This is a genomic window from Pseudomonas sp. PIC25 (assembly GCF_002286785.1).
GTDB lineage: Bacteria > Pseudomonadota > Gammaproteobacteria > Pseudomonadales > Pseudomonadaceae > Pseudomonas_M.
The window spans coordinates 1-57207 of the sequence record NZ_MUJY01000041.1; the positions used below are offsets into that span (position 1 = coordinate 1).

Here is a 57207-nt window from a genome sequence, read left to right on the forward strand (position 1 = left end):
CCCGGTAAAGCCCGACATCGTGGTGATTCCCACGATCTTCGCCAGCAAGCTGGCTCCTACAGGCACGGTGCCAACCTGTAGGAGCGAGCTTGCTCGCGAATTGGTCAACGTAAATCCACCCCCACCACCACCGGGTCATGATCCGATGCCCGGTATGGCTCGGCGCTGTACAGCAGCGCCTGTTGCCGCGCGCTCTTGAACTCCAGGTTGTAGTCCAGCACCCGCGGTTCGTCGGCATTGATGTGCCACTCGACGGCACCGCGCACCTGACGTGCCAGGGAGGGGCTGGCGAGAGCGTGGTCGAGGTAGCCGGACTGGCCGGAGAACACGTAGGAATACCCCTTGCCCTTGGCGAAACGGGCGATCAGATCCGAGTAGCCGGCCGAGCGGATCAGGGTGATCGGGTCTTCCTGGGCGTAGGAATTGAGGTCGCCGACGATCAGCACGTCCGGGTCCTTCGAGCGGGTCGGGTCCCTGGCCAGCCAGTCCACCAGGGCCTGGGCGGCGCGGGCGCGGGTGAGGTTGCAGTTGCCCTGGCCGTCGCCGGTGTCCGGGTCGCCCACGTCGTCGCAACTGGAGCCCTTGGACTTGAGGTGATTGACCACCACCGTCAGCCGTTCGCCGCTGTGCCGCTCTCGGAAGGTCTGTGCCAGCGCCGGGCGGTTCTTGCCGTCGTCGAAGCGTGGGTCCACCGAGCTGTCCAGCACCGCCGCAGTTTTGTGCGGACGTACGCGGTCCTCGCGGTAGATCAGCCCCACGGCAATCTCGTCGCTACCCAGCCGCTCGTGGCCCGGCTCGATGAAGGCATAGCGCTGCCCGCGCGGCGAGGCGGCGTTGAGGCCGTTCACCAGGTCGGCGATGGCACTGCGTTCGCCGTAGCCGTCGTTCTCGATTTCCATCAGGCCGACGATATGGGCCTGCGCACCGAGGATGGCGGCAATGATCTTGTCGCGCTGGCGCTGGAACTCTTCCGCGCTGTTGGCGCCGCGCGAAGTCGGGAAGCCGCCGCCCTGGCCGTCGCCGTTGAAGTAGTTGAGCACGTTGAAGCTGGCGATCCGCAGCCGCCCGTCGAGACGCTCCGGCTGAGCCGAACGCGGGTTCGCCGCGATGAATTCCGGCTGGCGGACCGGTTGGATGCGGTAGCTGCCTGCCGTGTAGTCCAGCACGCCGTCCACGCCGCTCACCTCGTCGCCCACCCGCAGGCTGTCGTAGGCACTCAGCTCGGGCGACGGATAGCGGATCGGGTCGGGGTTCTGGGTACTGCGGCCATCGTCCAGCAGGATGCGGTTCAGGTCGTTCCGCGCTTGCAGCGCCTGCGCCGGCGCCCCCGGCAGGACCACGTTGGTCGGCGTCCACAGCCGGCCACCGGAGGACAGCAGCACCTCACCATAACGCCCGAGGTTGTAGACCTCGCTCACGGTCAGCCGCTGGTCGAGCCGTACCCGCATACCTTCGTAACGCTCCAGGGCATCGGCGGAGGCCAGTGGCAGATGGATCGTCGCCGCGTTCGGCGGCGGCACATCGCGCGCAACGATGCTCACCTGCAATGCCCCGGTCAGCTCGGTCAGGCCGTTGAATTCGCGGACCTGCCCGCGCACCCGCACGCGGTCGCCCATGCGCACGTCGACGCCCGTCCCGCCGTCATAGACGAACAGGCCCTCGGAGGTCAGCGGGTCGCCATCGGCATCGCTGTCCTCTTCCTGGATGAAGAAGCCCTTGAGTTCGTCGGCCCCCTGGAAGTCACCGACCACCAGTGCGTCCACGGTGACGATCTGGTTGACCAGCGGACTGGCGGTACCGCTGCCCTGGATTTCGTGAATCCGCTTGAAGCCGGCGTCGCCATTGCCCGGCGTCCCGCTACCGTAGCGGCCGAGCTGGCTGAAGGTGTCCTGCGGGTAGCCGTCCCACTCGGCGGCCGGGGCGAAGGCATCGGCGGGTTCGGGATCGCCCGCGTTCACCGAGGTCTTGCGCAGCAGGGTGCGGTCCTGGGTCTGGGTGTCGCCGCTGCCCCAGGCACTGCCGGGATCGACGCCGAGCTGGCCGAAGCTGTCCAGCACCTGGCCGACGGCGTCGCGCAGGACGATGGCGTCGTCGCCGTTGTACCAACTGCCGTCGCTGAGCTGGTCCGCCACGGCCAGCACCGCGGGGTCGGCCTGGCTGTGGGCGAGCACATGGATGTCGCCCGCCGCCAGGCTGCCGCTGAGCGGCAGGCTGCGTCCGACAGCGGTGGCGCCGTTGAAATAGAACTCGACGCGGTAGCCGCTGAGGTCCAGCGTGCTGTCGCCGCTGTTGTAGAACTCCAGAGCCTTGTTGTTTCCGCTGCCTTCGATGTACTCGGAAATCAGCAGAGCAGCCTGGGCGCCCGGCAGGGCCATGGCGCCGCCGAGGCCGGCCAGCACGGCGGAAAGACGCAAGGGAAAACGCATCGGGGACACTCCTGTCGCAAGGGCCGGCATCACGCCGGCTGCAATTCCTGGGTAAAGACCGGCTCGCCGTCGATGTCACGCAGGGTGACGGTCAGCAGGCCGCTCTGAGCTTCGATCTCCACTTCGCCGAAAAATTGGAAACCGGCCAGCGGTGAACTGTTGGCCACCGCCGGCGCCTTTTCGAACACCACCTGCGGGCCGAAGGTGGCATCCAGCGGATTGGGGCCGAAGCTGCCGGCGTTCAGCGGGCCGGCGACGAATTCCCAGAACGGCTCGAAGTCCTGGAACGCCGCCCGCTCGGGGCTGTAGTGGTGCGCCGCGCAATAATGCACGTCGGCGGTGAGCCAGACCGTGTTGCGCACCCCGCTACGGCGCATGAAGGCCAGCAGCTCGGCGATTTCCAGCTCGCGGCCGAGGGCCTTGCCGTCGTCGCCGTTGGCAATCGCTTCCCAGCGCGCCCGGCCCTGGGCGTCCTGGCCGTCCGGCACGTGCAGGCCGATGGGCATGTCCGCCGCGATCACCTTCCACAGCGCCCGCGAGGCACGCAGTTCGCGCTTGAGCCATTGCAGTTGGGCACGGCCGAGGAAGGCGGTCTCCGGGCCCTGGCGCGGTTGCAGGTTGTCGCTGTTGGCGGCGCGGTAGCTGCGCATGTCCAGCACGAAGATGTCCAGTTGCGGGCCGTAGCTGAGCTTGCGGTAGATCCGCCCCGATTCGTCGGCACGCTTGACGCGCATCGGCGCGTATTCGAGGTAGGCCTGGCGCGCACGGGCGGCGAGCAGGCCGATGTCCTTGACCTGGTAGCGGTCGTCCAGGACCTTGCCGGGCGACCAGTTGTTGGTCACTTCGTGATCGTCCCACTGCCAGATTTGCGGCACTTCGGCGTTGAAGCGACGCAGGTTGTCGTCCATCAGGTTGTAGCGGTAGTTGCCACGGAATTCATCGAGGGTCTCGGCCACCTTGCTCTTCGCCTCGGTGACCAGGTTGTTCCATAGCTCGCCGTCGGCGCTGCGAATCTGTGCCGGGATCGGACCGTCGGCGTAGATGCAGTCGCCGCTGTGGATGAAGAAGTCCGGCCGACGCAGGCGCATGGCTTCGTAGATGCGCATGCCGCCGATGTCCGGGTTGATACCGAAGCCCTGCCCGGCGGTGTCGCCGCCCCAGACGAAGCGGATGTCGCGCGGCCGCGCCGGGGCGCTGCGCAGGTGGCCGAACCAGGGCTCGCTGAGGCCGCCGTCGCGGGCGTCCTCGAAACGCACCCGGTAGAAGATCGACTGGTCGGCGGGCAGTCCGCGCAGGTCGATCCGGGCGGTGTAGTCGAGGCGGCCGTCGGTCACCGGCCCGACCACCCGGCGCGGGTGACGGAAGGCGCTGCGGGTATCCCACTCGACGATCATCCGCGCCGGCCGGTCGCAGCGGCTCCAGATCACCGCGCGGTCGCCCAGCAGGTCGCCGGCCTGTACCCCGTCGGTGAGCCTGGGCCGTGCGTTCGGCGCGGCAATCAGCGCCGGGGCGGCGCCCAGGCCCGGCAGCAGCAGGCCCGCGCCCATTCCTTGCAGCAGGCGACGGCGATTCTTGTCCGGATCGGTCATTTCGTGGTCCTCCGCAGGTTGACGAAAGACCGGTTTAAGCCAGGGAGTTGACAGAGGCATGACGGAGCGGCGGCTGTCACCGTCGATCCGCCAACTGGCTCACAGATGTGAGACACGCATTTACCCCTGTAGGAGCCAGCTCTGCTGGCGATCCCTGCGTTCGGCTATGCACCGATTCGCCAGCAGGGCTGACCCCTACAAGAGCGGGAGCACGTTCAGGCCGCCCCGGCCGCCACCGCCAACCCCTGCGTCTCGCCGCGCTTGATGAAGGCGTAGATCAATCCGGTGACCAGGCTGCCCGCGGCGATAGCCAGCAGGTAGAGCAATGCGTGATTGATGGCGTTGGGAATCAGCAGGACGAAGAGCCCACCATGCGGCGCCAGCAGCTTGCAGCCGAACAGCATGGACAGCGCGCCGGTCAGGGCACCGCCGGCGATGCTCGCCGGGATCACCCGCAGCGGGTCCTTGGCGGCGAAGGGAATCGCACCCTCGGAGATGAAGCACAGCCCCAGCACCAGCGCCGCCTTGCCGGCCTCGCGCTCGCTCTGGGCGAACTTGCGGCGGGCCAGGAAGCAGGCGATGCCCATGCCGATCGGCGGCACCATGCCGGCCGCCATCACCGCCGCCATGGGCGCGTAGCTCTGCGAGGCCAGCAAACCCACCGAGAAGGCATAGGCCGCCTTGTTGATCGGGCCGCCGAGGTCCACGCACATCATCCCGCCGAGCAGCACGCCGAGGAGAATGGCGTTGGTGGTGCCCATGCTATCGAGGAAACTGGTGAGTCCCGCGAGCATCCCGGCCACCGGGGTACCGACCACGTAGATCATCACCAGACCGGTGAACAGACTGGCCAGCAGCGGGATGATCAGGATCGGCTTGAGTGCCTCGACGCTGGCCGGCAGGCGCAGCCAGCGGTTCACCGCCCAGGCGCTGTAGCCGGCGAGGAAGCCGGCGACGATCCCGCCGATGAAGCCGGCGCCCAGGGTGCTGGCCAGCAGGCCGCCGATCATGCCCGGCGCCAGGCCGGGGCGGTCGGCGATGGAATAGGCGATGTATCCGGCGAGCACCGGCACCATCAGCTTGAAAGCCGCGTCGCCGCCGATCTGCATCAGCGCCGCCGCCAGGGTGCCCTGCTCCTTGAACGCCTCGATGCCGAAGACGAACGACAGGGCGATCAGCAGGCCGCCCGCCACCACCATCGGCAGCATGAAGGACACCCCGGTGAGCAGGTGCTTGTAGACCCCGGTCTTCTCCTGGCGCGCGGCGGCCGGCTCGACACCCTTGGCCGGCGTGCCACCTTCGACACGGCCCTCGGCCAGGGCGCGCTTGAGTGTGGCCTCGGCCTGCTTGAGCGCCACGCCGGTGCCGCAACGGAAGATGCGCTTGCCGGCGAAACGCTCGGTATTCACCTCGATGTCGGCGGCCAGCAGCACCACGTCGGCGGCGGCGATGTCCGCCTCGCTGAGTTTGTTGCGCGCCCCCACCGATCCCTGGGTTTCCACCTGCAGGTCATAGCCGAGTTTCTGCGCGGCCTGCTGCAGCGCCTCGGCGGCCATGAAGGTGTGCGCCACCCCGGTCGGGCAGGCGGTGATGGCCACCAGCTTGGGCGCGCCGGCCGCTGGTGTCGCGGGCGCGGGCTCGGCGACGTAGGGCTGGGCCTCGACGGAGCCGCGCTGGAGGAATCCCTCCGGCTCGCGCAGCGCATCGGCCGGAGCAGCTTGGATCAAGCGCTTGCCGGCGAAGCGGGAGATATCCACGGAACCGCTGCTGACCACCAGCACCCAGTCGGCGGCGGCGATGGTTTCGGCGGACAGGCGTGCCTCGGGATGCTGCGGGTCCTGCACTTCCACGTGGACGGTCCAGCCCAGGCGCTGGGCGGCGGCTTCCAGCAGGCGTGCGCTGATCACACTGGTGACCATGCCATTGGGGCAGGCGGTGACGATGGCGAGTTTCATGTCGAAGACCTCTTATTGTTCTGGGAGGGCGCTGACCTGCACGGCGGACTCCAGGCGAGCCAACTGTGCGGCATCGCCGATGCCGAATCCGATCTGGGTCACCGCCTGGGCGGCGATGGCAGTGGCGTGGCGCAGGGTGCGTTCGGCCGGCCAGCCGCTGAGCAGGCCGTGGAGCATGCCGGCGAGCAGCGAGTCGCCGGCGCCGACAGTGCTGGCCACCTTCACCTTGGGCGGCAGCGCCGCCAGTGCCTGGGCCGGACCGAACCAGTGCACCCCTTCGGCACCCTGGGAAATCACGATCTGCTCGATACCCTGGGCATGCAGCCGCTGCGCCACGTCCGCCTGGGCGGCCCGGGAAACCACCGGCGTGCCGCAGGCTTCGGCCAGCTCCTCGGTGTTCGGCTTGATCAACCAGGGCACCGCCGCCAGGCCGGCGTGCAGGGCCGCGCCGCTGGTGTCCAGGGCGACCCGCAATCCCAGCCGCTTCAGGTGAATCAGCAGCTCGGCGAACCACTCGGGGCTGACACCCCGCGGCAGGCTGCCGGCGACCACCGCCAGTTCGTGGCCGGGCGCAATCGCATCCAGGCGCGCCAGCAGCTCGGCCTGGGCCTCGACACTCACCTCCGGCCCCGGTCCGTTGAGGTCGGTGATCCGCCCGCCGGCTTCCGCCAGCTTGATGTTGCTGCGCGTCTCGCCCGGCACCCGGACGAACTCGTCGCGGAACCCGCGACGCAGGAACAGCGCTTCGAAGGCCTGGGGATTTTCGGCGCCGAGGAAGCCGGCGACGGTCAGTTCGTGGCCGAGGTCGGCCAGCACCTGGGCGACATTGAGCCCCTTGCCGGCCGCATGGCTGATCACCGCTTCGCAGCGATTGACCTGCCCCGGCTCCAGTAGCGGCAGGCGCACGGTAAGGTCCAGGGCCGGGTTCAGGGTCAGGCTGAGGACGCGCGCCATCACCGCACCTCCAACAGGGCACGGACTTCGGCCGCGCTGGGCAGCTCCAGCGCCCGTTGCGCCAGGGTCCGGGCCTCGGCCAGGGTCAGTTCGCGCACCCGGGCCTTGACCTCGGCGATGCTGCGCGCCGAGACGCTCAGCTCATCGACCCCGAGCCCCACCAGCAGCGGCACAGCATGGGGGTCGGCAGCCAGTTCGCCGCAGACGCCGACCCACTTGCCATGGGCATGGGCGGCGCGCACGGTCATGTCGATCAGTTGCAGCACGGCCGGATGCAGGCCGTCGGCCTGGGCGGAAAGAGTCGGATGGCCGCGGTCGATGGCCAGGGTGTACTGGGTCAGGTCGTTGGTGCCGACGCTGAAGAAATCCACTTCGCGCGCCAGCACCGGCGCCAGCAAGGCCGCCGAGGGGACTTCGACCATGATGCCGAGTTGCAGGTCGGCCACCGGAATTTCTTCGCGCAGGCGCAAGGCCATGTCACGGGCTTGGCGCCATTCGTCGACGCTGCCGACCATCGGGAACATGATCCGCAACGGACGCTCGCCAGCGGCGGATAGCAAAGCGCGCAACTGGGTCTCGAGGACCTGCGGACGTTGCAGGCACAGGCGGATGCCGCGCAGGCCGAGGTAGGGGTTGGCTTCTTCCGGGATCGGCCAGTACGGCAGCGGCTTATCGCCGCCCACGTCGAGGGTCCGCACCACCAGCGGCCGACCGGCGAGGACATCGAGCACGTGGCGATACTCGGCCTCCTGGGTGGTTTGGTCCGGCGCCTGGGCGTGAGCCATGAAGACGAACTCGCTGCGCAACAGGCCGACGCCGTCCGCCCCCTGCTCCACGGCCGCCGTGGCGCCCTTGGTATCGCCCAGGTTGGCGCAGACTTCCAGCTCGTGACCGTCGCGCGTGCGGGCCGGTTCCAGGCGCTGGGCCTGGGCAGCACGCAGGCGTTGCTCGCGCTCGCTGCGCGCCTGCTCGGCACGCCGCAGGGCATCGGCATCCGGCGCCACGTGCAACCGTCCGTGTTCGGCATCCAGCAACAGCAAGGTACGCGGCGCCAGGGCCAGCACCGCCGGCCCCGCCCCCACCAGCGCCGGGATGCCCAGGGTGCGGGCGACGATGGCGCTGTGTGCGGTGGCGCCGCCACGGGCGGTAAGGATGCCGGCAACCCGTGCGCGATCCAGACGCGCCACGTCGGAAGGGCCCACTTCATCCATCACCAGGATGTAGGGTTCGTCCGGCTCAACCGCCGCCTCCACACCGCAGAGCTGCGCCAGCACGCGGCGGCCAACGTCGCGCAGATCGGCGGCGCGCTCGGCCAGCAACGCATCGTGCAGGCCTTCCTGCTGGCTGGCCGCCGCCTCGATCACCGCCGCCCAGGCCGCCTCGGCGCTCTCGCCCTGTTGCAGGCGGGCCGCAACGTCCTCGCTCAGGGCCGGGTCGTCGAGCATTTCCAAGTGGGTGACGAAAATCTCGCGGATGGTCTTGGATTCGCTGCGCTGGATCAGCCCGGTGATCTCGTCGCGGACTTCCGTCAGCGCCATGCCCAGGCGATCGCGCTCGGCCGCCGGCGATTCGCCGCGCTGCGGATATTCGAAGCGCTGCGCCACCCGCACGTAGGCCGGACCGATGGCAATGCCCGGCGAGGCAGCGATGGCCGGCAGGATACTACCGGCAGCCGGCGCCGCCGGGGCTTCGACCGGCGCCTCAAATATCTCGCCCTCGCCAGCGGCCGGCAACGGCTCGATCTCTTCTCCCAAGCCCTCCTCGACCGCCGCCTGCAATGCCGGTAAGGCATCGGCAGCGATGGCCGGCTCGGCGAGGAATTCCAGCACCTGACCGCGCCGGGCCCCCAGGCTGAGCAGCTTGCTCAGACTCTTAGCGGACACCGCCGTGGCGCCGCTGTCGGCGATCCGCACGCGGATATCGCCGTCGAAGCGCTTCGCCAGGTGGGTCAGCACGTTAGCCGGACGGGCATGAAGGCCGTGGGGGTTGGCCAGCGGCACGCGCACGCTCGGCCAGTCCACCGGCAATTCGCCACCCAGGGCCTCCAGCACCGCGCGCTGGCTGGTGGCTTGGCTGAACACTTGCCCACGCCCTTCGATCAACAGCGCGCACAGGCGCTCCAGCAAGGCGCGATGGGCTTCGCCCAGACTGGCCAGGCAGAACAGGCCGGTGAGCGGCTGCCCCTGGTGAACGATGGTTTTTTCCGGGGTGACGAAGGCCAGGCCCGGACGCTTCACCGCCTGCTCGCTGTGCAGCCACCAGAGGCCATCGCCCAAGGGCAGCGGCTCGGTCTGCTGGAGCTTGGCGGCAAACCCGCTATCCGCGCAGTCCGCCCGCTTGAGCAGATGCGCGCCCTGCCAGAGCAGTTCGTCGAAGTCGTCCACCGCCAGACCGAGGCCGACCAGTTGGGCATCCAGTGCCAGTTCCTGGGGAGCCCCCTGGAGCAGTTGGATGATCCGTTCGGCGCTGTCCGCCTGGCGCAGGGCCTCGCCCAGGTCGGCTTCGCCCAGCGCGCGGGTCAGCAGTTGCAACAGATGCAGGTGCTCGTCGGAGCGGGCGGCGATACCAATGGCCAGGTAGACCTGGTGACCGTCGCCCCAATCCACGCCCTCGGGAAACTGCAACAGGCGGACGCCGGTGGCGAACACCTGATCGCGGGTTTCCGGCGTGCCGTGGGGGATGGCGATACCCTGGCCCAGGTAGGTCGAGCCCTGGGCTTCGCGGGCTTCGAGCCCGGCAAGGTAGCCGGGGGCGACCAGGCCGTCGGTTTCCAGGGTGGAGGCCATCAGGCGCAGGGCCTGGGATTTGTCGGCGGCCGACTGGCCCATCCGGATCTGCTCTGCGGTCAATTCGAGCATGCTCTTTCCTCCGCGGCGCCGTCGGCCGCTCATCCCGGCTGGCAGCCGGGTATTGTTATCGACGCGTTGTCGCTGGTGCGGGCGAGGCCCTGTTCAGCAAGTCGGGGGTGGTGAACCACCACCAGGCAGGGAGGTCAGACAAACAACTTGCTGAATCGTTTCACCAACAATGAGTGGCACGTTAACCCATAATGTCCGATCCTTGAAGTCCGACCGTCGCCCGACGGTCAGTCGAACCAGGAAAAACCCAGCTTGAAACTCAGCGATATCGCCCGTCTGGCCGGCGTTTCCGTCACCACGGCCAGCTACGTGATCAACGGCAAGGCCGCCCAGCGGCGTATCAGCCCGGCCACCGTGGAACGGGTGCGTGCCGTGGTCGAACAGCATGGCTACCAGCCGGACCCCCAGGCCGCCGGCCTGCGCAGCGGCCAGACCCGCAGCCTCGGCTTCATCCTTCCCGACCTGGAAAACCCCAGCTATGCACGGCTGGCCAAACTGCTCGAACAGGGCGCCCGCGCCCGTGGCTATCAACTGCTGATCGCCAGCTCCGACGACGAGCCGGACAGCGAACGGCAATTGTTGCAACTGTTCCGCATGCGCCGCTGCGACGCGCTGATCGTCGCCAGTTGCCTGCCGGAAGAGGACGACAGCTACGCCCGCCTGCTGGCTGACGGCCTGCCGGTGGTGGCGGTCGACCGGGTGCTCGACCCTGCGCGCTTCTGCTCGGTGATCAGCGACGACCGCCAGGCCAGCGCCCAGCTCACCGCCAGCCTGCTGGTACCGGAACCGCCACGGCACATCGCCCTGATCGGCGCCCGCCCGGACCTGATCATCAGTCAAGAGCGTGCCGCCGGCTTCCGCCAGGCGCTGGGCAACTTTTCCGGCGAGGTGTTGCTCGAACAAGGGGAAGCGTTCAGCCGGGCCTGCGGACGCCAATCGATGAACGTCCTGCTCGACCGCCTGGGCTTCCTGCCGGATGCGCTGATCACCACCGCCTACGTGCTGCTGGAAGGCGTCTTCGATGTGCTGCAGGCCCGTGGCGAATGGCCGGAACACCTGCGGCTGGGGACCTTCGGCGATACCCAGTTGCTCGACTTCGTGCCGCTGCGGGTCAACTCCATGTCGCAGCAGCACGAGCTGATCGCCGCCCAGGCCCTGGATCTGGCCCTGCGCGCCATCGAGAAAGACGACTACCGGGCCGGCGTGCAGGCGGTCAGCCGAACCTTCAAACAGCGTCGCCCCTGAGCATCGAGATGCGCTTGATCGACACCCATACCCATCTGGACTTTCCCGACTTCGACGACGATCGCGGCGAGGTACTGAGGCATTGCCAGGCGCTGGGTGTCGAACGGCAGGTGGTGCTGGGGGTGTACCGGGACAACTGGCAGCGCCTGTGGGACTTGACCCTGCAAGAGCCCGGCGTTTATGCCGCGTTCGGCCTGCACCCGGTCTATCTGGACCGGCATCGCCCCGAGGACCTGAACGCCCTGCGCGACTGGCTGGCCCGCTGTGCCGGGCATCCGAAGCTGTGTGCCGTGGGCGAGTTCGGCCTGGATTACTACCTGGAAGAGCTGGACCGCGAGCGCCAGCAGCCGCTGTTCGAGGCGCAACTGGCCTTGGCCGCCGACTTCGGACTGCCGGTACTCCTACACGTGCGCCGGGCCCATGCCCCGACCATCGCCGCACTGAAGCGCTTCAAGCTGGAGCGTGCCGGGATCGTCCACGCCTTCGCCGGCAGTGCGGAGGAGGCCAAGGAATATCTCAAGCTCGGCTTCAAGCTGGGCCTGGGCGGCGCGCCGACCTGGCCACAGGCCAAGCGCCTGCGCCGTACCATCGCCGATCTGCCGCTGGACGCCATCGTGCTGGAAACCGACTCGCCGGACATGGCGCCATCGATGCACCCGGAAGGACGCAACAGCCCGGAACACCTGCCGGACATCTGCGCCGTCCTGGCCGAACTCAAGGGCATCACCCCGGACGAACTGGCTGCTGCCAGCACCGCCAATGCGAAAGCCGTGTTCGGCTGGGGCTGAGCCCGCGCGATAGCCGTCCACTCGCCAGCACACTGGCTCCCGAGAAGAGCGAACGAATTCATTCGCGAAGGCGGTGGGGCGCATCGCGAATGAATTCACTCCTACAAGAACTTAAACGCGGAACGCGCCAATCAACTGCTTCAACTGCGCCACCAGCTCGCTCATCTGGCGGCTGGCTTGCTCGGTCTGGCTGGCGCCCTCGGCGGTGCGCTCGCCGGCACGGCTGATCTCGACGATGTTCTGGTCGATATCGTGGGCCACCGCCGTCTGCTGCTCGGCGGCAGCGGCGATCTGCTGGTTCTGGTCGACGATCATGCCCACCGCGCCGAGGATGTTCTCCAGCGCCTGCTGTACTTGGCTCGACTGGCTCACCGTGCCCTCGGCCATCTGGTGACTGGTGTTCATGGTTTTCACCGCCGCGCCGACGCCGCCTTGCAGTTTGGAAATCATCTGCTCGATTTCTTCGGTGGACTGCTGGGTTCGCTTGGCCAAGTTGCGCACCTCGTCGGCCACCACGGCGAAACCACGCCCTTGCTCGCCCGCTCGCGCCGCCTCGATGGCGGCGTTCAGCGCCAGCAGGTTGGTCTGCTCGGCGATGCCCTTGATTACGTCCAGCACCTGGCTGATGGCGCTGCTGTCGCTGGCCAGTTGGTTGATCACCAGCACCGACTGATCGATCTCGCCCGCCAGCCGCTGGATACTGCCGACCTGGGACTCGACCAGGGCGCGGCCGCTGACGGTCTCCTGATTGACACTCTGGGCACTGTTCACCGCCGCGGCGGCGCTACGCGCCACCTCTTGAGCAGTGGCGGACATCTGGTTCATCGCCGTGGCCACCTGCTCGATCTGACCGAGCTGGCCGGACACCGCCTGATTGCTTTCGCCGGACACCACTTCCACCCGGTCGGCCTGACGCTCCACTTCGGCCACGGTCTGGCCGACCCGCTCGATCAGATCGTGAATCTTTGCCACGGTCCCGTTGAACACCTGGCCCAGCTCGCCCAGCTCATCCCGGCTGCGGGCTTGGAAGCTGACCGTCATGTCGCCGGCGGCTACCTTGTCCAGCACTTGGCCGAGGTTCTTCAGGGTGCTCCGGGTCGATACGTAGAAGCCGCCGTAGAGGTAGCCAATCAACAGGAACACCAACACCAGCGCCGTCACCAGCAGGATCATCTGCACACGGTTCTGCGCCAGACGCTGTTCCAGCTCGTGGTCGAGGAACACCAGCGCGGCATCGTTGAGCTGGTAGGTCTTGTCGATCAAACCGGTGACCTGCTCGTAGAACTGCGGCCAGGGCATGTCCAGGGTATCGGCGACGATCACCTTGTCTTCGAAGAGCAGCCCACCTTCCTTCAGCGTTTCCCGGCTGGCGCTGGCCAGACCGTCGAGAGCCGTGCGCGCGGCGGGACTGTCGTCCAGCACGTCGGTCAGCTTCAGGCCGTACTCGGCGTGCAGTTTCTCCAGTTCCAGCAAGAGTTCGTCCAGCTTGGTGCTGGCGGCGGAATTGAGAAAGCCCTGGCCGAGGGAGTAGGCGCCGATAGCGCGTCCGGTAGCCAGCGCGGCAGTAACCTCGGGGGTGACAGTGGTCACCAGCTCCGCCAGTTGCCTCACATCACGCTGCGCATCCTGGCTAAGACCGGCCTGGCTGGCGATGAACTTGATGAACACCTGGGCATTGCCGAGCAGTTTCTCCATCAGCGCGGCCTTGCTCTGCAACGAGGTTTCCGCCTGGGCGCTCTTCAGCGCGGCCAGCAACTCGTCGCGCTTGGCGTTGAATTCCGCCACCTGCTCGGCATCGCTGACCACCGGGGAAAGATTCTGCAGCGCCACGGTCAGATCATTCTCCAGACGGGCTACGCGCGCCTCCACATCCGACGCCTGTCCCGACTGACCAATGACGGAATTGATCAGCGTCAGGTCGTTGAGGGTTTCCAGGTTGCGCCGAAGCTCAAGGCTGGCCCGGAGCAAATCGAGGCTTTCCAGCTCCGCGCGGGTGGCGACGAAATCGCAGTAGGAGTCGCGCACCAGGTAGAAATTGGTAATTAACATCGGCAGGAAGAACAATACGCTGATCAGGCTGAACTTCATGCCAAAGCTCAGTCGGTTCATCAGCGCGATGGCAGGATACAACGCGGTCTTCACAAAGACGTCTCCTGTTCCCGTTTTTATTATCCGAATAGGGGGCGATAAGGATTTCAGAAGGCAGTCCCCCGCGTCCCCGCCCATCCGATCTGTGGCATGTCGATCAGGCCTGTCGATACGGACGGATAAACGTGACGCAGGTCTCATGTGCTGGCCACGTGCCGCATATATAACCGATATCGACCCGCCCCTCTGTAACTTAAGGTTAAGCATGCGCGACACACTGCATCTGGGTATCGACCTGGGCGGCACCAAGATCGAACTCCTCGCCCTGCGCGGGGAACGGGAGCTGCTCCGGCAACGCCTACCCACCCCGCAAGGCGACTACGACGCAACCCTGGACACCGTGGCGCATCTGGTCGAGGCCGCCGAAGCACACCTCAGCGAACGCGGCAGCCTCGGCATCGGTATTCCCGGCACCCGTTCGCCCGACCACGGCCTGATCAAGAACGCCAACTCCACCTGCCTGATCGGCCGCGACCTGCAGAGCGATCTGGAGCAACGGCTGGATCGCCCCGTCCGCCTAGCCAACGACGCGGACTGCTTCGCCCTGTCGGAAGCCACCGATGGCGCGGGTGCAGGCGCCTCCAGCGTCTTCGGCGTAATTCTCGGGACGGGCGTAGGCGGCGGGATCGTGATTCATGGGCGGCTGCTGTCCGGTCCGAACGCCATCGCCGGCGAGTGGGGACACAATTCGATGCCCTGGCGCCAGGTGTCGGACGGTCCGGCACAGCACTGCTATTGCGGCAAAGAGGATTGCATCGAGACCTTTCTGTCCGGCCCCGGCTGGGCTACGCGCAGTGGTTTGGACATGACGGCCGATGCCATCGCCCAAGCAGCAGTTAACGGGGACAAGTCGGCCATCGCCGCGCTGGAACGCTACTGCGATCAACTGGCGCGAGGGCTGGCCTCGGTAATCAACCTGATCGACCCGGAGGTCATCGTGCTCGGCGGCGGTCTTTCCAACATCGCCGCGCTGTATCGACAGGTGCCCCTGCTGTTGCCGCGCTACGTGTTTTCCGATCGGGTCAACACACGCCTGGTGCCTGCCCGGCATGGCGATTCCAGCGGTGTGCGCGGCGCCGCCTGGCTATGGCGCTGAGTCTGCGATCGGTATCAGAGCAACAGCGTCCAGACCGCGAAGACCGCATACCAAAGCACCGCGGCACGCACCAGCAATTGCCAGAGCGCGTCCAGGCTGGCGACTCCCGCTTCGCCCAGTACCGGCTCGGAGCTTTCGCTCGCCGCCCTGCCGGCATCGATCACCAGGCGGGCAGCGGAAACGTCCCAGCTCAGCAGTTCGTGCAGCAACGCCCGGCTGACCGCGACGAAATTGCCCACCAGGGCGAAACTGGCGGCGAGCAGCCTCACCGGCATCCAATCGAAGCCGTGACGCAACTGCACCGCCCGCTCGCGTAGAGCGGGCTCCTGACTATGCTCGGCCGTCAGCGCCAACAAGCGGTAGGCCAGGGCCGCCATCGGACCGAGCAATGCATACCAGAAGATCACGGCAAAGAAACTCTGGTAGGCCTGCCACAGCAGATAGCCCTGCACCCGCAGCAGCAAGGCCCCACCCTCACTGGCATCCAGTGCCAGATCACGCTCGGCCACGTGGTACGCCGCCTGGCTGTCCCCACGCCGCCAAGCATCGCGGAAGGGCCCGAGCGCCGCCAGGACATCGCCACGCCCCAGGCTGTAGATCACCACCAGCAGATGAACCGGCAATACCAGCCAGCCATAGGCCACCGGTTCCAGCATCCATAGTACGAGCCCCAACGCCAGTACCGGCAGCAACACCAGCAACCCCAAGGCCAACCAGGGTGCCGCCTTCAGACGCGGGCTCGCCTCTACCTTCGCCAACTGGCGCAACCAGGGACCGTCCTGCTGGATACGCCAGCGCCAGGACGAAAACTTCTCGACCCACACCACCAGCAGCAGTACCAGAAAGCTCATTGTTTCTCTCCTTGTTCTTTCAGGGCCGTCCGCAGCCTCGCCCAATCGAAGGCAGGCCCCGGATCGGTCTTGCGGCCCGGAGCGATATCGCTGTGCCCGCAGATACGGGCCAACGTGATGGCCGGATAGCTTCTGAGCAACTCCCGGCTCAAGGCGATCAGCGCCTTGTATTGTTCGTCGGTAAAGGGCTCCAGATCCGTACCTTCCAACTCGATACCGATGGAAAAATCATTACAGTTCTCCCGCCCCTCGAACCGCGATACCCCGGCATGCCAGGCACGGTCCAGACAGGAGACAAACTGGGTGACACTGCCGTCACGCTCGATCAGAAAATGCGCGGAGACTTGCAGCGCTGCAATTTCGGTAAAGAAAGGATGCTCATCGACCGGCAGGCGGTTCTGAAAGAACTCGACCACCTTGCCGGTACCGAACTGGCCCGGCGGCAGGCTGATGTTATGGATGACCAGCAAGGAGATTTCCCCGGCCGGACGGGCGTTGAAATTGGGCGACGGGCAGTGGCGGATGCCTTGGCACCAGCCGCTGTCGGGATCCAGCTGCATAAGCACTCCTTGAGCTGCCTCCACTCTAGAGGGCTGTCATCCGATAGTCGACACCCTGGCTACTTCGAAAAGCGCAGCGACGCCGGGCAATCTCACACGCAAAAAATTTTCGTGTTTTTCCGGAACCGGTTCCAGCGAACACCCACTCATTTGAGGAAGGTGATCGACACCGAAGCCAATTTGCCCAAGTCGACGACAAAGAAGACACCACACAAACGACAACGCCCGGAAAACCGGGCGTTGTGTAGCAGCAGGATGGATCAGGCGCCTTTCAAGCGACGCAGATTGCCGATCACGGATTCCAGTGCGCGATCGAAAAGCAGTGCATCATCCAGCAACCGGATAGCACCGCGGCGGAACTCGACGGCCAGCCCCATGCGGGTCTTTTCCAACACCTTCATACCGGTGCGGTTGACGAAAATGTACTTGCCGGTCGGTTTGATGATTGCAGCCAGCTTGCAACGCAGCTTGTGGTCGTCATCCTCCTGGATCTCCACCCAACTGCCGACACGCAAGCTATCCACGTGCGCCAAGGCCTCATCATCGTCCGGTAGGTGAACCTCGGGCTCCTGCTCGCGGCTTTCGCCTGGAGCCAACAAGACGATTTCCTCGATGACCTCGACCATGCTCGGCTGTTCGGCAACAGGGACGACCGCAGCCGGCAGCGCCAAGGCAGCCTGATCGCCGCCATCGGCCAACGCCTGCGGATCGCCCTGTGCGCCGTCAGTCACAGGCACCTCGACCTCTGCCGCCTCCGGCACAGGCCGCTTGAAGCGCTGGAAGGCCTGGACATGCAGGGCTTCCAACTGGCTGAAGAATTCGCCGGTCGAGAACGGATCGAAGGCCGCACTGGTCAAGCCTTCGCGCAGGGATTTCAGCAAGCCCGGCACCAGTTCCAGCAGCCGCAAGCGCGCCTCGGCCTCTTCGTGCGGCTCCACGCTCCAGATCAGGTCGTCCATCGTGGCCAACGCGGCCTGCCACTCTTCCGACTCGGTGCCGTGCTTGAGGCAGGTCAGCAGCAGGACCTTGCTCCAGGCTTCCTGCAACAGGCGCACCACCACTTCCGGCAAGGTCTTGCCGAGCAGACGTTCGTTCAGAGCCTGCTCGACCTGCTGGCGGGCCAGCTCAGCCTTGGCCCTGCCCTCCTCCGCGTCACGGGTGCGCTGCTCGAGCAGCTCGCTGCGGCGACGCTCGTCACCGGTGAAGGCAAGGAAGTCCGCCAACAGATCGGTGAAGATAGCCGGATCGTCGACGAAATCGTTGAGCAAACGCTGGACCACCTGCTCGATACGCTGGTACAGGCTGTCGCGCTGCTCATCGTCCTGCTCGCTCCAGCCCATGGCTGCGGCGGCGATCTCGTTGAGCAGGCGGCGGGCCGGATGGCTGCCGCGGCTGAAGAAGGTCTTATCCAGCACCGCAACTTTCAGCATCGGAATCTGCAGCCGACCGATCAAGGCCTTCAGCGAGTCGGGCAGCGTGCGGTCATCCAGGATGAACTCGAACAGCATGGAAACGAGGTTGATCACATCCTCGTCCACCTCACCGACCACGCGGGTCTTGCCGCTCTTGGCGCTGGCGCGGGTGAGCAACGACTCGAGCTGGGTACGCAGGTCGAAATCGACGGCTGTCTGAATCGGCAAGTGCTGCTGCATATGGGACAGCAGGCGGGTCAGGTCGCGGGTAGTGATCGGCATCGCATCGGCGGGTACTTCACGACGCGGCAATGCAGTCCCACGGACTTCTGCCAGAAGCTCCTGCAGAACGCCGAATACCTCCTGCACACCCTCGTCGACATACCCCCCACTCAACACCGAAGCGCCCTCGTGTACATGGGAGCCGGAAGAGGAGGAAGTCGCAGAACGGGTCGGATTGCGGCGCACCGGAGCGGTCTTCAGCTCGGGCAAAACGCCAGCCGCCACCAGCATCTGGTTGGTTTCGGCATAAAGATGGTCGAGATCGCCAAGAACGTACTTCTCGAAAAGCTTGAGAATGATCAGCTTGACCTTGATCTCCACGCCGAGACTGCTGCACGCACTCAGGAAAGCCTCACAGAGCACACGCGGGCTCAGCGGGTTGGTCTTGTCCTCGATCTTCTTGCTGACCAGGGTATTCAGACGCGTCGTCAGGTGGCCCAGCGCCGTGGCGTCGCGGCTCATCACCTTGCCAACCATGGCATCGATGGCCACGGTCTCTTCCAACTCATCGTTCTGGACCAGCGACAGGCTGTCGAAAGACACCACCGCATCCAATTGCGGCGGCTTGCCGATTTCGTATTGAGTGAGCGTGCTGAAAGACTCGAAGATTTTCTGCAGGAAGCCGCGCTCGATGCTCTTGCGCTTCAGGCGCAAGTCGCGCATGGCCTCGAAGAAGGAATTCTGCTCGGCGTTGCTGGTGGCACGGTCGGCCATTTCGAACAAGGTGTCGTCGGCGTTATCGAACAACGCCTGCAACGCCTCCTTGAGCTGCTGAGCAGCCTTATCGCGCACCTGAATAAGCGCCACGGGCAGCCTTCCTACCGGCGAAGTTGGCGATTGCTCAGAGGTCACCTTGTTCAGGTGGACCACATTCGCATCGGTCTGCATTACGAGTCTCCCACAGACGGCTCATCACGAGGGGCCGATCTGCACAACGAACATGGGCGTCATCCGTAACGTCAAGCTTATGGCGTCAAATTAAGGATTGGTAGGAACAATATAGGAATGCCCCTACCTCTACCAAGCCGACTTTTGTCACAGACATGATCTCCATCACAGATGTAACGCACAACCTTACGAGCGGCTATAGCCAAGCGACCAACGAATCACGGCTTTTCGCCTCATCGACCGCGCAATTCGCTGCATACCGAGGACAGCTGTCTCTATAATCGCCCGATCCAGACAGTGGAGCCCAGCATGCCCAACCTGACCCTCGCCGATCTGACCGCCGAAATCGAAAGCAACGTCCGCCGTGCGCTGGCGGAAGATATCGGCAGCGGCGACATCACCGCCCAACTGATCCCCGCCGAACGACTGGCCCACGCCAGCGTGATCACCCGTGAAACGGCCGTCGTTTGCGGCACCGCCTGGGTCAACGCCGTGTTTCGCCAGCTCGATCCCCGCGTCGCCGTGCACTGGCAAGTCAACGACGGCGACCGTGTCGCTCCCAATCAGACACTGTTTCACCTGGAAGGTCCCGCTCGTGCCCTGCTCAGCGGCGAACGCAGCGCTCTTAACTTCCTCCAGACGCTCTCGGCGGTCGCCACCCGCTGCCGGCACTACGCCGACTTGGTGGAAGGCACCGGCGTCAAACTCCTCGACACACGAAAGACCCTCCCCGGCCTGCGTCTTGCCCAGAAATACGCCGTCACCTGCGGCGGCTGCCATAACCACCGCATCGGCCTTTACGACGCCTTCCTGATCAAGGAAAACCACATCGCCGCCTGCGGCGGCATTGCCCAAGCCATACGAACCGCCCACCACATCGCCCCGGGCAAGCCGGTGGAAGTCGAAGTGGAAAGCCTGGAAGAACTGAAAGAAGCCCTGGACGCCGGCGCCGACATCATCATGCTCGACGAACTCAGCCTCGCCGACATGCGCACCGCCGTCACCCTCACCGCCGACCGCGCCAAACTCGAAGCCTCCGGAGGCATCAACGAAACCACCCTGCGCGGCATCGCCGAGACGGGCGTCGACTACATCTCGCTGGGAACCTTGACCAAGGACGTCAAAGCGGTGGATCTTTCGATGCGGCTGAGCCTGTAAGAAAGAGCAAAGCCCCGCTCGGAGGCGGGGCTTAAAGATTGTGGTGCCGGCAATAGGAGTCGAACCTACGACCTTCGCATTACGAATGCGCTGCTCTACCAACTGAGCTATGCCGGCGGCAGGCGGAAACTAGCATTAAGGAATTAAAAATGCAATTCCACCAAAGCGCATTTTTATATGTCGAAGCGAAGCCCACCCTGCCTTAACACAGATGACCTGCTAGCCAATAATGCAAAACCTAATGCAAGAAACGCAGAAGGGCTCCCGTAGTAAAAAACCCCATCCACCATACTTAGCATGAGTAGTGAAACCACTATGCCCATGCCTAGTGCAAGCCCCTCCTTTTCCAACGATCCACTTCTCGCCCCAAAGTAGGTCCGTACCCCTTCAATAAATAACCACCCCAATGGAATTCCTATAATGAGTGTCCCCACAACTCCCCACTCGAGCAAAAACTGAACCAACCCATTGTGTGCTTGAGATATCTTTCCAAAATTCCAGACCAGCCTGAACCCGTCCCCTCCCCAGCCGAACAAAGGTCTTTGAAGTATATAATCAAGAAGATGAGTCCAGATCCACAGTCGACTACTACTGAGGCGATTGAGAGAGTCTGCCGACTCCGAGCGAACCAGAGCCGACAACCATCCCAATCCCGGATGTTCGACCGCAAACAGAGCAGAGAGCAAAAAGGCCAATAATATACCAATAAGAAGCCATACCCAGACCCTTCCCTCTCGCCATGGAGCACTCACACCCATCAAGGCAACGCCACCGCCTATGCTCGCCAGGAATGCTCCTCTACCACCACTCCAGAGCAGCATCGAGCCAGCCAACAAATACACAAGCCAAGATAAGATTCGATATCGCCCATCAGTCGATGAAATTACTGCCCAAGCACTTACTACGAGACCAACACAGAGAAAATAACCCAAATGACGAATATGCTGATAAAAAGGGGGGGATAAAAACCAGTCATAGCTCCATGGATCAGCCATCCCCATCCAAGCCTCAGACAAGACAAGTGCGTAAGAAAACACCCCAAACAGAACTGCCGCCGCACACCAACGGTGTCCTTCTTTATCCTCTCGCAACCACAAATAAAGCCCCCAGCCCAACCCCGCATGCGCGGCAATTTGCGCCATACGCCCCCAGCCTAATACACCATACCCATCTTTAAGGATAAGTATATTTGAAAGGCCTAATGAAATACCGCCCAGACAGAAAAACAGCAAAAGCAAGCCAGCCCTGACTTCAGGCTTAAAGATAGTCAAAGCCAAAATCAACAACAAAAACTCTAATAGAGCAATGTTTACCTGATCCTCAAAAAGAGCCTCAGAATTAGAAAAAACCAATAAAACAAAAAATAAGAACACAGCAGAACGAAACAACAAAAAAAGCGCCTCGATACGCCAATCAACCCGCCAGAACCACAACCATACCCCCCAGACCATATGAGAAAATAAAAAAATCAACCCCTGCCATACAAAAACAGGCTGCCCATCCAACCCAACCAAAAAACACCCAACAAAAAAAGAAAAGAAGACTCCACCAAAAGACAAACCAAATAAAAAACCGTCATTTAATCGCTGCACTCGCCCTAGAAAAAGGCCGAGCATAACGAGAGCGGCCTCAAGCACCCCGAATGGCCAGTAACTCACGAACTCAGCAGAAACCAAGTACAAGCAGACTGCCAGCAAAAAACACGAGACCGCTTGTCGCCCCGCAATACTACTCATTTCGTCCACGCAGCATCAAAACCCCTGACGATAAATATTAGAATATTTTTCTATTTCTTCAATGTCAGCAGACGGCGCTTCCACTTGTCTAACAGGAACTCCGCGATCATCGAGGAGAAAGGAATAATACTTTTGCCGAGCAAAAGAATGCCAAGTTATATGATTACGGCACCGGAGCCCTATGTCTTTTGCAACCAGAAGGCGTGGTATCTCCTCTTCACGCAAACTTAGGCGCCCCCCCTCAATTCTGTAAAGGCCAATTGCCTGTGAAAACACCTCCGACTCTTTCAGATTTCGATAATCTGACGCAGCTTCAATACGTAGCCCTGTCTCTACTATTAAGCATGAATTTTTGTCCGATACCTCTATAGAGCCGGCCCCGACGTAGCGCTCTATTACTTCGCGCAAATTCAACAAGGATACTTGGTCATGTCTCACGCCAGGAGAGCTAGCGGGATAACCGTCTTGGAATACTGCCATGCCAAGAGCGATACGATTCTGATGATCACTGAGTATATCCGCCCCATGCCCATAACTTCTGAGCTCTGTAGACTTCCCGTCAAGCATCACGGTAGCTTCAAGCTCCCCGACCCCCTCACCATGGTCGGATAGCAAAACGACAAGTGCATTATCCAATCGCCCTTGCTCGCGCAAGCCTTGGATTATCTCGCCAATTTGCTGATCCACCACCTGCAATGCTCTGAGGTGTTGTTCTAGAAAGCGGTTGTCCAAATCCAGACTCAAGCTTGAATGACGCGTCCGATAAGGAAAGTGGGCCGATTCCAGATGTACGGCCAGGAATATTGGCTTACTAGACTGTGCAGCCCGGAGCACGCCCTCAACGAAACCGGAGGAAGAATAGTTTGTATAAGACGCCACATTCAAATAGGAATAAGGCAACAAATACTCACTCAGCGCCGACTGCAGTAAAAAATTCGTCAGCGGCGTATCATTTACTCGCTGCAATAGGAAATCCAAAGCCCCGGCCCTGGGCCCCACCACACGATCGAACCCAAAGGACTCATCGATATTACAAAACCGGCGTTCATCTATTGCAAAGACAGTCTTATAACCTGACTCGCGCAAAACACTCGAAACCAAGCCTTGTCGCTGCACATGGCCCAAACTTCTAAGATTAAAAACAGCGCCATGGTCTGCTGGATACTTTCCACTCAGGATACTAACCCAAGCTGGAAAAGTTCGTCCTAGAGGAGTATAGGCTCTATCGAAGCGGAGACTTGCTTTCATTAACCCCCTCATGTTTGGCAGAAGATTTTCGTATCGAGAAAGGACATCTCCAGACAATGAGTCAACGCCAATTAGAATTACGTTCCTGCCTTCTGCCGGCACGCCCACCTCGCCGGAAACCTCCGCCCAACCAAAGCCCATACCAGCCAAAACTGTGAAAAATGCGAAAGAACGCCAAGTACCGCCCCAGGCTAGCGAAATAAAAACCCCCGCCCAAAGGGCTAGCAGGGCTTCGAAAGACCACACAGGAAGGAAGGACAGAACAGCCGAATAGCTAGAGGCAGGAAAATATCTAGAGTTAACAGCCATTAACGACAGCCACCCTAGGAGTAAAAGCAACATTTCCCCATAGTTGCCTTTCACCCCTAACGCCTTGGCAGCTCTACGCCCCAGCCAGCAGAAAGATAAGAAAAAGATAAGAAGCAGACCAAGGTGCACTAAAAAACAAACCGCAAGGCCGGCAGCAAGTGAAAAATCAAACGCTAGAAAAATCGCCCGCCAATTGAAACCGCCTTCTTCAGAGAGAGAGCCAAGATCTAAAAATAGAGGAAAATAATAGAAAAGGCCAAAGAGAAGGAAGAAGAGGAACCTGCACACATTCAAAAACCCCAACCACCACCAAAAAAGAAAAAGCCACGCTTACGCGTGGCTTTTTTCGATTAAGCGCCGCTGCGGCAGTTGCTCGGACGGTACTTTGTACTCACGGTACCGCCAGTGCAAGTCCAGGTGATGCCACCAGAAGTAACGTTGGGCTGCAGAATAATAGTTCTTCCGGCATCGACTTTGTTGTTATACGTGATAGTAATGGCACCGTTGGCGCCTACAGCAACCCCGGTAACTGCGTTGCCAGTAATACTGGTAGCCAGCCCAGCAGCAGTGTTAGTGGTCGGCATGGTGCCTTGCGAAGAATAGTACTCAGCCACAGCCGCCTTCGCCCCGGCAGCAAGCGTCAGACCTTCGGATACATGGGAACGCTTGGTGTAATCCTGATAAGCCGGCAGAGCAATAGCAGCCAGGATACCAATAATCGCAACAACGATCATCAGTTCGATCAGCGTAAAACCTTTTTGAGCTTTCATTTAAGACTTCTCCTAAGTTAATAGGCCAGGTGACCTGCCTGATACCCTGCATGTAGCATGCCAACTCCGGCATCCGCCATTCTTCGTCCCTTCCCACGCCAGATCTACGCACCACCCTAAATTTTTTCGCCATCTTGTGACGTTTTTTGGCACCTGATCTACGCACATTTGGCAGTGCTGGGCTACTGCGATATAAGGCAGCAGTGCTGAATGAGGTTTTTGCATGAACGACAGCGTGTCCCTTTCCGGCTTGGCGAAGCAATTGGTGCTGGCAGAACTGCTAGACGAGCGAAGCGCTCAGCAGGCGCAAGCCCAAGCCCATAGAAATAAATTGTCCCTAGTCACCTATCTGGTGCAAAACAAACTGGTAAAAGGTCGAGCCTTGGCTGAACTGGCCGCCGAGCAGTTTGGGGTGGCATTCCTTGACCTCAACGCTATAGATAAAGAAGGACAGCCTAAGGACCTCGTCAGCGAAAAGCTGATTCGACAGCACCGCGTCCTCCCTCTCTGGCGCAGAGGGAACAAGCTATTCGTTGCAGTTTCCGACCCAGCTAACCACCAGGCCGTCACAGATATTCAATTCAGCACCGGCCTTAATACGGAATCCATTCTGGTCGAAGATGACAAGCTAGGCGATGCGATCGAAAAGTTTTTCGAGAGCAGCGCCAGTGGCATGGAAGATCTGGGTGATGTCGATCTGGACGGCGTGGATATCGAGGCCGTAGACGAAGACAAGGCAGATGCTGGCGCGGGCGGTGACACCGATGACGCCCCTGTGGTTCGCTTTGTCAATAAAATGCTGCTTGATGCGATTAAAGGCGGCTCTTCGGACCTTCACTTCGAGCCTTACGAAAAAGCTTATCGCGTACGATTCCGTACTGACGGCATTCTGCACGAGGTTGCCAAGCCCCCCATTCAATTGGCCAGCCGGATTGCAGCACGCCTCAAGGTCATGGCTAGTCTGGACATTTCCGAACGACGCAAGCCTCAGGATGGCCGGATAAAGATGAAGATTTCCAAATCCAAGGCCATCGACTTTCGCGTCAATACGCTCCCTACTCTGTGGGGCGAAAAGATTGTGATGCGTATCCTTGATCCATCCAGCGCACAGATGGGTATTGATGCCCTAGGTTACGAGGAGGATCAGAAGGAACTCTATATGAATGCCCTGAAACAACCCCAGGGCATGATTCTGGTGACCGGCCCGACTGGTTCGGGGAAAACCGTATCCCTCTATACCGGCCTCAATATCCTTAATACCGTGGACATCAATATTTCAACGGCCGAGGACCCGGTGGAAATCAACCTGGAAGGCATCAACCAGGTCAACGTTAACCCACGCCAAGGCATGGATTTCGCCCAAGCGCTTCGTGCCTTCCTGCGCCAGGACCCGGACGTGATCATGGTGGGTGAGATCCGCGACCTGGAAACCGCCGAAATCGCCATCAAGGCCGCCCAGACCGGCCACATGGTGATGTCGACGCTCCATACCAACAGCGCGGCGGAAACGCTAACGCGCCTACGCAATATGGGCGTCCCGGCGTTCAATATCGCTACGTCGGTCAATCTGATCATCGCCCAGCGCCTGGCACGCAAGCTTTGCGGCAGCTGCAAGAAGGAAATCGACGTTCCTCGTGAAGCCCTGCTGAAGGAAGGGTTTCCCGAAGACAAGATCGGAACCTTCAAAATCTATGGCCCGGTCGGCTGTGAAAATTGCAAGGGCGGCTACAAGGGCCGTGTCGGTATTTATGAAGTGGTTAAAATTACGCCAGCGCTCCAACGGATTATCATGGAAGAAGGTAACTCCATCGATATCGCCGCCCAGGCGCGAAGAGATGGCTTCAATGACCTACGCACCTCGGGCCTGCTCAAGGCCATGCAGGGCGTCACCAGCCTCGAAGAAGTCAACCGCGTGACCAAGGAATAACTCCAATGGCGGAAAAAGCGTTGAAAACCAGTGTCTTCGCCTGGGAGGGCACAGACAAGAGAGGAACCAAGGTCAAAGGTGAACTGGCCGGGCAAAACCCTGCTTTGGTCAAGGCCCAACTACGTAAACAGGGCATCAACCCGATCAAGGTACGTAAGAAATCGGTATCACTTTTCAGTGCCGGCAAGAAGATCAAACCGCTGGATATCGCTTTGTTTACCCGCCAGATGGCGACCATGATGAAGGCAGGCGTTCCTCTGCTCCAGTCCTTCGACATCATTGGCGAAGGGTTTGAAAACCCCAATATGCGCAAATTGGTTGACGAAGTTAAGCAAGAAGTGGCTGCAGGCAATAGCTTTGCGGCATCGCTCCGTAAAAAGCCTCAATATTTTGATGACCTGTACTGCAATTTGGTGGACTCTGGCGAGCAATCAGGCGCCCTGGAGACCTTGCTAGATCGCGTGGCCACTTATAAAGAGAAAACCGAGGCTCTGAAAGCCAAGATCAAGAAAGCCATGACCTACCCTATTGCGGTCGTGGTTGTTGCGATCATCGTATCAGCCATCCTCCTCATAAAGGTTGTTCCACAATTTCAATCCGTGTTTGAAAATTTTGGAGCAGAGCTCCCAGCCTTTACCATGATGGTCATTAATCTTTCGGAACTTCTCCAAGAGTGGTGGTTTATAGTTCTGATTTGTTTCTTTGCAATTGGCTTCTCCTTTAAAGAGCTTCATAAACGCTCAGAAGGTTTCCGAAACTGGATTGACCGGGCAGTTTTGAAGCTGCCAATTGTGGGCGACATTTTATATAAATCGGCTGTTGCCCGTTACGCAAGGACATTATCGACTACTTTTGCCGCTGGCGTTCCACTCGTTGATGCTCTTGACTCTGTCTCTGGCGCTACCGGTAATGTGGTTTTCAAGAGCGCAGTCAACAAGATCAAACAAGATGTCTCCACCGGCATGCAGCTAAATTTTTCCATGCGCACGACAGCAGTATTCCCTGCCATGGCAGTGCAAATGACAGCCATTGGCGAAGAGTCGGGTGCTTTGGATGACATGTTGGACAAGGTGGCAAGCTTTTATGAAGAAGAAGTTGACAATATGGTTGATAGTCTTACCAGCCTTATGGAACCCATGATTATGGCCGTCCTCGGTGTGTTGGTCGGCGGTTTGATCATCGCCATGTACCTTCCGATCTTCCAGCTGGGCTCTGTGGTTTAAACATGCCTTTGATCGACTTTTTGGCCAGCCATGTGCTGGCCTTTGTTTTATGTGCGTTGGTGCTGGGGCTGTTGATTGGCAGCTTTCTCAATGTGGTGATTCATCGTTTGCCGAAGATGATGCACCGGGATTGGCAAAGTCAGGCCAGGGAGTTGCTGGGCCTGCCGGCTGAGGACAGCGGGCCTGTTTTCAATCTGGTACTGCCGCATTCGCGCTGCCCTCACTGCAATCACCAGATCAAAGCGTGGGAGAACATTCCCATCGTCAGTTATCTGGCGCTGCGCGGTAGATGTTCGGCCTGCAAGGCGCCTATCAGTGTGCGTTATCCGCTGGTTGAGCTGGCCTGCGGCTTGTTGTCGGCTTACGTGGCTTGGCATTTCGGTTTCGGCTGGGCGGCCGGGGTGGCTTTGGTGCTGACCTGGGGCTTGCTGGCGATGAGCATGATCGATGCCGATCACCAGTTGCTGCCTGACGCCTTGGTGCTGCCGTTGCTCTGGCTGGGCCTGATCGTCAACAGCTTCGGGCTTTTCGCCAGTCTGGAGGATGCGCTCTGGGGGGCGGTGGCCGGTTATCTGAGCCTGTGGTCGGTGTATTGGCTGTTCAAGCTGATCACCGGTAAGGAAGGCATGGGCTATGGCGACTTCAAGTTGCTGGCCATGCTCGGTGCCTGGGGTGGCTGGCAGATTCTTCCGTTGACCATCCTGCTGTCGTCTCTGGTCGGGGCCGTGCTGGGTGTGATCATGCTGCGCTTGCGCAACGCGGAGACCAGCACGCCGATTCCCTTCGGCCCTTATCTGGCCATCGCTGGCTGGATTGCTTTGCTCTGGGGTGATCAAATAACCGGTACCTATTTGCAGTTCGCCGGTTTCAAATGAGTAAACCTTGGATTCTGGGCCTGACGGGCGGTATCGGCAGTGGCAAGACCGCCGTCGCCCAGCATTTCATCGATCTTGGCGTCCATCTCGTGGATGCCGACCACGCTGCACGCTGGGTCGTCGAACCCGGGCGCCCTGCCCTGGATCGCATCGCCGAGCATTTCGGGGAAGAAGTTCTCCTGCCTGATGGACAACTGGATCGCGCCGCGCTGCGAGGACGGATTTTCCAGAATCCCGAGGAGCGGCGCTGGCTGGAAGGTCTCCTGCACCCCTTGATCGGCCAGGAAATTCTGGCCCATCTCGGTCGTGCCGAGTCCCCCTACGCGATTCTGGTGTCTCCGCTGCTGGTCGAGTCCGGACAGCATCGCCTGGCTCAGCGCGTCCTGGTGGTGGACGCCCCGGAGCATCTGCAACTCGCCCGGACCATCCAGCGCGATCAAGTGACCGAAGAGCAAGTACATGCCATCCTTCAAGTGCAGGCCAAGCGTGAGGAGCGCTTGCACCATGCGGACGACGTGATCGTCAACGACCGCGATTTGAGCTGGTTGAAGGCCGAAGTCGAGCGGCTGCATCACTTCTACCTGACCTTGCGCGGAGGCCAGCCATGAGCCAACCCATGACCGTTGAATGCCCAACCTGCGGCGCGCCCGTGGAGTGGGGCCCACAAAGCCTGAACCGGCCATTCTGCTCGGAGCGTTGCAAGCTGATCGACCTGGGTGCCTGGGCCGCGGAGGAACATGCGATACCCGGTGACCAACTGGAAGACGATCTGTTCTCCGGCGACCTTCCGCCTCGGGGACACTGACGAACCTCAGGGACGCATGAAAGCATAGTCCCTCTCGTCATCGAGATTGTCGGCCAGGAACTGAAGCTCTTGCGCCAGGTCATCGATGGACCGGACAGACTTGCTGCGCTCGACGATGGCACTCAGCAAGGCACGCAGTGCCATCGCTTCATCGAACCCGCTCCCCTCCGCCGCCGCCAGTTCGGTCGCCAGCACCTGACGCGCCCAATCGTGTACTCCCATGCCATGCTCCTGTTGTCGGTGTGTTGATCATCGTTGCCAGAAGACGACCGGCGACTTGATCCACATCAACCCAACCTAGCCGATCCGCTGGCTGAATTGCCTGCCATCAATGGGGCGGCTCGTCGCCTTTCCAGGGGGCTTGCAGATAACGGCTGCGGTTAAACGTCTCGAGCCAGTCTGGATAGAACACCACCAGGGCCGATATGGCGGTGCCGTTGATGAAAGCCTCGGGGAACATCACCAACCAGAGGTAGCCAGCGAATTCCTCGATCCAGGGCGGCATGGGAAAGCGTCCATCGATCCACAGCACACCCAGCCCGGCCAATACGCAGAACAGTGCAGACAGGGCGGCCGGAAAGAAACCTGAACAGAAGATATAGACGAACAGATTGCGTGGCTGTGCACGCTCGACCAAGGTCGCGCATACCTCCGTCACCAGTACCGGAATCAGCACCAACAGCACCCCGTTCATCCCCAGCGCGGCAACATCCTGGCGGCCGATAACGATCAGGCCAAGCTGTGCAGACAAGCCACTGAGTATCGCCAGCGGCCAGTCGAGCAACAGCGTCACCGCAGTCATGCCGATGAAATGAAGGGAAAGCCCGGAATCGAAATCGCGCCGCACCAGCCACAGGAAGAACAAGGCCAGTACCGTACCGAACAGCAAGTGTTGCCGACGCATGTCGCTGAACAGCTCCAGCCAGGGCGCTCGCCAAGCAGCCCAGAGCAGGATCGGTAGATAGAGCGCCCACCCTAGCCATTGGCTTTCGGGGGAGAGCAGTTCCGCGCCGATCATGAACGCACCCCATGCGTGGAAAACACCTGGATATCCTGCCTCTGATTCCAGCCCCCTTGGGCGGCCCAGAAGGCCAACGCCTCAGGCGCATCGCTCAACACGAAGACGTGGGACTTATGCACACCAAGCTCAGCGAGACGAGCCAGCACCTCCTTCAGGAGAGCCCTAGCGATACCACGGCGACGATATGCCGGATCGACAACCAGGTGCTGTAGATAACCCCTTCGACCATCGTGCCCCGCCATCACACACCCAATCAGTTGCCCTTCATGCTCCGCGATCAGGCTCAGCCCCGGATTTCGGGCCAGATAAGCACAAAAAGGCTCGAGAGCATCTTCGGGTCGTATACGAATACCGGGTGTGCACTCCCATAACGCCAGCAATGCGGAATGATCCTCAGGCAAGACCGAACGAATCTGCATGGAAGTCTTCCATCGAGAAGAAAGCACCAGTGTACCTCTCCCAAGCAGCAGCGACTGACGCCAGACGAAGGGGTACCTCTCCCCAGCCAAGCGGGCTAAGCTGCTTGCCATGGATGACTCAGACTATCTGCGCCTGCTCACCCATCAGGCCGAACAAGCCAACGCGTTTCTCTCCAACGCCCGCAAATGGGAACGCGAGCGCTGGGTTTGCCAGCGCCTGTTGCAAGCGCTGAATGTCTCACACCGCATCGAAGAATTCGGCAGTGCAGGCCAGGAGCCGCCGGATGTGCTGTTCCGTGACGCCAATTTCGAGGTGTTCTTCGTGCTGGATGAAGGACGTCGGCTGAATGAGGAATGGCGCGCCGAACTGGAGCGACGCCGCAGCGCGTTCTCCCTTAGCCAACTGGTGCGCCGCGAGAGTCGTCCACGGCGCATTCCCGCCACCGAACTCCAAGCCCGGCTGGCACCGACCCTGCGCAAGAAGGCGCATAACTATGTGGAGCGCGATCTGGATCTCGGCGATCTGGACCTGCTCGCCTTCGTCAATCTCAAACGCGCCGTGCCCGACTTCAACAGCCACTTTCCACCGCCGACCGAATACCTCCGCCAAGGCTGGCGATCGCTGTCCATGGTCGGCCCAACCTTCGCCCGCGTCCTGTTCGCCCATCCGGGCGCTCCGGATTTCCTGCGCAACAACCTCGGGCGCACCATCCTGTTCGACATCGGTATCGCGCTGTGATCCGTGTATTGCACGGCGGCATTATCGGACTGAATGACGACCTGAGCGTTGAGCGATAACGAAGGGCACGGATAGAATGACGTCACACTTCATCGAGGCCCTCCATGCCCAGCCGCCTGAGTCCTGACGACCAACAACGCGTCGACCAGTACCTGAGTGCTCCCCAGCATCAAGTCGAGCGTAAGCCATTCCGCCCCTGGCTGCTCCTGCTCCTTGTGCTTGCCGTCGTCATCGGCCTCGGCCTCCTTAGCCGCCTTCTGAGCCAACTGGTGCTATGAGCTGCTTCGCGCTCGCCCTATCGGCCGCCCCGGATTTTCCAAGCCTTGTGAGACTGTCCCATGTCCCATCGTATCGTGATCGTCGGCGGCGGCGCCGGCGGGCTGGAGCTCGCCACCCGTCTGGGTAGAAGCCTCGGCAAACGCGGCCAAGCCCACATCACCCTGGTCGACTGCAACCTGACCCATATCTGGAAGCCACTCCTGCATGAAGTAGCGGCTGGGTCGTTAAACTCGTCCTGGGACGAGCTGAACTATGTCGCCCAAGCCAAATGGAACCACTTCGAGTTCCAATTGGGCCGCATGTGCGGACTGGACCGCACCCGCAAATGCATCCAGTTGTCCGCCACCCGCGACGAGCACGGTTTCGAATTGGTTCCGGAACGCGAGATCAGCTATGACACGCTGGTCATCGCCGTGGGCAGTACCACCAATGACTTCGGCACGCCAGGTGCGGCCGAGCATTGCATCTTCCTCGATACCCGCGAGCAGGCCGAACGCTTCCACAGCCAGTTCCTCAGCCACTACCTGCGCGCCCACGCCCGCGAGGGCAACGATGCCACACAGATCGATATCGCCATTATCGGCGCCGGTGCCACTGGCGTGGAACTGGCGGCGGAACTGCACCACGCAGCCCATCAACTGGCCGCTTACGGCCTCGATGGCATCACTCCGGAGAACCTGCGGATCACCCTGATCGAGGCCGGCCCACGTGTGCTTCCGGCCCTGCCGGAACGCATCAGCAAGCCAGTGCATGAAACCCTGGAAAAACTTGGCGTTCGGGTAATCACCGGCGCGGCCGTCAGTGAAGTCACTCGCGATGGCCTGAAGACCAACCAGGGGCAGACGCTGGCCGCGAACTTGATGGTCTGGGCGGCCGGTATTCGCGCACCAGCCTTTCTTCGCGAGCTGGGTGGCCTGGAAAGCAACCGCATCAACCAATTGCTCGTCCGCCCGACACTGCAGACGACTCTCGATGACGACATTTTCGCCTTCGGTGATTGCGCTGCCTGCCCACAACCAGGCAGCGAGGGCCGCAACGTCCCTCCCCGGGCCCAGGCAGCCCACCAGCAAGCCTCTCTGTTGGCCAAGTCGATCAAGCTGCGGATCGCCGGCCAGCCTCTACCGGAATACCGCTATCGCGACTATGGCTCGCTGATTTCGCTATCGAGCTTCTCAGCAGTGGGTAATTTGATGGGCAATCTGATGGGTAGCGTGAAGCTGGAGGGATGGCTGGCCCGGATGTTCTACATTTCCCTTTACCGCCTGCACCAGATGGCGCTGTACGGCACTATGCGCACGCTGCTCCTGATGCTCAGCGACCGGATCGGCCGCAGCACGGAACCACGCTTGAAGCTGCACTGAAAAGGGCTATGTCGGCGATCCGTACTGCGGTTCGCCGACATCTTCAGCAGAGCATCATTTATTCACGTCCACGGCGATCAGATCGGGCTCGTTGCGCGTGATCTTCAAGGACGTTCCTTCGAGCGATTTGGCTATAGCCTCTCGAATGCTCAGGCTTCCTTTCACAGCGGGTACCTGCACGCTAGCCGTCTCGGAGAGGTCGGTCTCGATGAAGCAACCCGTCGCATGGGCCAAATCCTGGGCACGCTCATCGAAACGCTGCGAAGGCGCCTCGTAATCCCGCAAGGCATCACACTTGCCAGATACCACCGTCGTTTTGTCCGCCGCGCTGGAAACCGGAGTGGTAGAGGGAACGCTGTCGTTGCAGGCAGCAATGGTCAACAAGCTGAAAGCGATCGCTATCCAACGCATCATCATGACCTGGAGGTTCAACTGGGCGTGGCAGTCTAGCAACCCGATCCGCCGGACAGATGTGAGATAGCCCCAAATAAACGCGCCACACACGGTGGATGGAAACCGAAGTCGTGGCACCATTTCAGCGAATGCCAGAAATGAAAAAGCCCACCTGATGAAGTGGGCTTCTTTGAAATGGTGGGTCGTGTAGGATTCGAACCTACGACCAATTGGTTAAAAGCCAACTGCTCTACCGACTGAGCTAACGACCCTGAGATGGTCGGGGTAGAGAGATTCGAACTCCCGACATCCTGCTCCCAAAGCAGGCGCGCTACCGGACTGCGCTATACCCCGCTTGGAAGTTGGCTCCGCGACCTGGACTCGAACCAGGGACCCAGTGATTAACAGTCACTTGCTCTACCGACTGAGCTATCGCGGAACGACGAGCCTTCCAATCTCTTCACTGGCCCGGCGTTACCGGATTCCCGTATCAGAGGCGCGCCATTTTACGGTTCCGCGCGCGCCTGTCAACCCTGAATTTCTTCTTCATACAATGCTTTGCAGTTCTCAGCACGGCTGTTATATCTGTGCGAAGTTTGCGCTCAGCCAGGACATGCCGAGCGCGAGGCTCAGCCAGGACCATCCATGAGCTCCCAAGGCACCCCACCCGAAATCCCCAGAACCGTCAGTACCCTGGCCAACCGTGTCATCCAACCGCGTTTCAGCGAGCTGGTACAGGGTTGCCGCAAGCTGGCGATGAATCACCTGGCCGAGCACCTCGATCTGGTGTTCAGCCATGCCGAAGACACACTGTTCGATTGCGCCGAGAAAGCCGAAAACAACCAGGTCCAGACCCTGTTCTTCGACAGCATGCGCGACATTCGCCAGCAATGGCCGCATATCGAACGCCTCTACCACCAGAGCATTGCCCGGCGCTTCGATGAGTTCATCGAAGGCCGCACCGCCTCGGAAATACCGGTCGATCTGGACGCCGAGCAGCTTGCGCTGGTGCAGAACGACGAGTACGAAGAAAGCCTGCAGGTCAGCAACATGGTCAGCCGGGTCAAGGCGCGGTGCGCACAGTCGCTTTTCGCCCTCGACCAGCGCCTGGCGGTCCTGAACGAGGGACGCAAGCTCGGCGAAGACAGCAATCCCTTCGGCCCCCTGGCGATCGCATCGTCGCTGCGCGAAGCGATGGCTCCCTGCGCCATGCACGTGAAGATCAAGACCATCCTTTATGTGCTCTTCGATCGCCTGTTGATGCAGAACCTCGACGGGCTCTACGAAGCCCTGAACGTGCGGCTGATCGAGGCCGGCATACTGCCGAACCTGAAATACACTGCACAGCGCTCGCCCACTCCGCTGGATAAGCCGACGAAAAAACCGGACGCCCCCTCCCCTTCGGCGACAACCGGCGCAAGTGCGCCCCCTCAGGACTTGAGCGCCCCGCCCCCCAGCAATCCGGGGGCGCTGTTCGGTGGTCTCACCGCCCTGCTGGATGATTACAGGCTGCACAAGACCGAAGCGCCGCTTCTGGGTGGCACGCCGAGTATCGATAGCTTCGCACCGCCCTCGGCCAAGCGGACCTACAGCGCCAGCGAACTGTTGGATGCGTTGAATCGCTTGCAGGGTCAGTCCGCCGAGGAGCTTGCCCAACGACTGCGGGAACCACAGAAAGTCGATCGTTTGAAGGCGGAACTTCATCAGCAACTGGAAAGCCGGAGCGATACGATCGGCCAAGGGAAAATGGCCTCGGAACAGGCCGACGTCATCGATCTGGTGGGCATGCTGTTCGATTTCATCCTCGACGATGACGAATTGGGCGATAGCTACAAGATTGCTCTGTCGCACCTGCATACCCCCTACCTGAAACTGGCTCTTCAGGATCGGAGCCTGTTCACCGAACACAGCCACCCCGCGCGCCGCCTGCTTAACAGTCTGGCTCAGGCAGCGGTCATCTATGGTGGCGATGGCGAAGACGGCGAATTGCTGAGCAAGGTGCACTGGGTGGTGGAGCGTGTGATCCAGCACTTCGAGGGTGACCTCGGGATATTCGAAAGTCTGCTCGACGAGTTCACGCTGTTCGTTGCCACTCTCAGGCACAAGGTGGAGCTTCGCGAGCGGCGCGCCATCGAGGCGGCGAAAGGCCGGGATAAGCTGCTCGATGCTCGCCGACAGGCTACCGACGTCATCGCCCGCATCCTCGCCGATCAGATGCCGCCTGACGCGATCCGCAGTTTTCTCGAACAGAGCTGGACCGATGTACTGGTTTTCATCCAACTGCGCCATGGCGAACAGAGCAGCGAATGGCGACGCGCAAGCGAAGTGGCCGAACATCTGGCCCGAAACGGCAGCCCGACCGATCACGAAAGCCAGGAAACCGTGCAAGGAACGCGGGAAGAATTACGCAAAGGGTTACAGCTGCTTGGCCATCACGAAGACGACATCAGCCGCCTGCTCAAGGGCTTGAGCATCGACCAGCAGCCCAGGAAGAGTGAGCAGCATAACCCAGTCATTCCGCCCGCCCCCGTTCAGGCGTCGTCGAAAGTCGCATCGGGTGTGGACACAAGTGTCGCCGCTGCGGTCGATGCCGGGACCGAAGGGATCGCGTTGGCCGGGCGCAGCCGGCAGTTGGCCGACGAACTCCAGCGCGTCGAATTCGGCACCTGGTTCGAATTTGGCGGAGAGCAGAAACGCATCCTGAAGTTGTCGTGGTTCAGCTCGACCACACAAAACTACATGTTCGTCGATCACAGCGGCCAACGTGCCGCCGTGAAATCCCTCGCGCAACTGGCCGGCGACATGGAGTCGGGCCTAGTGCGCATCCTGCCGACCGAACCGCCCAAACCCCTGATGGACCGTGCCCTGAACGTCATTTACCGCCTGCTGCAGCGCCTGACTGGCCGCAGAAGTGATTCCCGCTAGGAGCCCGCCGCCAATGGAAAAAGAGCGTCGCCAGCAAGAGCGCCAAACGGCCGAACCGCCTCTGGATGCCTTCGAGTTACATTCCGGACGCAATCTGGGCCGCGTGGTCGATCTCTCCACCGAGGGTTTCATGCTGTTCAGCGAAGAACTCCTGAATGCCGACTCGCTCTGGGAATTCCGCCTGGTTCCAACCCAGACGATCGAAGGTATCGAAGAAATCCGCCTCGGTGCCGATTGCCTCTGGCAGCGCCCCGGCGCCGATGGCCAGCACTGCTGGGCCGGCTTCCACATCATCGATTTGGCCGAAGAGCAGGCCCAAGCGCTCAAACGCCTGCTGAAAGGCCGCGGTTAGCTATCCGTAAACAAAAAGGCGATGGTCTCCCCATCGCCTTCACATTTCGCCTAAAGCTGTCAGGCAAAGACGATCTCGTCGCCCTCCACCTTTGCAGCGATGCTCGCACCCGGCTCGAATTTGCCAGCCAGGATCAACTGCGCCAACGGGTTTTCGATCCAGCGCTGAATCGCACGCTTCAACGGCCGTGCCCCGTATACCGGGTCGTAACCGACGGCAATCAGCTTGTCCAGGGCCTCGCCGGACAGATTCAGGCTCAGCTCCCGCTCGGCCAGCCGCTTGCGCAGACGTTGCAGCTGGATACCCGCAATTCCGGCGATCTGCTCGCGCGCCAGCGGTTCGAACACCACCACCTCGTCGATACGGTTGACGAACTCCGGACGGAAGTGGCTGCTGACCGCATCCATGACCGCCGCCCGCTGCGCCTCAGGGTCGCCGACCAGTTCCTGGATCTGTGCCGAGCCGAGGTTGGAGGTCATCACCACCACGGTATTGCGGAAGTCCACCGTGCGACCATGGCTATCGGTCAGGCGGCCGTCCTCGAGCACCTGCAAGAGGATGTTGAACACGTCCGGGTGGGCCTTTTCCACCTCGTCCAGCAACACCACCGAATAGGGCTTGCGGCGCACCGCTTCGGTCAGATAACCGCCCTCTTCGTAGCCGACATACCCCGGAGGCGCACCGATCAACCGCGCCACGGAGTGCTTCTCCATGAACTCGGACATATCGATGCGCACCAGCGCCTCTTCCGTATCGAAGAGGAACTCGGCCAGCGCCTTGCACAATTCGGTCTTACCCACCCCGGTCGGACCGAGGAAGAGGAAGGACCCGCTCGGCCGGTTCGGGTCTGCCAGACCGGCACGGGAGCGCCGCACGGCGTTGGCCACGGCAACCACCGCTTCGTGCTGCCCGATCACGCGCTGGTGCAGCATGTCTTCCATTTTCAGCAGCTTTTCGCGCTCGCCTTCGAGCATCTTGGCAACCGGAATACCAGTCCACTTGGAAACCACCTCGGCGATTTCCTCGTCGGTCACCTTGTTGCGCAGCAACTGGTTCTCCGCCTTGCCGTGCTGGTCGACCATTTGCAGGCTGCGTTCCAGATCTGGAATCACGCCGTACTGCAGCTCCGCCATACGGTTCAGGTCGCCCTTGCGCCGCGCGGCCTCCAGTTCGGTCTTGGCCTGCTCGATCTTCTGCTGGATCTGTGCCGAGCCCTGTACCTCGGCCTTTTCCGACTTCCAGATTTCCTCGAGATCGGCGTATTCCTTCTCCAGCTTCGCGATGTCCTCTTCCAGCTTGGCCAGACGCTTGCGGGTCGCTTCGTCCTCCTCTTTTTTCAGCGCTTCGCGTTCGATCTTCAACTGGATCAACCGACGTTCCAGGCGATCGAGCTCTTCCGGCTTGGAGTCGATCTCCATGCGGATACGGCTGGCCGCCTCGTCGATCAGGTCAATAGCCTTGTCCGGCAACTGGCGGTCGGTGATGTAGCGATGGCTGAGCTTGGCGGCGGCGATGATCGCGCCGTCCGTGATGGTCACCCCGTGGTGCACCTCGTAGCGCTCCTTGAGGCCGCGCAGGATGGCAATGGTGTCCTCCTCGCTCGGTTCGTCCACCAGTACCTTCTGGAAGCGCCGCTCGAGCGCCGCGTCCTTCTCGATGTACTGGCGATACTCATCCAGGGTGGTGGCGCCTACGCAATGCAACTCGCCCCGCGCCAGCGCCGGCTTGAGCATGTTACCGGCATCCATGGCACCCTCGGCCTTGCCCGCGCCGACCATGGTATGCAGTTCGTCGATGAACAGGATGACGCGTCCTTCCTGCTTGGCCAGCTCATTGAGCACGGCTTTCAGACGCTCCTCGAATTCGCCGCGGAATTTGGCGCCGGCGATCAAGGCCCCCATGTCCAGGGACAGCAGGCGCTTGTCCTTCAGGCCATCCGGCACCTCGCCGTTGACGATGCGCTGGGCCAACCCTTCGACGATGGCCGTCTTGCCGACGCCGGGCTCGCCGATCAATACCGGATTGTTCTTGGTGCGGCGTTGCAGAACCTGGACGGTCCGGCGGATTTCGTCGTCGCGACCGATCACCGGGTCGAGCTTGCCCTCCTCGGCGCGCTTGGTCAGGTCGACGGTGTATTTATCCAGCGCCTGGCGGGACTCCTCGGCGTTGGGGTCGTTCACCGCCTGACCACCCCGCAGGTTGGCGATAGCGTTTTCCAGCGCCTTCTTCGATACCCCCTGCCCCAGCAACAGCTTGCCCAGACGGGTGTTCTCGTCCATCGCCGCAAGCAGCACCAGCTCACTGGAAATGAACTGATCGCCCTTCTGTTGGGCCAGCCGGTCGGCCTGGTTGAGCAGGCGTGCCAGATCCTGGGACAGGTTGATGTCGCCGGTGGGGTTCTGGATCTTCGGAAGCCGGTCGAGTTCCTGGGTCAGGGCCTGACGCAGGCCATTGATGTCGAAACCCACCTGCATCAGCAGAGGCTTGATCGAACCGCCCTGCTGATCAAGCAGCGCCTGCATGAGGTGCAACGGCTCGATCGCCGGATGGTCGAGACCGACGGCCAGGGACTGGGCGTCGGAGAGTGCAAGCTGCAGCTTGCTGGTCAATCGGTCGATTCGCATGAAGTCATCCTTCCGGTTGGGAGCAGGCCGGCGCGATGAGCACGCCTGGTGACGAAAAACCTGCCGAGATGAACGCTAGATAAGGACGATTCTGGTCGATTCAAGGCTCAGGTCTTTGACCCGGATCAGCCTTGGGTGTTGCAGGTAAGGAGGACAGGCCGGCCCGAAGGGCTATTCCAGCCAGATGAGAGAAGCAAACCGCCCGGTACGAGCGCTACGTCGATATGAAAAGAAACGCGGGTCGTTAAACGTGCACCAGCCACCACCGTATACGGCTGTCACCCCACGGTCAGCCAGACGAATCCGGGCGAGCTGGTAGATATCCGCCATGTAGCGGCCCTGATTGACGCTGGGACGAAACGCCGAGTCGGCTTGCGCATGGCTGTGGACGAACGCATCGCGGACTTCCGGCCCAACCTCGAACGCTGCGGGGCCAATGGCCGGACCGAGCCAGACCAATACCTCGTCGGCCGGTACGGCCAGCGCATCCAGCGTCGCTTCCAGTACGCCGCCAGCCAATCCGCGCCACCCGGCATGGGCAGCCGCCACACGATCGCCGGAGCGATGGCAGAACAGCGCCGGCAGGCAATCGGCGGTCAGGATCACGCAGGCAATGCCTGGCGTATCGGTCCAACTGGCATCGGCCTCGTCCACTCGATGGGGATCGGCCTTGGTGACTTGGATGCCATGCACCTGACGCAACCAGGCGGGCTGGCATTCCAGACTGCGTATCAGCCGGGCCCGGTTGTCGGCGACCGCCGCAGGCACGTCGTCCACGTGATCGCCAAGGTTGAAGGTGTCGAACGGCCGCTGGCTGACTCCACCTTCCCGCGTGGTGACGCAAGCCCTGACGCCAGCGGGGGCCGGCCAATCCGGGATCAACCAGTCTGCGCCCATCAGACGAAAGAGTCCTGATCCTGCCGCAGCAGCGTCAGCAGCCAGACGAAGTCATCCGGCAACGGCGACTCCCAACGCATGCGCTCGCCGGTCAGCGGATGGTCCAGCTCGAGAAAGCGTGCATGCAGGGCCTGACGGGGGAAATCCTTCAGCGCCTGGACCAGCGTCTGGCTGGCTGCCGGTGGGATGCGGAAACGGCCACCGTAAACGGGGTCGCCCACCAATGGGAAGCCGATGTGGCTCATGTGCACGCGGATCTGGTGAGTCCTGCCGGTTTCCAGCTTGATCCGGGTGTGAGTATGCGAGCGGAAGCGCTCCAACACACGGTAATGACTTACAGCCGGCTTGCCGCCTTCGACGACGGCCATGCGCTGGCGTTGTTGGCCATGCCGGCCAATAGGAGCATCGATCTTGCCGCCGGCCGTGATCACGCCGATAACGATGGCCTCATAGATCCGGCTGACGCTGCGCTTTTGTAGCTGTTCGACCAGGCGGGTCTGCGCCTGTAGTGTCTTGGCCACCACCATGAGGCCAGTGGTGTCCTTGTCGAGGCGATGGACGATGCCGGCACGCGGCACGTTGATCAGGTCCGGGACATGATGCAGCAAGGCATTGAGCAACGTGCCATCGGCATGGCCCGCCGCAGGGTGAACGACCAGCCCGGCGGGCTTGTCGAGCACCAGCAACTGGTCGTCCTCATAGACGATGTTCAGCTCGATGTCCTGCGCCACCCATTCGCCCTGGGCTTCCTGCTCGGCATTCAGTTCGAGCAGCGAGCCGCCATGGACGATATCGCGGGGACGCAGCACCTCGCCATCCACCGTCAGCCGGCCGTCCTTGATCCACGCAGCCAGCCGCGACCGGGAATGTTCGGAGAAAAGTTGAGCCGCGATCTGATCGAGACGTTGACCGCCCAGTTCGGACGGTACCTCGGCACGGAGTTGGATGGCCTGATCGGTATTTGAGGACATGCTCGGAAACGGCGGGGGAGCGGCCTTTGGTTCGGCTACTCGCTTGTGGTTAAATACGGCTTCTTTTGTCCCGGGAGTTCCGGGGCGCCCATCATAACAGGACGGCTCCGCGCACGACAGCCAGCCGTCACAGGGACGCAAGCCGCCATGCAAGTGAAACACCTGCTGCTGATCGCCATCCTCGCCCTTACCGCCGCCTGTTCATCCAACGAAGTGGTCGACGAGAACCTGAGCGAGACGGAGCTGTACCAGCAAGCGCAGGCCGACCTGGACAGCAAGAGCTACACCAGCGCGATCAGCAAGCTCAAGGCGCTCGAATCTCGCTATCCGTTCGGCCGTTATGCCGAGCAGGCCCAGCTCGAACTGATCTACGCCTATTACAAGAACGTCGAGCCGGAGGCCGCCAAGGCCGCGGCCGAGCGCTTCATCCGCCTGCACCCGCAGCATCCCAGCGTCGATTATGCCTACTACCTGAAAGGCCTCGCGTCTTTCGACCAGGACCGTGGCCTGCTGGCCCGCTTCCTTCCGCTGGACATGACCAAGCGCGACCCGGGTGCGGCCCGCGACTCGTTCAACGAATTCGCCCAACTCACCAGCCGTTATCCCAACAGCCGTTACGCCCCCGACGCGAAAGCGCGGATGATCTACCTGCGTAACCTGCTGGCGGCCTACGAAATTCACGTTGCCCACTATTACCTGAAGCGCCAGGCCTACGTGGCCGCTGCCAATCGTGGCCGTTATGTCGTGGAAAACTTCCAGGAGACCCCATCGGTCGGTGACGGCCTGGCGGTCATGGTGGAAGCCTATCAGCGCCTGGGCCTGAACGACCTGGCCGCGACCAGTCTGGAAACCCTGAAGCTGAACTACCCGGATCACCCCAACCTCGAGGACGGCCAGTTCGTTCCCCGCGAGGAAGAAGCCGACAATCGCTCCTGGCTGGCCAAGGCCACGCTGGGCCTGATCGAGAGCGACACCCCGCTGCCGCCCGGCCAGACACGCGCCAGCCAGGACGTCATCCGTCAGTACGAAGATGCCGAAGAACAGATTCCGGACGAACTGAAGCCGGAGAATCAGGACGAAGCGCGCGAGGATGCACGCGAAGCCGAAGGCAACGACGACGACCGCTCCTGGTGGAGCTACATGACCTTCGGCCTGTTCGATTAATCGGGCCAGATCGAAAAAGGGAGGCCTCGGCCTCCCTTTTTCATATCTGTCAGTCGCCCAACCGCCATCCCGACGTAATCGGATAGCGACGGTCGCGACCGAAGCCACGCTGGGTAATTCGTACCCCTACCGCTGCCTGACGCCGCTTGTATTCGTTCAAGTCCACCAGACGCAGCACCCGATTGACCGTATCGGCATCGAAGCCCTCGGCGATGATCGCGTTGGCGGACAGGTCGTACTCGATATACAGCTTGAGAATTTCATCCAGCACCGGGTACGGCGGAAGCGAATCCTCGTCCTTCTGATCCGGCGCCAGTTCGGCTGATGGCGGGCGATCGATAACCCGCTGCGGAATCACCTGTCCCAGTCCGTTGCGGTATTCGCAGAGGCGAAAGACCAGCGTCTTGGGCACATCCTTCAACACATCGAATCCGCCGGCCATGTCGCCATACAGCGTCGCATACCCCACCGCCATTTCGCTCTTGTTTCCGGTGGTCAGCACCAGATAGCCCTTCTTGTTGGAGATGGCCATCAACAAAGTGCCACGGCAGCGCGCCTGGAGATTTTCTTCCGTGGTGTCCCGTCCCAGGCCTTCGAATACTGGCGCCAGGGTGCCCATGAACGCCTCGACCATCGGGGCGATCGGCAGCACACGGTAGGTCACGCCCAGCGCCTTGGCCTCGGCCTCGGCATCCTCCAGGCTCATCTGAGCGGTATATCGGTAAGGCATCATCACCGCTTCGACGTGTTCCGCTCCCAGCGCATCCACCGCAACCGCCAGGGTCAACGCCGAATCGATACCACCGGAAAGGCCCAGCACCACGCCCTTGAAACCATTCTTCCGAACGTAGTCCCGCACCCCCATGACCAAGGCGCCATAGACACTGGCCTCCAACTCAGGCAGCGGTGAACAGCTGGCTTGGCGCGGGAGCAACCGATCGCCGTCGCACCGGAAATCGACTGGATACAGCTCCTCGGCAAAAGCAGGCGCGCGCTGGCAGACCGCTCCGTCGGCATCGACGACACAACTGCCTCCGTCGAACACCAACTCATCCTGACCGCCGACCTGATTGACGTACAGGATCGGCATTCCACCTTCTTTCGCCCGCTCGGCCAGCATCTCCTCTCGCTCGCGCTGCTTGTCCAGGTGGAACGGCGATGCGTTCAGACTCAGCATCAGCTTGGCACCGGCCTGCCTGGCTTGCGCCATCGGCTCCGGAAACCAGATGTCCTCGCAGATAGACAACGCCACCGGCACGCCTTTGATGTCCAGCACGCACGGTTGATCGCCAGCGACGAAATAACGCTTCTCGTCGAACACACGGTAATTGGGCAAGTGCTGTTTGTAATAGGTGGCCAGCAATTCGCCGTCGGCGATCACTCCGCAGGCGTTGTAACGCTGCTCCCCGTCCAGCCAAGGGTAACCGACCACAAGATAAATGCCGCTCACCGCCGTCTTGAGCCGCTGCAACCCTTGCTCGATACGCAACTGCATGCTCGAGCGCAGCAGCAGATCCTCCGGCGGGTACCCACACAGCGCCAGCTCGGGGAAGACAATGACGTCAGCCTCCCGCTGATCGCGCGCGATACAGGCGGCCTCGATGATGCGCTCGACATTGCCATGCACATCACCCACGCGCAGATTCAGTTGGGCCATGACGACCCGCAGGGTTTGGCTCATGCTCGCCTCCAGAAATCCGGGTAACGCCAGAATTCGGCAGTCACCATGAAAAAACCCATTCTCCCGCATCGGCCTCTGCGGAAACAACGCACAGCCGTTACGTTGCCGGCTGTGCTGGCGCGGCGAGCTTGGCTAAACTGCGAGGCTTTGGACAAGAAGAGACTCCCATGGGCCTGTTTCGCCTTCTGTTCTGGATTGCCGTCATCGCTGCAGCCATCTGGCTCTGGCGGCGCATCAACCGCCCCCGCCCGGCTCACCGGGACAGCTCTGCCACCGACAAACCCATGGTCCGCTGCGCCCAGTGCGGCATACACCTGCCTCGCGAGCATGCCCTGAACCAGGGCGAACGCTGGTATTGCAGCCAAGCCCACCTGGAACAAGGCTCTACCGACGGTGAGCGCTGATACTCTGGCGCTGAGTGGCCAACAGGGCCGCCGAATGTTGCGCCTCTATCACCTCTACCGGCTCTGCATCGGCCTCGCGCTGGTGCTGTTGATCTCCAGCGAACTGGACGATCAACTGCTCAACCTGTTTCACGAAAAGCTGTTCCGGTACGGCAGCTGGTTCTACCTCGGCATCAATGCGCTTTTTGCGGTGCTGGTCCAGCGCCCGAAGCATGTCGCGCAGATATTCAGCCTGGCACTGGTGGACGTGATCCTGCTGGCCGCGCTCTTCTATGCCGCTGGCGGGACGTCCAGCGGTATCGGCAACCTGCTCATCGTCGCAGTGGCTATCGCCAACATCCTGCTCCGCGGGCGTGTCGGCCTGTTGATCGCCGCCGTGGCCAGCATTGCGATGGTCTACCTGGTGTTCTACCTGAGCATCAGCCGTCCGGCGATCGCCAGCCAGTATCTGCAAGCCGGCGCACTTGGCGCGCTCTGCTTTGCCGCCGCGCTGTTCGTGCAAAGCATCACGCGCCGCCTCCAGGTCACTGAGACGCTCGCCGAACAGCGCGCCACGGATGTCGCCAATCTGGAAGCGCTCAACTCGCTGATTCTCCAGCGCATGCGAACTGGCATTCTGGTACTCGACAACCAACACCGCGTGATCCTGGCCAACCAGGGCGCCCTCAACCTGCTCGGCCACGAGAAACTGACCGGACGGATTCTCGATCCCTACTGCCCCGACCTGATTCAAAGCCTGAAACAGTGGTTGAGCAATCCGACACTGCGCCCCTCGAACTTCAAGGCGCCCAAAAGCGGGCCGATGCTGCAACCCAGCTTCGTTGCCCTTCAGCGCGGTGCCGAGCAGCACACGCTGGTATTCCTCGAAGACATTTCCCAGATCGCCCAACAGGCACAGCAACTGAAACTGGCCTCTCTCGGCCGCCTGACCGCCGGCATTGCCCACGAGATCCGTAATCCGCTCGGTGCCATCAGTCACGCCGCCCAATTACTACAGGAGTCCGACTCGCTGGACGAAGCGGATCGACGGCTCGCTCAGATCATTCAGGATCATTCGCGGCGAATGAACCTGGTCATCGAGAACGTGCTGCAACTGTCCCGCCGCCGTCAGTCGGAACCGCAGTTGCTCGACCTGAAATACTGGCTCCATCGCTTCGCCAGCGAATTCCGCACCTCTGCCCGCCCCGACCAGACGCTGCATATACTGACCGAAGGCAGCACCATCCAGACACGCATGGACCCGCATCAACTGACCCAGGTTCTGACCAATCTGGTGCAGAATGGCCTGCGCTACAGCGCTCAACTTCATTCCCAAGGGCAAGTCTGGCTGAGGCTGTTCCGCGATACGGACAGCGACCTTCCCGTCCTGGAGATATCGGACGATGGGACCGGTGTGCCCGAGGAGCAACTGCAGCACCTGTTCGAACCCTTCTACACCACTGAAAGCAAAGGCACCGGTCTTGGGCTCTACATCTCCCGGGAACTCTGCGAGAGCAACCAAGCCCGTCTCGACTATAAACCGCGTGAGGGTGGCGGCAGCTGCTTCCGCATCACCTTCGCCCATCCGCGCAAGCTGAGTTGAACATGAGCATCCGGCAAAGAGCCCTGATCGTCGACGACGAACCCGATATCCGCGAACTCCTGGAAATCACTCTGGGACGCATGAAGCTGGACACCCGCAGCGCACGCAACGTCAAGGAAGCCCGTGAGTGGCTGGCGCGCGAGCCTTTCGACCTGTGCCTCACCGACATGCGGCTGCCTGACGGGAGCGGGATGGACCTCGTCCAATACATCCAACAGCGCCACCCGCAGGTCCCGGTCGCCATGATCACCGCCTACGGCAGCCTGGATACCGCCGTCAATGCCTTGAAGGCCGGCGCCTTCGACTTCCTCACCAAGCCGGTGGATCTGAACCGATTGCGCGAGCTGGTCGCCACCGCTCTCCGCCTGCGCTCACCCAGCAGTGAAGAGGCTCCCGTCGACAATCGACTCCTGGGCGAATCCCCGCCCATGCGGACGCTGCGCAAGCAGGTCGCCAAGCTCGCCCGCAGCCAAGCCCCGGTGTATATCAGCGGTGAATCGGGCAGCGGCAAGGAACTGGTTGCCCGGCTCATTCACGAACAAGGCCCGCGCACGGAACAACCCTTCGTGCCGGTGAACTGCGGCGCCATTCCCTCTGAACTGATGGAAAGCGAATTCTTCGGCCACAAGAAAGGCAGCTTCACCGGGGCCATCGAAGACAAACAAGGCCTGTTCCAGGCCGCCAACGGCGGAACCCTGTTCCTCGACGAAGTCGCCGACCTGCCTTTGCCCATGCAGGTCAAGCTACTGCGCGCCATCCAGGAGAAAGCTGTTCGCGCTGTGGGGGGGCAGCAGGAAGTCATGGTCGACGTGCGCATCCTCAGCGCCACGCACAAGGATCTGGCAGCGGAAGTCGCCGCCGGACGCTTCCGCCAGGACCTGTATTACCGCCTGAACGTCATCGAGCTGCGCGTACCGCCCCTGCGGGAGCGTCGCGAAGACATTCCCCTCCTGGCCGATGTCATGCTCAAACGCCTCGCCGAAGGCACCGGCCAACCTCCGGCAAAACTTACCGCCGAAGCCCTGGAGAAGCTGAAGAACTACCGTTTCCCCGGCAACGTGCGCGAACTGGAAAACATGCTGGAACGCGCCTACACCCTCTGCGAGGACGACCTGATCCAGGCGCCGGATCTGCGTCTGGCCGACGCATCCGGTGCTGCGGAAAGCGGCGAGGCCAGTTTGGCCCAGATCGACAATCTGGAAGACTACCTGGAAGAGATCGAGCGCAAGCTGATCATGCAAGCGCTGGAAGAAACCCGCTGGAACCGCACCGCAGCAGCCCAACGCCTGGGGCTCACCTTCCGTTCGATGCGCTATCGCTTGAAGAAACTGGGGATCGATTGATCCCCTTCGCTAAGCGTTAACCAAGCCTTCCGGCTGGTGCATATGGCGCCGGATCGACAATTGGCGGACGCCCCAGCATCAGGTCTGCCAACAGCCGGCAGGAAGCAGGTGCCAGCACCAGCCCATTCCGGTAGTGCCCGCAATTCAACCAAAGTCCTTCGAAACCGGGCACCGGGCCAATGAACGGAATCCCCTCCGGCGAGCCCGGGCGCAACCCCGCCCAATGCCCGGCCACCTCGGCCTCCGCCAGAGCCGGCAGCAACTCGGCGGCCGAAGCTTTCAAGCTCTCCAGCGCCTCCTTCGTCGGCGTCTTGTCGAACCCCGCATGCTCGAGCGTGCTGCCCACAAGGATATGGCCGTCACGCCGGGGAATGGCATAGCGCCCCTTGGCCAGCACCATGCTAGGCAGAAAATCCTCCGCACACTTGTACAGAATCATCTGCCCCTTGACCGGCTCGACCGGTAACACAACGCCAAGCTTGCCCAGCAATTCGCCACTCCAGGCGCCGGCGGCGACGAGAACGCGATCTGCGGGGATATTTCCATGAGACGTCGTGACAGAATTCATTTTGTCACTTTTAAGGACGAATCCAGTTACCTCGCAATCTTCCAGCAAAACAACATTTTGCATTTTGCCAAGCGAGTCGCGTAGCGCTTTGGCCATGCGGGGATTTCTGATATTCGCGACGCCAATCATATGGATAGCATGAGTGAAGCCCCCACCTAACTCGGGCACTGCCGCTCGGACAGATTCGATATCTACTGGCGATAGTGGACGCCCATTTTTTCTAGCCCACGCAAGCGCCTCTGCTTCGTCATCCAAGTCCAGCCAATACAAACCCGTGGCATAAACCTCGGGATCAATTCCTGTCTGCTTGTACAACCAGTCACCAAAATCAGGATAGAAATCTTGAGACCAATGTGCCAAGGCAGTAACAGCGGGGCTATAACGCCAGGGATATAGCGGCGAAACTATCCCTCCTCCCGCCCAAGTGGATTCTTTACCGCTCGCCCCTCGCTCCAACACAGTGACATCTAGCCCTTCTTCGGCCAGAAAATGCGCAGAGAGCAAACCAATAACACCTGAACCGACGATCACAACCTTCACGAAATCCCCCAAAGAAAACAGGCCGCATCAAGCGGCCCGTTATACAACAGAGGGCGTGCCTTACCAACAATCGGTCACCGATTTGGTGTTCGTACCTGTAGCCAACCCACGCACCCCAGACTGGGTCAGAGTGAAATCACCACAGGCATCCGAACCCATCGGGGTTTGACGAGTGGCCTTGAGCGTGAACGTTGTCGCGGTCGGATTGCCAGTTACAGCAATCACATAGTTAGTGGTCCCACTTGCAGGTACGTTCGCCGTAAATACCGCAGCAAGACTTCCGTTAGCCCCCAGATATGTATTGTTAACGGAATAATACCTTTCCAGTGCTTGAGCAGCTTCTAATAGAGCAGCGGTGGCTTCTGCTCGCTTGGCCCGATTCACATACTCGGTATAACTCGGATAGGCGATCGCAGCCAGGATACCGATGATCACCACAGTGATCATCAGTTCGATCAGAGTAAAGCCCATACTATTCCGTTTCATTGAATTTGCCGCCATGACATTCTTCCAGGTTTACCGCCACTACCAGCAGCAGTGTTTTGCTCAATTCCGCCATCACCAAGGCCGGAACTGTAGAGCGAATCGAACCCATCACCAAAGATAGCCCCCGGCGAGTCCAAGGTACCATCCCCCAGCTTGAAGCCACTGGCATCACACGAATTACCACCGCCACATCCAAGCATGTCGGATGTATTGAAGTATCCATCACCATTGACATCGAAAACTGTGGTATCGAGCCTTCCACCTGTTAAAACATTAAGTCCCAAAATCCAGCTTTCACCACCGGAAAGGCACGGATCGGGAAGAGGCGTGAAAGTGGAAACAAGCATGCGGTCCTTGTTCACCAGCGGCATACTGATCACTCTTTCACCTGCATTCGTGGTACCGACTCGCAAATCTAGGTACCAACCGAACTTGGTAGTCCAGTCCACACTATTCTGCGATACGATTCGGAATTCTCGACCATTACTAGTGGTTTCGGAAGAAATCGTTTGCTGAACTAACGTACTCACCAACACAGTTCCGTCATTATTTCGCCCTCGGTCCCAGATTCCATAGAGAGACTGAAGAGCAGTATTGGTTTTGTCGCCGGTTTCCAGATACTTACCTGTACCGAAAACAACCAGTCGTCCCTGAGCAGGGTGGCTGATAACACGCACCTTACCGGTGATCGGCTGCCGAACCGTGCCTTTCTTGGCCTGAAAAAGCAGTGAACCTTCCCAGTTGTTGGCATTGCTTGCTGTCAAGTCGAATTTCCAAAGATTACCCTGAATATCACCGCCATAAATGTATGTGATACGCCTGTTGGCATCCAAAAAAGCCGTAACGGCTGATAATCCATTGTTCAATGTCTCATCGGAGTCACTGACTACGATCTTCTTGATCAAGGCGCCAGTCGTAGCATTAACAATATACAAAGCAGCCTTGCCTCTATTACTGGCATATCCGTTACCGAAAATCGCCACCCAAGTATCATTTTGAGTCCGGGCGATTGTGGGTTCGCCAAACACATAACCTAGGTCATTCCAATCCGCTTCCGAGCCACTTGTGGTATTGCTATCCGGTGCCGTGTGCTCCCAGAGTACATCTTCCGCTCCGAAACTGGCACGATCCGTCACATCGAGAGCAAACACCCCCCGACCACCAGAGCCCAACCCGCCTGCAAGGTAAGTTTTCCATGCAGAACCGTTATAAACATCGCCTAAGCCAAAAGAGCCATCTGCATAAAACTGATGATCGTAATCAGACTCCATCAACGCGATTAGGCCTGGCGTTGCCCCAGGGCTGATTGTGCGCTTCTTGAACAAAGTAGAGGGCACATAGGCAAAGGCCTCTTCGCCTGTACTGCCATTAAAGGCATGCACCATACCATCGTTAGCCCCTACGATGACCAACGGCGTTCTATTAGCTTTGGCCGTGAGGTACTCGAAATAGCTATCCGCCGGCTCACCCGTAGCGTCAGTATTAGGGACGTTATATCCATTGTTTTGCGCACCAACAAACTTCGGATCCGAGTTGATGATGTCGCCCAATGGCAGATTTCTCGAGCGGAGCCTAATACTTTCATAAGGCGTTCCAAGAGCTACCCCATCATTCTCACCTCTTAGCCACCCCAGTCGAAGACGAGCATTTTCCTCCGTATCGGTAACAGCACTAGTGGTCTTAAATAGGCTTTCACGCTGATCTGTGGTTAGGTTATCCCAAACCAATGAGCGACCAGACGTTCCGTTGTATGTAAATATATTTCGAGAAGAGGCGTTTGGAATCTTACCTTGAGTAGAAGTCGTCCATGCCAAGCTACCAACATCACCGTTTTCTTCTACGTTGAAGGCCCTGACCTCGCCCGTCCAATCCGCGCTATTAAAGCGGGCCTGATAAATCAGGGTATCTTCCTGAATGCGGGTAGAGTTCGCAGTGATCGCTGATGCAGAGCTGGTTTGCTCTCGAATAGATTGCAAAGCTGAGTTCATAGCTGCAGCCAAGCTATCAGCATCATTGGCAGTATAATATGAACCATGCCCATACTCGGCTGCATCACTCAGCATCTGATTGGACTCAGCAAAACCAACTGTAAAGGTCTGTAGATTTTGCTTAACGAAGCCGAGGGAATTATAGCTTTTACCCGCCAAATCGTTTCCACTTTTCATCATGTCGATGTCATAAGAAAACTTAGCAATATCATCTAGATATAGAGTATACCCTTCATCCTCTTCCGTAACTCCTTGCGGCTGATAACCATCCGAATATTTTGGCGAGGGTGTAAGGCTCGCTGTCGCAGGTGCGAGGCCATCCCAGTTAGGCAGGGATGCAGACGTATCCGCCACATCGTCCGGGTCGTTAGAAGGGAATGTAGTGTCATAAGTGGGCAAGCCATCCGTTATCACAATTCCAAAATTCTTCTGACAACGATACTGAATTGGGCTGGTGTAAGTACCAGTTTGCCCACTGCCTTTGGACAGGCCTCTAAAATAGCGACTAACCTCATAATAGGCCTCAGCCAATGGAGTGGAAGTATTGGGGGTTAATGCATCGATTTTTGTATTCAGCGTACTTTGAGTAGAACCAACAGCGGCCTCCAACTCACCACCAGTTTTCCCAATAAAACTAAAAAGCCCGAAACGCATAGAAGAATTATTAGCGATTACGTTTTTAGCAACGGACTTAGCCACACTCATGCGAAAATCTTTTGGAAACCCTTCAAGAGCTGTGAAATCAGTTCCCGTTTCGTATTTTCCTACTAGATACGCTATGTAGTTTTGAACAAACCAAGTATTCCCTCCACCAACAGGATCAGGAAACCTCAAGCATTTTGTAGAAACACCATTCAAGCGAAAACTAGAGAAGTCAGTAGCGCACCCACCTTGCTTCATGTCACTCTTCGTAATATAAGTACCACTTTCTGACGCCAAGTCCTGCCACCGACTACCATTCCAAAAATCTACAGAACCACCCTGAAAATAATTAACATCATTATCATAGCCCTGTTCCCAGATGATATGCCGCATACTTCCCGAATCATCCATCAACAGCATGACATTTGGAGAAACAGCTGAAGACAGGTACAAGGGCTGGTTCGGGAAAGGTCCAATAGCATAGGCAGGGGATGCCACGTAAAGGGCAAATGCTGCCCCTATGAGGACACTCTTGATATTACGCATATTTTCATTCCTCAACGGCTGTAGGTTGCTTGTAGCAAAACCACAGCATCGGTCGAACCACCCACGGCCCGAGCCGTAATGCGGTATGAATTGACGACAGAAACTTCGATTTGATCGGATGGGCCAGTGGCTTGCGTCGTAAGCCACTCAATGACATAGCGTGGAACCGAATTCACCCCTGCCAGACTGGCGCCTGCACGCGAGCGACTTGCCCAAGGATAGTTTGCCGCGGTAGGTTTCGCACCGGTGTAATCCGGACTGAGCAGCCCTCCGGTTCCACTGGCGGTAAAAGTTGGGCTCTGCTCTCGCAGAAAAGCCTCACCTTCACGCAAAGCAGCCTCCGCCGCTTGGAAAGCCAAATTACGATCTCGCTCGTTACCTGCCATTCGCTCTTGTAACGTCGAGTCTTGAATGGAGGAAACACCAATCATGGTTAGCAACAGTAAAAAGACCAAACTGATAATCAGTGCAGAACCACGCTGACGCATGAAATCGACTTTTTCATGATTCTTCTTCATCGCACACGATTCCTAATCGCTACAGCCGATCCGAAAACCTGGCGAAGTCTCCCATCAGCAGGAACGGCAGCACCGTTGAAAGTTAACTGCTGTGCGGCAGCACCGCTGCCTACTACATTTCCTTCAGTGCTTTGCATCAGCAGACTAAACCGAACGCTTACAACTTTCGACCAATCAGTGACGTTATTTGCTGTCTGATAACTATTGGCAATCATACTGGCTCCCGTCGCAACGCCATATTCGATCTGCATATCTTGCACACCCTCAACCAACTCCACCGGATTGGCACTAGCATCGCTCCGATTAGCAAATTTTTTCGTCACCCACAAAGCCCGGATAGGATCACCGGATGCAGTAGCACGCCCGGTATCACGAATAAAATAGTCAATACTTTCAAACGCAAACAACTCGGCATCATCTCCATAGGCTTTACTCAGCCTATTGCTTGTATTGTAGTTATTTGCGTGAGCTATCGTCTCATGAGAACTCCCACTCGACACGTTGGTTGCCCTGAAGATATCCGCCGAGAGACAATCTGATATGAACAGCGCATCCCCTGCGACCAACTCCAAGGTATTGGTTTCGATCTGAATATTGGCATTGTCGGTCGACATATTCCCGACCAACCCAACCCCGGCATTGGATGCCTTGCGTATCGAAAGAACATCAGTACCCGCCACTGCATTCCAAGAGTTGGTGGCGGCGATGTTATTCACCCCCCCAATAATTTGCCCTAGAGGATTAGCCACATCGATTGGCGCCGGATTTGCGATCACATTAATAGCGATTTCATCGATATTGCCACATCCCATAAAACCAGCCATACGAATGTCCTTGGCAAGGAAACCTACCGCGAACCGGCCATTTTCCTGAACTCGTGCCATGGAATCTTGCAATCGATGACTGGATTTGCTGGCCAGAAACATTTGAATGACCGCGGCCCCAATAATCAGGCTCAACGCCATAGCCACCAGTAACTCAACCAGACTCAAGCCTTTACTGCGATAAAAAGAAAATGACCGACTCATAAGCAATTCTTCTCGCACAGTCGGGTTTCAAAGGTGAATTGCTGCGCACCTTGCCCCCCTACCTTTGATTCGTCCCATTGCACGATCACTCGTAGTGTCTGTCCACTTCGAGAGATTGCCCCAGTCCCTGCCGGCAATTGGCTGCTTAATGCAGCTTTCCACGTCCGAAGATCCTGATCGGCAATGGAAGTGCCGGTTGATGCCGCTGCGGTCAAAGATATGTCATAAGACCCTGCTAAGGCTGCGGGAGTATTAGCACGCATTCGATCAACGATGTCATAGGCAAGGAACGTTGCCTGCGATCTCACCGAAGCCGTTTGATTGACTCTCATCGCATTCAGTTGAAGCCCGACCATCCCCAAGATGCCTATACCCAGCACCAACATGGAAATTAGTATTTCAATAAGACTGAAGCCTTTCATGGTATTGCGACTCGGCATCACTGGCACTCCTTGCGCTTGACGGTGGCGCGCCCCACCGCATTTATGGTGATGATCCGTTCATAGCGGCAGTAGCTAGTTCCTACGTTGAGACTGAAATTGGTATCCGTTCCTGCGGTGACACCGCTCAAACGACCATCAGAAGAGAAAATCACTTGGGAAGTCTGTGATGTAAGAGTATTGGAAGCAGTCCAGGCAGGGAAAAGGCGCAGCAACTCGCTATCGTCGAAAGTATTATTACCGTTCGAATCCACCCAGACTCGCCATCCCTGATGCCAGTTTCCGTTATTCAGTGCCGATACGCGAACTGCCGCACCCCGCTTGATTGCTTCACTTCGCGCCAAATTAAAAGCATTGGTGAGAAGATTCGTCTGTGTCTGGGTGCGGTTGGATCGGATCAGATCCTGAAAGCTTGGCACTGCGAACGAGAGGATGACCGCCAATACGGCAATGGTCACCATCATCTCAATGAGCGTAAAACCTCGTGAGGATTGCATGGAAAAACTCTCTGTTTCAGTGCGGTCAACCATAGGGGGCTCAATCACCGCTGTCATGAGGAAGCGGATGACCGCTCAAGGAATGGCGACAACCGGACACCCCTCAGTAAACCGAACGGATACAAAAGGTAGGATACCCATGAAAAACGTGAATGGATTCACGCTACTGGAAGCTATTACCTCGACTATGGTGCTGATTATCCTGGCATCGCTCGCAATTCCCTACTTCGGAAATCTGCTACGAATTCAGCAGCTCGAGAGCAGCACTCAAGCCATGCAGACGAGCCTATCGCTCGCACGACAGGAAGCAATTAAGCAAGGGAAGAGTTTTACGTTGGCCCCAACAGGAATGACATGGGCCGATGGATGGACGCTATTTCAAGATGCCAATAGAAACGGGGCACCCGACTCTGGAGAGCTCGTCTTCAGAAGTTTTCCTCCATTACCAAATGGAGTGATTCTCGTGGGAAATGAAAACGTGAGCGAATACATCCAATATACACCTGATGGGCGAACCACTCTATTGAATGGCGGATTTCAGGCGGGAACATTAACTCTGTGTCGGCAGGGAACTACGATTAGTTACGAGCTCATCCTAAGCAAGAGCGGAAGAGTCCGTCGGAATAAACAGCAACACACCTGCCCATAGAAGCAGCCGGTTGATGCTACCCCAAAACCCGCACCCTCAACTCCTTCGGCATGGAGAACGTAATATTCTCCTCACGCCCGCTCAATTCCGAAACTTCTCGGGCGCCCCATCCGCGCAGGCGTTCGATGACGCCTCGTACCAGTCTTTCCGGGGCAGAGGCGCCAGCGGTGATGCCGATGTTGCGGACGCCGTCGAACCAACCTCGCTGCAGGTCTTCGGCACCATCGATGAGGTAGGCTGGCGTTCCCATGCGTTCGGCCAGTTCGCGCAGGCGGTTGGAGTTGGAGCTGTTGGGGCTGCCGACCACCAGTACCACATCGCACTCGTCAGCAAGCTGTTTGACGGCATCCTGGCGGTTTTGCGTGGCGTAGCAGATGTCGTCCTTGCGCGGTCCGCCGATGTTGGGGAAACGCTTGCGTAGCGCGTCGATGACGCGGCTGGTGTCGTCCATCGACAGGGTCGTCTGGGTGACGAACGCCAGCGAGTCTGGGTCCCGTACCTGAAGACGCTCGACATCCTCTTCGTCTTCGACCAGATAGATGGCGCCACCATTGCGCTCATCATACTGACCCATGGTGCCCTCCACTTCGGGGTGGCCGGCGTGACCGATCAGGATGCATTCGCGACCGTCGCGGCTGTAACGCGCCACTTCCATATGGACCTTGGTTACCAGTGGACAGGTGGCATCGAAGACTTTCAGGCCGCGTCGATCGGCCTCCTGACGCACAGCCTGAGAAACTCCGTGCGCACTGAAGATAACGATGACGTTGTCCGGTACCTGGTCCAATTCCTCTACGAAGATGGCACCGCGGGAACGCAGGTCTTCGACGACGAATTTGTTATGCACCACCTCATGCCGCACATAGATGGGCGGCCCGAAGACTTCCAGGGCGCGGTTGACGATTTCGATGGCGCGGTCGACGCCAGCGCAGAAGCCGCGGGGGTTGGCAAGTTTGATGAGCATGGCGTTGTCTCGGCGCGCAGAGGCAGGTTTTGCGGAGTTTAACGCGTTTCCTCTTCCAGCATGGGGAGAGGAAACATGGCGTCAGAGCGGACGTACTTCGAGAATATCCACTTCGAAGTTCAAGGCCTTTCCGGCCAGGGGATGGTTGAAGTCGATGGTGACCTGCGTTTCGTCGAAGGCTTTGACGATGCCGGGAAGCTCGGTGTTTGCCGCATCGTTGAAGATCACCAGCAGCCCTTGCGACAAGTCCATGCCTTCGAACTGGCTTCGCGGCATGATCTGTACATTCTGCGGATTGGGCTGGCCAAAACCCTGCTCCGGTTCGATCGGCAGCACACGCTTGTCGCCAGCCTTCAGGCCGTAGAGCGCTTGCTCGAATCCGGGCAGCAGGTTGCCATCGCCCACCTTGAACGTTGCTGGCTTCTTATCGAAGGTACTGTCCACCACCTCACCGTTTTCCAGCTTGAGGGCGAAATGCAGGGTGACTTCCTTATCCGGGCCTATACGCTGTTCAGTCATGGGCGGGTTCTCCGGATTTCTTACTCTTTAACATATCCAGCGCCAGCATGACGGCGCCAACGGTGATGGCGCTGTCGGCCAGGTTGAACGCAGGGAAATACCAGCGGCTCTGCCAGTGCACCAGAATGAAGTCGACCACATGGCCATAGGCGATGCGGTCATAGAGGTTTCCCAAGGCACCTCCCAGGACCAGTGCCAATGCGATTGCCAGCCAAGTCTCGTCCGTCTTGAGACGTTTGAGCCAGACCAGCAGCACGGCACTGACGACAACGGCGATCAAGGCGAACAGCCAGCGCTGCCAGCCAGACTCTCCGGCGAGGAAGCTGAAGGCCGCGCCGGTGTTGTAGGCCAGGGTCCAGCTGAAATAGTCAGGGATCACCACGATCTGCTGGTACAGGCGCAGCGTATCCTCGAAATAGAACTTGCTGGCCTGGTCAAGCACGACGACCAGCACGGTGAGCCAGAGCCAGGAAAGCTTGCCGAAGCGAGACGTCATACCGTCACCTCGACAGCCATAAAGCAACGTGCCTCAGGCATAGTGCCGGACCTCACCCTGCCCTTCGA

50 protein-coding genes and 4 tRNA genes (1 of these 54 only partly in view) are annotated in these 57207 nt (G+C 60.0%); 19 read left to right on the forward strand and 35 right to left on the reverse strand.

Translation table 11 applies throughout. The features are described from left to right. Positions 1-104: 104 nt before the first annotated feature. The 5 genes from BZL41_RS03355 to ptsP all read right to left on the reverse strand — a co-directional run bounded on the left by BZL41_RS03355 (position 105) and on the right by ptsP (position 9782). Entirely contained in the window at positions 105-2426 is a 2322-nt protein-coding gene (locus BZL41_RS03355) for an ExeM/NucH family extracellular endonuclease (protein WP_095597989.1), read from the reverse strand. 29 nt (positions 2427-2455) lie between these two features. Beyond that, positions 2456-4015 (reverse strand): alkaline phosphatase, encoded by a 1560-nt coding sequence (locus BZL41_RS03360; RefSeq protein WP_095597990.1) that lies wholly within the window; start codon positions 4013-4015, stop codon positions 2456-2458. Between the two features lie 215 nt (positions 4016-4230). Next, entirely contained in the window at positions 4231-5970 is a 1740-nt protein-coding gene (locus tag BZL41_RS03365; RefSeq protein ID WP_095597991.1) for a PTS fructose-like transporter subunit IIB, read from the reverse strand. 12 nt (positions 5971-5982) lie between these two features. Beyond that, positions 5983-6924: a 1-phosphofructokinase gene (gene pfkB, locus BZL41_RS03370; protein ID WP_095597992.1), complete on the reverse strand. Its 942-nt coding sequence runs from the start codon at positions 6922-6924 to the stop codon at positions 5983-5985. After that, on the reverse strand, positions 6924-9782 hold the full coding sequence (gene ptsP / locus BZL41_RS03375) for a phosphoenolpyruvate--protein phosphotransferase (RefSeq protein WP_095597993.1): 2859 nt from the start codon (positions 9780-9782) through the stop codon (positions 6924-6926). The genes pfkB and ptsP overlap by 1 nt, the downstream gene beginning before the upstream one ends. Before the next feature lie 252 nt (positions 9783-10034). Between ptsP and cra the strand changes: the two genes are divergently transcribed. Together cra and BZL41_RS03385 are read left to right on the forward strand one after the other, a co-directional pair. Next, positions 10035-11027 (forward strand): catabolite repressor/activator, encoded by a 993-nt coding sequence (cra, locus tag BZL41_RS03380; RefSeq protein WP_095597994.1) that lies wholly within the window; start codon positions 10035-10037, stop codon positions 11025-11027. An 8-nt stretch (positions 11028-11035) separates the two neighbouring features. Then, positions 11036-11815 carry a TatD family hydrolase gene (locus BZL41_RS03385; protein ID WP_095597995.1) on the forward strand — a complete coding sequence of 260 codons (780 nt, stop codon included), beginning with the start codon at positions 11036-11038 and terminating at the stop codon, positions 11813-11815. Positions 11816-11926: 111 nt separating this feature from the next. Here the strand turns inward: BZL41_RS03385 and BZL41_RS03390 are convergent, their stop codons facing one another. Continuing rightward, the gene (locus BZL41_RS03390; protein ID WP_095597996.1) at positions 11927-13957 is read right to left on the reverse strand and encodes a methyl-accepting chemotaxis protein; all 2031 of its coding nucleotides are present in this window, start codon (positions 13955-13957) and stop codon (positions 11927-11929) included. Positions 13958-14168: 211 nt separating this feature from the next. On the opposite strand from BZL41_RS03390, the gene BZL41_RS03395 reads away from it, so the two are divergent. After that, positions 14169-15059, forward strand: coding sequence for an ROK family protein (locus BZL41_RS03395; protein ID WP_095597997.1), 891 nt, complete (start codon positions 14169-14171; stop codon positions 15057-15059). 14 nt (positions 15060-15073) lie between these two features. On the opposite strand, the gene ampE is transcribed toward BZL41_RS03395, so the two are convergent. The 3 genes from ampE to BZL41_RS03410 form a co-directional block, all read right to left on the reverse strand. Continuing rightward, positions 15074-15910 carry a regulatory signaling modulator protein AmpE gene (ampE, locus tag BZL41_RS03400; RefSeq protein ID WP_095597998.1) on the reverse strand — a complete coding sequence of 279 codons (837 nt, stop codon included), beginning with the start codon at positions 15908-15910 and terminating at the stop codon, positions 15074-15076. Next, on the reverse strand, positions 15907-16470 hold the full coding sequence (gene ampD / locus BZL41_RS03405) for a 1,6-anhydro-N-acetylmuramyl-L-alanine amidase AmpD (RefSeq protein WP_095597999.1): 564 nt from the start codon (positions 16468-16470) through the stop codon (positions 15907-15909). Before ampD ends, ampE begins: the two co-directional genes overlap by 4 nt. A 260-nt stretch (positions 16471-16730) precedes the next feature. Beyond that, positions 16731-19052, reverse strand: a complete 2322-nt coding sequence (locus BZL41_RS03410; RefSeq protein ID WP_095598000.1) for a DUF1631 domain-containing protein — start codon at positions 19050-19052, stop codon at positions 16731-16733. Positions 19053-19361: 309 nt separating this feature from the next. On the opposite strand from BZL41_RS03410, the gene nadC reads away from it, so the two are divergent. Further along, positions 19362-20210 carry a carboxylating nicotinate-nucleotide diphosphorylase gene (nadC, locus tag BZL41_RS03415; protein ID WP_095598001.1) on the forward strand — a complete coding sequence of 283 codons (849 nt, stop codon included), beginning with the start codon at positions 19362-19364 and terminating at the stop codon, positions 20208-20210. Positions 20211-20251: 41 nt separating this feature from the next. On the opposite strand, the gene BZL41_RS03420 is transcribed toward nadC, so the two are convergent. From BZL41_RS03420 to BZL41_RS03435, 4 genes are all read right to left on the reverse strand, one after another. Further along, positions 20252-20327: transfer RNA gene (locus BZL41_RS03420), tRNA-Thr, on the reverse strand. Positions 20328-20383: 56 nt separating this feature from the next. Further along, positions 20384-21946, reverse strand: coding sequence for an O-antigen ligase (locus BZL41_RS03425; protein WP_095598002.1), 1563 nt, complete (start codon positions 21944-21946; stop codon positions 20384-20386). A 15-nt stretch (positions 21947-21961) separates the two neighbouring features. After that, positions 21962-23791 carry a sulfatase-like hydrolase/transferase gene (locus tag BZL41_RS03430; protein WP_143518014.1) on the reverse strand — a complete coding sequence of 610 codons (1830 nt, stop codon included), beginning with the start codon at positions 23789-23791 and terminating at the stop codon, positions 21962-21964. Positions 23792-23853: 62 nt separating this feature from the next. After that, complete coding sequence (locus BZL41_RS03435) at positions 23854-24273, reverse strand: pilin (RefSeq protein WP_095598004.1); 420 nt, start codon at positions 24271-24273, stop codon at positions 23854-23856. A gap of 223 nt (positions 24274-24496) precedes the next feature. Here BZL41_RS03435 and pilB point away from each other — a divergent pair, with 223 nt between their 5' ends. From pilB to yacG, 5 genes are read left to right on the forward strand one after another with little or no spacing between them, the layout of a single operon-like run. After that, positions 24497-26200, forward strand: coding sequence for a type IV-A pilus assembly ATPase PilB (pilB, locus tag BZL41_RS03440; protein WP_095598005.1), 1704 nt, complete (start codon positions 24497-24499; stop codon positions 26198-26200). A 5-nt stretch (positions 26201-26205) separates the two neighbouring features. After that, positions 26206-27423, forward strand: a complete 1218-nt coding sequence (locus BZL41_RS03445; RefSeq protein ID WP_095598006.1) for a type II secretion system F family protein — start codon at positions 26206-26208, stop codon at positions 27421-27423. A gap of 2 nt (positions 27424-27425) precedes the next feature. Continuing rightward, positions 27426-28298, forward strand: coding sequence for an A24 family peptidase (locus tag BZL41_RS03450; protein ID WP_095598007.1), 873 nt, complete (start codon positions 27426-27428; stop codon positions 28296-28298). Further along, complete coding sequence (gene coaE, locus BZL41_RS03455) at positions 28295-28906, forward strand: dephospho-CoA kinase (RefSeq protein WP_095598008.1); 612 nt, start codon at positions 28295-28297, stop codon at positions 28904-28906. Before BZL41_RS03450 ends, coaE begins: the two co-directional genes overlap by 4 nt. Next, positions 28903-29103 carry a DNA gyrase inhibitor YacG gene (yacG, locus tag BZL41_RS03460; protein WP_095598009.1) on the forward strand — a complete coding sequence of 67 codons (201 nt, stop codon included), beginning with the start codon at positions 28903-28905 and terminating at the stop codon, positions 29101-29103. Before coaE ends, yacG begins: the two co-directional genes overlap by 4 nt. A 6-nt stretch (positions 29104-29109) precedes the next feature. On the opposite strand, the gene BZL41_RS03465 is transcribed toward yacG, so the two are convergent. The 3 genes from BZL41_RS03465 to BZL41_RS03475 all read right to left on the reverse strand — a co-directional run bounded on the left by BZL41_RS03465 (position 29110) and on the right by BZL41_RS03475 (position 30543). Continuing rightward, the gene (locus tag BZL41_RS03465; protein WP_095598010.1) at positions 29110-29325 is read right to left on the reverse strand and encodes a hypothetical protein; all 216 of its coding nucleotides are present in this window, start codon (positions 29323-29325) and stop codon (positions 29110-29112) included. A 106-nt stretch (positions 29326-29431) separates the two neighbouring features. Then, the gene (locus BZL41_RS03470; RefSeq protein WP_095598011.1) at positions 29432-30121 is read right to left on the reverse strand and encodes an energy-coupling factor ABC transporter permease; all 690 of its coding nucleotides are present in this window, start codon (positions 30119-30121) and stop codon (positions 29432-29434) included. Continuing rightward, positions 30118-30543, reverse strand: a complete 426-nt coding sequence (locus BZL41_RS03475; RefSeq protein WP_095598012.1) for a GNAT family N-acetyltransferase — start codon at positions 30541-30543, stop codon at positions 30118-30120. The genes BZL41_RS03470 and BZL41_RS03475 overlap by 4 nt, the downstream gene beginning before the upstream one ends. A gap of 109 nt (positions 30544-30652) precedes the next feature. Here BZL41_RS03475 and BZL41_RS03480 point away from each other — a divergent pair, with 109 nt between their 5' ends. From BZL41_RS03480 to BZL41_RS03490, 3 genes are all read left to right on the forward strand, one after another. Further along, positions 30653-31282: a DUF1780 domain-containing protein gene (locus tag BZL41_RS03480; RefSeq protein ID WP_084339415.1), complete on the forward strand. Its 630-nt coding sequence runs from the start codon at positions 30653-30655 to the stop codon at positions 31280-31282. A gap of 104 nt (positions 31283-31386) precedes the next feature. Continuing rightward, the gene (locus BZL41_RS03485; protein WP_084339414.1) at positions 31387-31560 is read left to right on the forward strand and encodes a DUF3094 family protein; all 174 of its coding nucleotides are present in this window, start codon (positions 31387-31389) and stop codon (positions 31558-31560) included. Between the two features lie 60 nt (positions 31561-31620). Next, positions 31621-32922: an NAD(P)/FAD-dependent oxidoreductase gene (locus BZL41_RS03490; RefSeq protein ID WP_095598013.1), complete on the forward strand. Its 1302-nt coding sequence runs from the start codon at positions 31621-31623 to the stop codon at positions 32920-32922. Between the two features lie 54 nt (positions 32923-32976). On the opposite strand, the gene BZL41_RS03495 is transcribed toward BZL41_RS03490, so the two are convergent. The 4 genes from BZL41_RS03495 to BZL41_RS03510 form a co-directional block, all read right to left on the reverse strand. Further along, complete coding sequence (locus tag BZL41_RS03495; protein WP_143518015.1) at positions 32977-33339, reverse strand: hypothetical protein; 363 nt, start codon at positions 33337-33339, stop codon at positions 32977-32979. Positions 33340-33511: 172 nt separating this feature from the next. Beyond that, positions 33512-33587: transfer RNA gene (locus tag BZL41_RS03500), tRNA-Lys, on the reverse strand. Positions 33588-33592: 5 nt separating this feature from the next. After that, a tRNA-Pro gene (locus BZL41_RS03505) sits at positions 33593-33669 on the reverse strand. 9 nt (positions 33670-33678) lie between these two features. After that, positions 33679-33754: transfer RNA gene (locus BZL41_RS03510), tRNA-Asn, on the reverse strand. A gap of 206 nt (positions 33755-33960) precedes the next feature. Here BZL41_RS03510 and BZL41_RS03515 point away from each other — a divergent pair. Then, on the forward strand, positions 33961-36240 hold the full coding sequence (locus tag BZL41_RS03515; RefSeq protein ID WP_095598015.1) for a DUF1631 domain-containing protein: 2280 nt from the start codon (positions 33961-33963) through the stop codon (positions 36238-36240). Positions 36241-36253: 13 nt separating this feature from the next. Next, on the forward strand, positions 36254-36592 hold the full coding sequence (locus tag BZL41_RS03520) for a PilZ domain-containing protein (RefSeq protein WP_095598016.1): 339 nt from the start codon (positions 36254-36256) through the stop codon (positions 36590-36592). 59 nt (positions 36593-36651) lie between these two features. On the opposite strand, the gene clpB is transcribed toward BZL41_RS03520, so the two are convergent. The 3 genes from clpB to rluD all read right to left on the reverse strand — a co-directional run bounded on the left by clpB (position 36652) and on the right by rluD (position 41084). Beyond that, positions 36652-39216, reverse strand: a complete 2565-nt coding sequence (clpB, locus tag BZL41_RS03525) for an ATP-dependent chaperone ClpB (RefSeq protein WP_095598017.1) — start codon at positions 39214-39216, stop codon at positions 36652-36654. A gap of 171 nt (positions 39217-39387) precedes the next feature. Beyond that, on the reverse strand, positions 39388-40113 hold the full coding sequence (gene pgeF, locus BZL41_RS03530) for a peptidoglycan editing factor PgeF (RefSeq protein ID WP_095598018.1): 726 nt from the start codon (positions 40111-40113) through the stop codon (positions 39388-39390). Then, positions 40113-41084: a 23S rRNA pseudouridine(1911/1915/1917) synthase RluD gene (gene rluD / locus BZL41_RS03535; RefSeq protein ID WP_095598019.1), complete on the reverse strand. Its 972-nt coding sequence runs from the start codon at positions 41082-41084 to the stop codon at positions 40113-40115. The genes pgeF and rluD overlap by 1 nt, the downstream gene beginning before the upstream one ends. A gap of 147 nt (positions 41085-41231) precedes the next feature. Between rluD and BZL41_RS03540 the strand changes: the two genes are divergently transcribed. Continuing rightward, entirely contained in the window at positions 41232-42248 is a 1017-nt protein-coding gene (locus BZL41_RS03540) for an outer membrane protein assembly factor BamD (RefSeq protein WP_084339406.1), read from the forward strand. A 49-nt stretch (positions 42249-42297) separates the two neighbouring features. Here BZL41_RS03540 and BZL41_RS03545 read toward each other — a convergent pair whose 3' ends face one another. Then, entirely contained in the window at positions 42298-43929 is a 1632-nt protein-coding gene (locus tag BZL41_RS03545) for an NAD+ synthase (RefSeq protein ID WP_095598020.1), read from the reverse strand. 167 nt (positions 43930-44096) lie between these two features. Here BZL41_RS03545 and BZL41_RS03550 point away from each other — a divergent pair, with 167 nt between their 5' ends. From BZL41_RS03550 to BZL41_RS03560, 3 genes are read left to right on the forward strand one after another with little or no spacing between them, the layout of a single operon-like run. Continuing rightward, a complete protein-coding gene (locus BZL41_RS03550; RefSeq protein WP_095598021.1) occupies positions 44097-44333 on the forward strand; it encodes a PP0621 family protein in 237 nt (78 codons plus the stop codon). Positions 44334-44367: 34 nt separating this feature from the next. Continuing rightward, positions 44368-45915, forward strand: coding sequence for an ATP-binding protein (locus BZL41_RS03555; protein WP_174706130.1), 1548 nt, complete (start codon positions 44368-44370; stop codon positions 45913-45915). 2 nt (positions 45916-45917) lie between these two features. After that, on the forward strand, positions 45918-47258 hold the full coding sequence (locus tag BZL41_RS03560; protein ID WP_095598023.1) for a sigma-54 dependent transcriptional regulator: 1341 nt from the start codon (positions 45918-45920) through the stop codon (positions 47256-47258). Positions 47259-47274: 16 nt separating this feature from the next. Here BZL41_RS03560 and thiO read toward each other — a convergent pair whose 3' ends face one another. From thiO to BZL41_RS03595, 7 genes are read right to left on the reverse strand one after another with little or no spacing between them, the layout of a single operon-like run. Then, a complete protein-coding gene (gene thiO / locus BZL41_RS03565) occupies positions 47275-48366 on the reverse strand; it encodes a glycine oxidase ThiO (protein WP_256578067.1) in 1092 nt (363 codons plus the stop codon). 60 nt (positions 48367-48426) lie between these two features. Then, positions 48427-48867 (reverse strand): type IV pilin protein, encoded by a 441-nt coding sequence (locus tag BZL41_RS03570; RefSeq protein WP_371916474.1) that lies wholly within the window; start codon positions 48865-48867, stop codon positions 48427-48429. After that, positions 48849-52028, reverse strand: a complete 3180-nt coding sequence (locus BZL41_RS03575) for a pilus assembly protein (RefSeq protein ID WP_095598025.1) — start codon at positions 52026-52028, stop codon at positions 48849-48851. Before BZL41_RS03575 ends, BZL41_RS03570 begins: the two co-directional genes overlap by 19 nt. An 11-nt stretch (positions 52029-52039) precedes the next feature. Continuing rightward, positions 52040-52546, reverse strand: coding sequence for a PilX N-terminal domain-containing pilus assembly protein (locus BZL41_RS03580; protein ID WP_095598026.1), 507 nt, complete (start codon positions 52544-52546; stop codon positions 52040-52042). Further along, positions 52543-53574, reverse strand: coding sequence for a PilW family protein (locus tag BZL41_RS03585; protein ID WP_095598027.1), 1032 nt, complete (start codon positions 53572-53574; stop codon positions 52543-52545). The genes BZL41_RS03580 and BZL41_RS03585 overlap by 4 nt, the downstream gene beginning before the upstream one ends. Continuing rightward, positions 53571-54014: a type IV pilus modification protein PilV gene (gene pilV / locus BZL41_RS03590; protein ID WP_095598028.1), complete on the reverse strand. Its 444-nt coding sequence runs from the start codon at positions 54012-54014 to the stop codon at positions 53571-53573. The genes BZL41_RS03585 and pilV overlap by 4 nt, the downstream gene beginning before the upstream one ends. Then, positions 54014-54544, reverse strand: a complete 531-nt coding sequence (locus BZL41_RS03595; protein WP_256578068.1) for a GspH/FimT family pseudopilin — start codon at positions 54542-54544, stop codon at positions 54014-54016. The genes pilV and BZL41_RS03595 overlap by 1 nt, the downstream gene beginning before the upstream one ends. Positions 54545-54650: 106 nt before the next feature. Between BZL41_RS03595 and BZL41_RS03600 the strand changes: the two genes are divergently transcribed. Beyond that, entirely contained in the window at positions 54651-55160 is a 510-nt protein-coding gene (locus BZL41_RS03600) for a GspH/FimT family protein (RefSeq protein WP_168190935.1), read from the forward strand. 16 nt (positions 55161-55176) lie between these two features. Here BZL41_RS03600 and ispH read toward each other — a convergent pair whose 3' ends face one another. The 4 genes from ispH to ileS form a co-directional block, all read right to left on the reverse strand. Beyond that, positions 55177-56124 carry a 4-hydroxy-3-methylbut-2-enyl diphosphate reductase gene (gene ispH / locus BZL41_RS03605; RefSeq protein ID WP_095598029.1) on the reverse strand — a complete coding sequence of 316 codons (948 nt, stop codon included), beginning with the start codon at positions 56122-56124 and terminating at the stop codon, positions 55177-55179. Positions 56125-56205: 81 nt separating this feature from the next. Next, complete coding sequence (locus BZL41_RS03610) at positions 56206-56643, reverse strand: peptidylprolyl isomerase (protein WP_095598030.1); 438 nt, start codon at positions 56641-56643, stop codon at positions 56206-56208. After that, positions 56636-57139: a signal peptidase II gene (gene lspA / locus BZL41_RS03615; protein WP_095598031.1), complete on the reverse strand. Its 504-nt coding sequence runs from the start codon at positions 57137-57139 to the stop codon at positions 56636-56638. Before lspA ends, BZL41_RS03610 begins: the two co-directional genes overlap by 8 nt. A gap of 33 nt (positions 57140-57172) precedes the next feature. Further along, positions 57173-57207: the 3' portion of an isoleucine--tRNA ligase gene (gene ileS / locus BZL41_RS03620; RefSeq protein WP_095598032.1), read on the reverse strand. Its footprint extends 2797 nt past the window's final position; the window shows 35 of its 2832 coding nt (coding positions 2798-2832); the start codon falls outside the window, past its right edge — the gene reads right to left on this strand; it ends in the stop codon at positions 57173-57175.

What these genes read in the sequence shown, in the direction of transcription:
- BZL41_RS03355 (WP_095597989.1), bottom strand. Translation starts at nt 2,426, where the DNA reads ATGCGTTTTCCCTTGCGTCTTTCCGCCGTGCTGGCCGGCCTCGGCGGC.
- BZL41_RS03360 (WP_095597990.1), bottom strand. Translation starts at nt 4,015, where the DNA reads ATGACCGATCCGGACAAGAATCGCCGTCGCCTGCTGCAAGGAATGGGC.
- BZL41_RS03365 (WP_095597991.1), bottom strand. Translation starts at nt 5,970, where the DNA reads ATGAAACTCGCCATCGTCACCGCCTGCCCCAATGGCATGGTCACCAGT.
- pfkB (WP_095597992.1), bottom strand. Translation starts at nt 6,924, where the DNA reads ATGGCGCGCGTCCTCAGCCTGACCCTGAACCCGGCCCTGGACCTTACC.
- ptsP (WP_095597993.1), bottom strand. Translation starts at nt 9,782, where the DNA reads ATGCTCGAATTGACCGCAGAGCAGATCCGGATGGGCCAGTCGGCCGCC.
- BZL41_RS03385 (WP_095597995.1), top strand. Translation starts at nt 11,036, where the DNA reads ATGCGCTTGATCGACACCCATACCCATCTGGACTTTCCCGACTTCGAC.
- BZL41_RS03395 (WP_095597997.1), top strand. Translation starts at nt 14,169, where the DNA reads ATGCGCGACACACTGCATCTGGGTATCGACCTGGGCGGCACCAAGATC.
- ampE (WP_095597998.1), bottom strand. Translation starts at nt 15,910, where the DNA reads ATGAGCTTTCTGGTACTGCTGCTGGTGGTGTGGGTCGAGAAGTTTTCG.
- ampD (WP_095597999.1), bottom strand. Translation starts at nt 16,470, where the DNA reads ATGCAGCTGGATCCCGACAGCGGCTGGTGCCAAGGCATCCGCCACTGC.
- BZL41_RS03410 (WP_095598000.1), bottom strand. Translation starts at nt 19,052, where the DNA reads ATGCAGACCGATGCGAATGTGGTCCACCTGAACAAGGTGACCTCTGAG.
- nadC (WP_095598001.1), top strand. Translation starts at nt 19,362, where the DNA reads ATGCCCAACCTGACCCTCGCCGATCTGACCGCCGAAATCGAAAGCAAC.
- BZL41_RS03425 (WP_095598002.1), bottom strand. Translation starts at nt 21,946, where the DNA reads ATGAGTAGTATTGCGGGGCGACAAGCGGTCTCGTGTTTTTTGCTGGCA.
- BZL41_RS03435 (WP_095598004.1), bottom strand. Translation starts at nt 24,273, where the DNA reads ATGAAAGCTCAAAAAGGTTTTACGCTGATCGAACTGATGATCGTTGTT.
- pilB (WP_095598005.1), top strand. Translation starts at nt 24,497, where the DNA reads ATGAACGACAGCGTGTCCCTTTCCGGCTTGGCGAAGCAATTGGTGCTG.
- BZL41_RS03445 (WP_095598006.1), top strand. Translation starts at nt 26,206, where the DNA reads ATGGCGGAAAAAGCGTTGAAAACCAGTGTCTTCGCCTGGGAGGGCACA.
- BZL41_RS03450 (WP_095598007.1), top strand. Translation starts at nt 27,426, where the DNA reads ATGCCTTTGATCGACTTTTTGGCCAGCCATGTGCTGGCCTTTGTTTTA.
- coaE (WP_095598008.1), top strand. Translation starts at nt 28,295, where the DNA reads ATGAGTAAACCTTGGATTCTGGGCCTGACGGGCGGTATCGGCAGTGGC.
- yacG (WP_095598009.1), top strand. Translation starts at nt 28,903, where the DNA reads ATGAGCCAACCCATGACCGTTGAATGCCCAACCTGCGGCGCGCCCGTG.
- BZL41_RS03465 (WP_095598010.1), bottom strand. Translation starts at nt 29,325, where the DNA reads ATGGGAGTACACGATTGGGCGCGTCAGGTGCTGGCGACCGAACTGGCG.
- BZL41_RS03470 (WP_095598011.1), bottom strand. Translation starts at nt 30,121, where the DNA reads ATGATCGGCGCGGAACTGCTCTCCCCCGAAAGCCAATGGCTAGGGTGG.
- BZL41_RS03475 (WP_095598012.1), bottom strand. Translation starts at nt 30,543, where the DNA reads ATGCAGATTCGTTCGGTCTTGCCTGAGGATCATTCCGCATTGCTGGCG.
- BZL41_RS03480 (WP_084339415.1), top strand. Translation starts at nt 30,653, where the DNA reads ATGGATGACTCAGACTATCTGCGCCTGCTCACCCATCAGGCCGAACAA.
- BZL41_RS03485 (WP_084339414.1), top strand. Translation starts at nt 31,387, where the DNA reads ATGCCCAGCCGCCTGAGTCCTGACGACCAACAACGCGTCGACCAGTAC.
- BZL41_RS03490 (WP_095598013.1), top strand. Translation starts at nt 31,621, where the DNA reads ATGTCCCATCGTATCGTGATCGTCGGCGGCGGCGCCGGCGGGCTGGAG.
- BZL41_RS03495 (WP_143518015.1), bottom strand. Translation starts at nt 33,339, where the DNA reads ATGATGATGCGTTGGATAGCGATCGCTTTCAGCTTGTTGACCATTGCT.
- BZL41_RS03515 (WP_095598015.1), top strand. Translation starts at nt 33,961, where the DNA reads ATGAGCTCCCAAGGCACCCCACCCGAAATCCCCAGAACCGTCAGTACC.
- BZL41_RS03520 (WP_095598016.1), top strand. Translation starts at nt 36,254, where the DNA reads ATGGAAAAAGAGCGTCGCCAGCAAGAGCGCCAAACGGCCGAACCGCCT.
- clpB (WP_095598017.1), bottom strand. Translation starts at nt 39,216, where the DNA reads ATGCGAATCGACCGATTGACCAGCAAGCTGCAGCTTGCACTCTCCGAC.
- pgeF (WP_095598018.1), bottom strand. Translation starts at nt 40,113, where the DNA reads ATGGGCGCAGACTGGTTGATCCCGGATTGGCCGGCCCCCGCTGGCGTC.
- rluD (WP_095598019.1), bottom strand. Translation starts at nt 41,084, where the DNA reads ATGTCCTCAAATACCGATCAGGCCATCCAACTCCGTGCCGAGGTACCG.
- BZL41_RS03540 (WP_084339406.1), top strand. Translation starts at nt 41,232, where the DNA reads ATGCAAGTGAAACACCTGCTGCTGATCGCCATCCTCGCCCTTACCGCC.
- BZL41_RS03545 (WP_095598020.1), bottom strand. Translation starts at nt 43,929, where the DNA reads ATGAGCCAAACCCTGCGGGTCGTCATGGCCCAACTGAATCTGCGCGTG.
- BZL41_RS03550 (WP_095598021.1), top strand. Translation starts at nt 44,097, where the DNA reads ATGGGCCTGTTTCGCCTTCTGTTCTGGATTGCCGTCATCGCTGCAGCC.
- BZL41_RS03555 (WP_174706130.1), top strand. Translation starts at nt 44,368, where the DNA reads ATGTTGCGCCTCTATCACCTCTACCGGCTCTGCATCGGCCTCGCGCTG.
- BZL41_RS03560 (WP_095598023.1), top strand. Translation starts at nt 45,918, where the DNA reads ATGAGCATCCGGCAAAGAGCCCTGATCGTCGACGACGAACCCGATATC.
- BZL41_RS03570 (WP_371916474.1), bottom strand. Translation starts at nt 48,867, where the DNA reads ATGGCGGCAAATTCAATGAAACGGAATAGTATGGGCTTTACTCTGATC.
- BZL41_RS03575 (WP_095598025.1), bottom strand. Translation starts at nt 52,028, where the DNA reads ATGCGTAATATCAAGAGTGTCCTCATAGGGGCAGCATTTGCCCTTTAC.
- BZL41_RS03580 (WP_095598026.1), bottom strand. Translation starts at nt 52,546, where the DNA reads ATGAAGAAGAATCATGAAAAAGTCGATTTCATGCGTCAGCGTGGTTCT.
- BZL41_RS03585 (WP_095598027.1), bottom strand. Translation starts at nt 53,574, where the DNA reads ATGAGTCGGTCATTTTCTTTTTATCGCAGTAAAGGCTTGAGTCTGGTT.
- pilV (WP_095598028.1), bottom strand. Translation starts at nt 54,014, where the DNA reads ATGCCGAGTCGCAATACCATGAAAGGCTTCAGTCTTATTGAAATACTA.
- BZL41_RS03595 (WP_256578068.1), bottom strand. Translation starts at nt 54,544, where the DNA reads ATGGTTGACCGCACTGAAACAGAGAGTTTTTCCATGCAATCCTCACGA.
- BZL41_RS03600 (WP_168190935.1), top strand. Translation starts at nt 54,651, where the DNA reads ATGAAAAACGTGAATGGATTCACGCTACTGGAAGCTATTACCTCGACT.
- ispH (WP_095598029.1), bottom strand. Translation starts at nt 56,124, where the DNA reads ATGCTCATCAAACTTGCCAACCCCCGCGGCTTCTGCGCTGGCGTCGAC.
- BZL41_RS03610 (WP_095598030.1), bottom strand. Translation starts at nt 56,643, where the DNA reads ATGACTGAACAGCGTATAGGCCCGGATAAGGAAGTCACCCTGCATTTC.
- lspA (WP_095598031.1), bottom strand. Translation starts at nt 57,139, where the DNA reads ATGACGTCTCGCTTCGGCAAGCTTTCCTGGCTCTGGCTCACCGTGCTG.